Here is a 57,671-nt window from a genome sequence, read left to right on the forward strand (position 1 = left end):
CGAAGACAAACCTGCCATCGTGCTTTCGTTGCGGGTGATGACTTGAATGGGCGATGCCGAATTGTAGGTATCTTTACGGATGCGCGAACCGACAACGGTAACCTCAGTTACCTCTGCCTCTTGGGCTTCGGGCTCAGGTGCAGCCGCATCCTGAGCATAAGCAACGCTACCCATAGCCAAAAGGCTTAATATCGCACCGCTTATCGTTGTCGAGACCATCAGGCCCGATTTGATAGATTTGTTTTTCACTCTTAGTCTCCGGATTATTTTATAGGGTATTTTTATACCCACCGCAGTTTCCAACATTAACTGTTGTTAATCCCACTAAGACCTCACGTCACAAATCCGTCAATCGCCTGACACAGGTTTGCCAATTTCAAATGAAACCTGTTTCAATAAAGTCACATTAGAAACAGAGGAGCAACATATCCTAACCGGAGAAATGAGACGGATTCCGCTAAAAAACCCCCCTCGTGCAATTTGCATAATTTTTAAATATATTCAGATGGTTATATTTAAAAATTTCACCGCACACACATCAATTCATAAATATTTGAAATGATAGAAAATCCCAATTATCCAACGGATTGTCGTACAAATATAAAATTAAATGAGAAACTATATGCCTCACAAATGAGGCCGTTATTGTGTCTGTATGTAACAAGTATTCGAAAGCGCAGATGAATCGCGGCTCTCAAAAAAATGCACATAAGATTCACTAACGCTCTACCGTAATTCGCACGGCATACGGCATAACGGGTTCGGGCGTGCAACTGGCGACGATGGTTTGAGCCAGCAATATTACCAAAAAAGCCGCCGCAATACGCTGGGCTCGTTTTGATACAAATAATGCGAAATTTAGCGCCATAATAGCCCCCGGAATTGGTTTACCAGGAGTTAACAGCAATTGCCGCGCCAATAACTGGCTCACATAGACTTCAGGATCTCAACTACCCGCACAACACGGTGGCAATTCCCCCCTAGATCAGCCAGTTCATAGCGGCTGATGGAGCGCACATCTGCTTGATCGGGATCAATCCGCACCACTAAATCTGACGTGAACCCATAGACAGGGTCGCGATAAATCGCCTCAACCCGCCAGGGAGACCTCCCAAACACCACAAACCCCTCTTCCTTTAGTTGGGCCGCCACTTTATCGGCGGTTATGGCACTGTTTTTAACCGGCTGAGCTCCTGAACAGGTTACGGCATTGACATCAGCTATCGGCTTTAGATCCCACTCGAATGACGTCCCTTTCGCCACGCGCGGACTATCTTCGACCGCGTGCGCATCGGGCCCACGCTCCTTGATAAGCTTATCAGAAAAGGTAACCGGTCGATCCCAGTTTGTAGACACATCATATATGGGGGGGCTCGATTTGAGTTTTTGCTCATAGAGGTAGAATCCTCCCAGAACACCGCCAGAAATGAGTACCGCAGCCAATGCCAGTGGCCCGGTCCGGCGCGGCGACATAAAAAGAGCCACCAACAAAGAGACCAGACCGATCACAAGGCTAACGGTCGCAAGTTTAGGCGCCCAGGTTAAGGTCAGGAGCTTAAAGCTGGTATCATAATCGAAATAGTCGACCTTGCTGCCAAAGATAGCCACGGCAAGTGTAATGGGCGCCGATAAACTGATCAGAAGGGCCATCAGAGCCAGACTTGGCCCGGATTTGCGCTCTTTGATGTGTGAGTGATTCTGTTCTGACACGTCTACGCAGCCCTAACCTTTATGTCGTCTAACCGTTTTTGATAAAAACCCATAGTCGCTCCCCACCGTCACGGGGATACGTCATAATGGCGAATTCATCTCTCATTTTTGAGACAACTTCACCTCAAACGAAATTTAACACATTGAAGCTAAATGAAAATTGAATTTTTCGTGTCTGTCAGCCCAGATGCAGTCTTATCCATTCCGAAGTTAAATCCGTAACTTCAGTTTGAGATTTGGCAATGCCTGGCGTCGCATCCGAAGCATCATTACGGCGCGCCTCCACACGACGCATCCGCTCTTCTGCTGGCAGATCAAGCCAGACCCCCTCAAACCTGAACCCAAGATCATTAGCCAGGCTTTGCATCAAACGTCTCTGAGCTTGATCACGAAAAGTCGCATCAATTATAGCGGACTGCCCCGCCTCAAGGGTCATTCGTGCCAGTTTCAGGATATGCGCATAGACCCTATCGGTTTCAATTTCACTGTAGGCCTGTGACGGCAGGCGATCAAACGGGGGGCAACTCCATAGGCGCTTACGGATTTCGTCACTACGCAGAATGACGGCTCCCGGTGCCCGGCCTTTTGAGTCCGCTACTGATCGGGCATAAGTCGTTTTGCCCGAACCTGACAACCCGCCCACAGCCATAAAGCCGACATTCGTGACCTCAAGAAAGGCGATCGCCGCATCCAGGTAAGATGATGCCAGATCAAGATCACCATTATGAGCATTCACATGGCATCTTACGCCCGCCCTCACTGACATATAGAGCGGTAAAAGCTTGAGCCCCTCATATAACCGCTGCACGTCACTCTCAGAGCGTGCCGACCGATCCAGATAAGCATTCATCACACGATTGGCCGCGGCCTTATGCCCCCTCACCCACAGATCCATAAGCAGGAAGGCCAAATCATAAAGCACATCGATCTGACTTAAGCGTTCATTAAATTCGATGCAGTCGAATAATACCGGCTTTCCGTTTTCGACAAAAATATTTCCCAGATGCAGGTCACCGTGACACCTGCGCACAAACCCGCCATCAAATCGGGTACGCACAATGTCAGCCACATCTTCGTAAGCCTGCGATACGAGACGGTCATAATCGTCGAGACGGGCGTTTCCAAGCCGGTCACGAAATACCCCTATGTTATGCCGGTTGGAATCAATGACGTACTTAATATTCGCAGCATGAGTTTCATCGCTACACACATCTGAGCCCGCGTGGAAATCAGCGATCACCTCACCTAAGTCCTGCATCAAATCCAGATCGGGGGCCCAGTCTTTGTGAACGCGGCTTTGCTCAGCCAAAACGGTCGTCTGATCAAAACGTCGCATGACCAGAACGCCTTCGCCGTCGATGGCCGTAACCTCCCGATAAACGTCAGGTGCCGTGCGCTGATTAAACTGCAATTCGCGCAGCAGGGCTTCACGACGCTTCTCAGTCGTGGTGAAGTCCAGAAATCCGTAATCAACTGATTTTTTGATTTTGAAGGCTTGATCGCCTTTGAGAATAACAACGGCGCAAGAGGTAGTAATGACCTTGTCCGCATCTTGCGATAGATATGCGATCACGGCATCGGGCGTCGATTTATCGTCTGTCATATCTTTTTACCCGATCCGAAATTGACCTTGATGCCACAGGTTCTAATATAAGCGCATGAAAATACCGCCACAGTTTACCCCGCCCCCCACCACCAAAGCGCTTATCTTTGACTGTGACGGGACTTTGGCAGACACGTTTCCGGCGCATTACCGGGCTTTTAAAGAGGCTCTATCGTTTTACAACATAAATTTTGAAACTGGTTTTTACGCTGCGCGCGTCGGTCTGTCGCGTTATCAGTTACTGACTGAACTCGCCAGTGAAACGGGCATCACCTTCGATCCTGAAGATATAGCCGCGCGCAATGCAGACTTGTTTTTAAAACATATCGATGCTGTTAGGCCGATATCGTTTGTTACGGATATCGTACGCCAGTTTCAAGGGATACTCCCTTTAGGCGTGGCCTCCGGCGGGCAGGCCCCGATAGTGACCGCCACATTGCACGCCATCGGGCTTTATGACCAGTTTGACGTTGTAGTCACGATCGAAGACACCCACAGGGGTAAACCTCACCCTGACCTTTATCTGACCGCTGCCGACCGGCTAAATATCAATCCTGAACATATTCAGGCCTTCGAGGACTCAGACGAAGGCATCGAAGCGGCGACCTCTGCCGGCATGAAGGTAATGGATATACGCCCCTACTACCTGTCCGATCCGTCCACCTGGTGATCAGGGGAAAAGCCGCACCTTATCCCAGCTATCTGTGACAGACCGCCGCTGAAACAGCACCCTGTCGTGCAGACGAAACGGCTTGTCACGCCAAAATTCAATACTGAGAGGTACAATCCGATAGCCCGTCCAGTGCGGCGGGCGCGGTATAGGGCCAATACCAAATTTCAAAGCCATCTCGGCTACTTTTTTTTCCAATGCGAACCGGTCAGGCAAAGGCCGTGACTGATCCGATGCCCAGGCTCCGATCTGGGAATTACGGGTGCGACTATGGAAATAGGCGTCGGCTTCAGCGTCCGACACACGTGTGACCTCGCCCCTGATGCGCACCTGTCGGCGCAAGGTTTTCCAATGAAACAGAAGGGCAGCCTTACCGGCCTGATCAAGCTGCTGCCCCTTATTGCTGTGGGTATTAGTGTAGAAAACAAAACCTTGGGCGTCAAAATCTTTGAGCAGCACCATACGCACGTCCGGCAGGCCGTCTTCATCAACCGTTGCGACCGCCACGGCATTGGGATCATTCAGCTCTTTTTTACCCGCCTCTTTGAGCCACCCCGCAAACAGATCAAAGGGTTCTGCCACGTTGAGATCAATCTCAGCCGCATTTGCCTCATGTGCAGCCTTGTATTCATCCTCAGTCGGACTGTGCGGGATGAGGTCAGACGCCATGATAGTTTCTCCGTATAGATAACCGTAAATTAACCGCTTTTTGACGCTTTCAGCGCTTATGTAGCCGTGTTGCCTAAAACTGGCTAATCTAAATTTAGTGGCTCTTTTCAGAATGAACAGAACCGACGCGCTCAAAATTCTGGGACTTTGCGATCCCGTCAGTGAAACCGACATAAAATCGGCATTTCGCGGACGTATAAAAGATGTTCATCCTGATCTTAACCCAACCTCCGACGCCTTGTTGCGCTTGATGATTGTGGCCCGTGATGTCCTCATGGGTACTCAGGTTCCAGAGACTACGCAGCCCCAATACGCCGACATCATTCCCCTTAACATTACGCCGCATCATGCCATTCATGGTGGTAATATTGTCTGCGACGTTCCGGTTAGTCTTGATATTATAGAACAAGACCATACGGTTCAGTCGCTCAATCATTTACGACGGCTACGCATCAGCCTGCCTAAAGGATTGCGGGCAGGCGAAATTTTAAGATTTAAAAACGGCCATTTAAGTCCCTGCGACACGACATCCCAAGGCGCGTTATTATTTTGTGTCGAGATCGCACTGGATGAAAACATAACAATATCTGGAAACGATATCTTGATTGATACTGAAATTGAACCATGCGTGCTGAATTCAGGGGGCCAAATATCTATAGATACCCCTGCGGGTGTGCAAAAAATCACGCTCAAAGGACCGGCCAGCAGCGGCTCAAGTCTGCTTCTTAAAGGACTGGGCTTACCCGCCAGAGGTGGTTTTACGGCGGGTGATCTTTATGTTCGCCTCTCAGCGCGTGACGTGCCTCATCAACCCGCGGCCGAACTTTTAAACCGCTTTACTGCGCGGTGGGGGTAACTCACCAACCTCAATCTCCGATTAGAATTTGCACGTTAAATCAATCTGGTTTAAGCGAAACCCAACTTAATCGTGAGCCCCTGACGCCATGTCGCACAACAGCTTTGGTCATCTTTACCGTGTCACCACCTGGGGCGAAAGCCACGGCCCGGCTCTGGGCTGCGTCATCGACGGCTGCCCTCCCGGCATCCCGCTCACTGAGGCCGACTTGCAATGGGCGCTGGATCGCCGCAAACCTGGCGGTTCGCGCTTTGTGACCCAGCGACGTGAAGCCGATGAGGCCAGAATCTTATCCGGCGTTTTCGAGGGTAAGACTACGGGGACCCCGATATCGGTGATGATTGAAAATACCGATCAGCGCTCAAAAGACTATGGTGAAATCGCCAGACAGTTCCGGCCTGGTCACGCTGACTATACCTATTTCGCCAAATACGGCATCCGCGACTATCGCGGCGGCGGCCGGTCGTCAGCCCGTGAAACCGCCGCCCGCGTTGCCGCCGGTGCGGTTGCCCTTAAGGTTTTGCAGTCTCATTTTAGCGACATAAAGATTCGCGCGGCTCTGGTGCAGTTGGGTGCCCATAAGATCAACCGCGACCAATGGGACTGGGCGCAGGTTGATCAGAACCCGTTCTTTTCGCCCGATGCCTCAACCGTAAAAGCGTTTGAGGATTACCTCGATGACATCCGCAAGGCCGGCTCCAGCATCGGCGCGGTGGTCGAAGTTCAGGCCGATGGCGTACCCGCCGGTTGGGGCGCACCTATCTATGGCAAACTCGATTCCGATCTGGCGGCCAATCTGATGTCAATCAACGCCGTCAAGGGCGTTGAGATTGGCGAAGGCTTTAACGCCGCCACGCTGTCGGGCGAAGACAATGCCGATGAGATGCGCATACATAACGGACAGCCGGAGTTTCTGTCCAACCATGCCGGCGGCATACTGGGCGGCATATCTACGGGCCAGACGATCATTGCCCGCTTAGCCCTTAAGCCGACCTCATCAATCCTGACCGAGCGCAAATCGATCGACATCGAAGGCCACGAGGTCGATATCCGCACCAAAGGCCGCCACGACCCCTGCGTAGGCATCCGCGCCGTGCCGGTAGCCGAAGCCATGATGGCCTGCACGCTTCTGGACGCCTGGCTACGCCATCGTGGCCAAACCGGTAATGTTGTTTTCAGCCTGGGATAGGGTTGCATATTTTGCAACACAGCATGCAAAGTTGCATGACTTTTAGGGACGAACGATATCGCTATATTGGTAACAACTTCAATCGATGAGGGCCTCAAAGCCCTTAAGGAGATTACCATGATACAGCATCGCCCCTTTGAAAAACTCTTTCATGAAAACCACGGCTGGCTCGACACACGCCATCACTTTTCATTCGCAAGTTACTACGACCCCGGCAATATGGGCTGGGGTTCTATCCGCGTGTGGAATGATGATGTTATTGATTCCAAATCAGGTTTTCCGCCTCACCCCCATAGTGATATGGAAATTATCACCTATGTCCGCAAGGGCGCCATTACCCATCAGGACAATCTCGGCAACACCGGCCGCACCGAAGCTGGCGATGTGCAAGTAATGTCGGCAGGCACCGGTATCCGCCATGCAGAATACAATCTTGAGCCGGAAACCACTGAGATTTTCCAGATCTGGGTCATGCCGGATAAACGCGGCATCGCGCCGCGCTGGGGGGCCAAGCCGTTTCCGAAAAGCGACCGGTCGGGTAAGTTTGTAACCCTGGCGTCAGGCTTTGACACTGATGAAGACGCGTTGAAAATTCAAACCCCGGCCCGCTTGCTGGGGGCCACCTTGCTCAAAGGTCAAACCGAAACCTATGCAACTGAGCCCGGTCGACATATCTATCTGGTATTGGCGCACGGACGTGTTAAGTTAAATGGACTCGAACTTGGCCCGCGTGATGGCGCTGCAATCAAGGATGAAGCCGTCCTGACGATTGAAGCTCTGGAGGATGCGGAAATCCTTTTGATGGACGCTCAATGATAGAATCTGGGATTAAACCAGTCCTGAGACCTGCAGGTCTCATTCTCTTAGTTGGCACAGCCCTGTTCCTACAGGGCTGTGTCGCCGTTGCGGTAACGGGCGCTGTGGTCGGCACGGCGGTAGGGGTTACGGGTGCTGCCGTCAAAACCACCGGCGCGGTGGTTGGAGCCGCCATACCCGACGGTGATGACGAGAAAAAAGACAAAAAGAAAAAAGACAAAGACGAGGATTAGGCCATGCGACATATGGGTTACTTAGCCATCGTTCTCATATGTTTGACCGCCTGCTCGCCCGCCAATACCGACACCTCGCCTCCGGAAGACAATCCTGAGCCCGCTTCAGCGCCCGCTCAGGTCAGCGCGCTACCGGCCCATAATCTGAATGGCGTCGACCTTGATCAGCCCCTGACCCTTCTGGGCACCGAACCGTTTTGGAGCGTCACAACCTCCTCTTCGGGTATTGTTTTCAAACGTCCGGACGAAGCTGACATAACCTTGTCTGCCGCCCCCTTCACGGTCACAGCAGACACGGCCGAATTGCGCCATGATGAGTTAACTATTGCTTTGACCGCGGCAACCTGCTCGGACGGCATGAGCGACCGCGCCTACCCCTTAACCGCTCAGGTCACCTATAAGGGCAAGGTCATGCAGGGCTGCGCCGCCCCAACGACAGATTTGCAACTCAATCGCCCTTAAAGGCTATCTTATACCCGTCATTTTATGGGTTTGAAGGCTAAGGCGCCACTGGGGATGCTTTAGGCAATAGGCGATCACAGCTTGCGTATTTGCCATTTGCTCAGCCTTATCCGGCCCAAGATTATCCTTGGGTTGCAGATAAAAGCGCTCAAAATCCAGCCCCGAAAAATCCTCTGGATCGACGCCAGTCTGCGGGTAAACCAGTTTCAGTTCCTGCCCGGAGGTTTGTTTCAGGGCATTGTCTGCCTTAGGACTTATGCACAGCCAGTCAATGCCGTTTGGCGCTACGATCGTACCGTTGGATTCCACCGCAATAAAATAGCCTGCGGCTTTAACCGCCTGAATCAAAGCGGCATCCAGTTGCAATAGCGGCTCCCCGCCTGTGAAAACTACGGACTTTTCCGACCTCGGCAAATCCCCCCAAAATCGATCTAGCGCCTCGACCACATCAGCCTCGGTCGCAAATTTACCGCCGCCCTCGCCGTCAGTACCTATGAAATCCGTATCGCAAAAATTGCATAGCGCTTTGTGGCGATCCTCTTCACGGCCGCTCCACAGGTTGCAACCGGCAAAGCGCGCAAACACCGCCACCCGTCCGGCTTGGCCGCCCTCGCCCTGTAGCGTCAGGAATATTTCCTTGAAACTATACATCGGCACCCGATCGCCATTTTTCAAAACCGGATGCCCGCAATTCACAGGCCGGGCACGTCCCGCAACCATAGCCCCAGGCGTGACGCTCACCGCGCTGTCCCAGATAGCAGGTGTGGGTTTCCTCCAGAACCAGATCGACAAGCGCATCACCGCCCAGATCGTGCGTCATGGCCCAGGTCTCAGCCTTAGTCAGATACATCAATGGCGTATCGATACGGTAAGGCCGCTCGATACCCAAATTTAAAACGCGCTCCATCGCCTCAAGCGTATCTTTACGGCAATCCGGATAGCCTGAAAAATCGGTCTCACACATCCCGCCAACCAGATGATCAATACCCCGTCGATCCGCCACAGCAGCGGCATAGACAAAGAATACCAGATTACGCCCCGGCACGAAGGAATTGGGCAGTCCGCGCGCGGACATTTTGATTTCCTGTACCCGCGTCAGCGACGATTCGGCCACGGCTCCGAAGCCTTTAAGATCAACCACATGGTCTTCACCCAAACGACTGGCTGCCAGGAAAACATCGCGGATTTTATTAAGGACATTCAAGCGCGTCGTCATTTCAATATCGTGACGCTGGCCGTAATCGAAGCCAATGGTCTCAACGCGTTCAAAATTCGTCAGCGCCCACGCCAGACAGGCCGTTGAGTCCTGACCACCGGAAAATAAAACCAGAGCCGACCTCTCCGCCGCAATACTATCCAGTTCGTGTGCCATGAACCTTTGGGCTCCTTAACAATGCGCTTGTATTAAAAGTGGCCTTTTAAGAGCCTGTGAGCACCATTTGGCAAGGCTTTTATAAACATCAGCACGCTAATTATTTGACCCAAACGTCAACTTAGGCCAAAATCAACATATGAGCACCCCGCCTCCTCCATTTTCGGATATGTTCGCGGCCATCATAGACGGCACGCCCTATATGCAGGCTATTGGCGCCTATTATATAGGCAAATCTCAGGACGGTATCAGCATGGGTTTAGCTTACCGCGATGATCTTGTGGGCGATCCGCAATCCGGTGTTCTGGCTGGCGGTGTCCTGACGGCCATGCTTGATCATGGTTGCGGGCTGGCGGTCTGGGATCGCCTTGATGAATTCAAACCCATTGCCACACTTGATCTGCGTATAGACTATATGCGCGCAGCCAAACCGGGTGAGGATCTGATCATAACCGCCAAATGTTATAAACTAACCAGATCGATAGGTTTTGTACGCGCCTTTGCCTACGAAGACACCGCCACCGATCCGATAGCGGCCGCCCAGGCTGCCTTTATCATAACCTCCGCCCCCACCAAGGTGCCGCCGCTATGACACTGTCAGAGGCCTCCCGCCAAATATTGCAGTCCATACCCTTTGCGCGATTCCTGAACGTGAGCATGGAACTGGCCGGGAATGAGTTGACGCTCAAGCTGCCATTCAATGACAAACTTATCGGCAATCCGGTTTTACCCGCCCTGCACGGCGGTGTTATTGGCGCCTTCATGGAAATGGCTGCCATGACGCAATTATCGGTCAGTGAAAATTACAGTCATCTGCCCAAACCTATCAATGTCAGTGTTCAGTACCTGAGAAGCGGGAAGGCGTTAGACACCTTTGCCCGCGCGCATTTAAACCGCGTTGGGCGCTCGATTGCCAATGTCGAAGTCATTGCATGGCAGGATAATAAGACCCTGCCTATCGCCACCTTACAAAGCCATTTTCTTTTAAACTTATAGCCAAGATTGCATTTTTCTCAATTGCTCTTTTTACGATTATAATAAACCATAATCCCGCCAAAGTTGAATTTTGGTGATTCGTATTGAGCTTTTCGGTCCAACTTTCGGGCCCTTAAATTTTGAGGAGTTATGCATGTCCCGTGAACATAAAATCACTGTCGCTAAGGGCGTAACCAGCCAACTGCACATCACTGAGGAAGCCATAGACACCGCACTATCAGAAGCAGCACAACTTATTGAAAGTTATGTAACTTCCCGCCGCTCAATTCATATGTCAACCTTAATGGGAAATGATGTTCATGAACATACCCTCAAGGCTATGATCGCGCTTAACACAGCTCAAACTCACATGGGACAAGCCCATGAGGCACTCAAGGATATAAAAAATCATATCGGTCTGCGTACCGTCGCTGTCGGTCCAATTCTCGATAAGCCTGAAAAAGACACCACCGCCACGCAAGGCGGCCTTCAACCTTTAAGCGAACAAGCTTAGTCTAAGCCCTCCCCTGGTCAGGCGCACCCATAAATACATCTGCGGTCTGGATTTAATCCGAGAATCGCCGGGATATATGGTTGTGCCTATCAGGGGGATGCGGTGCTCCAGTTGTTCGATGCCCGTTTAGGAACCATTATTGTTATAGCTATATGTTGTCTGGCGTTAGGTTTAGGAACTTGGCGAGAACGAATTGCCGGCTTTATTTATGCCTCATCATATAGTTTTGCGATTGCCCTTCAGCCCAAGCTTTCAGAAGCCATACATTTTGCTTTCGTTATTCGGGATGTTGTATGCTTAACCACGTTTATAATGCTTTGCTGGAAATCAGTGAACGCATGGCCCGTATGGGCCTGTTTCTGCCAAGCCATCAGCGTGACCGTTCATATTGCATACAGCAGTCAACCCACACCGACCAATACAGCAACCAGTCAATGGGCGTATTACACCGTCATGGCCGTTTCGGGGTACGGTGTACTTTTGGCCTTATTAATAGGAACTTTGTCCGCCGTTCGCATAAAGCGCACAACAAAGAGACTAAATTCCTAAACTTAGGTTGACATTCCCAAACCCAAATCTACTATTACGAATAGATTGAGGTTACGATGGCACTGTCACACACAAACATCTGGGCCGCCATTGATGCCCTTGCGAACAAGATGGCGACAACGCCGTCTGGTCTTGCGCGCCTCGCCAGACTTGACCCAACCAGCTTCAACAAATCAAAACGTTTATCAGGTGACCAGCCGCCCCGACCGCGGTGGCCGTCAACCGAGAGCCTGTCTAAGCTTTTAGAGGCAACAGGCATTAAATTTTCTGATTTCGCACTGCTGGCCGAAGGACGCGATCAGGGACGCGGCATTCCGCTTATTGGCATGGCGCAGGCCGGCAGTGACGGCTTGTTCGATGATCTGGGCTACCCGTTAGGACAAGGATGGGATGAGATCAAATTACCCGAAGACCATGCGGGGCTCTATGCGCTGGAAATATCCGGCGATTCCATGATGCCGCTTTATCGTGACGGCGATCGTATCCTGGTTGATCCTCATGCGGGACCGAATTTACGGCGGGGTGACAGGGTTGTGGTTAAAACGACAGACGGAGAAGTCATGGCCAAGGAACTGGTTCGCGAAACGCATCTGTCAATAGAGTTGCGCTCACTCAATCCAAACTTTCCAAATCGGATGATTGAACGCACTCATATTATGTGGATTGCCCGTATTGTCTGGGCCAGCCAGTAGCCCACCTATTTCAGACCATATTCCCATTCATAGGGTACCCCCGTATCCCCCAGAATAAATCTGACCAGTTCCGGAAACATCGTCTCGCTGCGCACATCATTGGACAATATTACAACACAGCGCCTTGATGTTTCGACACAGACCCAGGTGTTAGCGGTGGTATCATTGTGACCGCCTTTGAAAAAGCCACGCCCCTGCGGCCCGCTGAATACCACTAACCCCAAACCGGCATATAAATCCGGCCGTTGCCTTTCGGCAGGTAGTTCCGGCTGAAGGGTTGGAAATTGCGACGCCGTCGTAATTTTAAGCTGAGGCTTGACGATTTCTGCCCGCGCTTCAGCACTCAGGCCATCCCCTCTTACGAAAGCCGCGGCAAATCTGGCAAAATCGGCAATAGTCGTATCCATAGACCCGGCCACCCGAACTTTTGATCGTTCGTCATGCGGTTCGGGCACACCCTTTATATCCCAGCCATCTGCCAGATTTTGGGCGAAATCCTCCCGCCAGATCAGGCTTGTGCTTGTCATTCCGTGTGTGCTGAAAATCCGGTCAGTCTCAGCGCCCAGACTCCCCCCTAAACCCGTTTCAATCGCGAACTGCAATGTCAGCAGCCCATCACCTGAATAGGCATAGCGCGCCCCAGGGTCGAAATGAAACCTCAGCTTTTCATCGGGTTCCAGAAAGCCGAAATTGGCAAAACCAGAACTATGAGCCAGTAAAATCCGCGGCGTCAGTTTTCGCCAGCGCTCATCAAGCGCCGACCAGTCCGTATATCGATTGACGATGTCTGGAGAATTATATGACGGCAACGGTGCAGCCAGATATTCTTCAATTGAAGTATCCAGATCGATCCGCTCCTGATCAACCAATTGCATGACTGTATAGGCAAACACCGTCTTGGTCAGTGATGCACCATACATGACCGTATCTTCGGTGAGAGGATCCCCCTTGGCATTACGCACACCATAGGCGTTAACATAAATGACCTGGCCTTGATCAATAACGGCAATCGCTATCCCCTTCGCACCGGTTTCCGTCATAACCCGCGCGACCTCAGCATTTATGGCTGATGGCTGAGGTATATCGCGCCCTGTCGCCATAGACGGTAGTAAAGCCAGTACGCCAAGGATAAACCCACGCATAAAAATCCCCCGGAAAACCAACCGGGGGATAATCTTAATCTAATACCGCTTTAAGTCTAGGCCCCGGCCAACTCGCCACTGATGCCCTGATCCAGTAGAGCGATAGTGCGTTCCAGCCCAAAAATCGCGACGAATGACCCAAAGCGCGGCCCTTGGGATTGCCCCAGTAAGACTTCATACAGTGCCTGAAACCACGCCCGTAACGGCTCAAATTCGTGTACTTTTCCGACCTCAAAGACGAGATTTTGAATGATCTCCGCGTCGCGGGTCTCAGGGTCAAGGGCCGCAAACCTAGCCCGTAAATCCTTCAAGGCCGCCAGTTCTTTTTCATCCGGTAACCGGAAAGTTTTGGCCGGCTTTACGAAGTCTTCGAAATAGTTGAGCGCATAGCCCGCCAGACGATCCAGCAACGGCTCGGACTCCGGCGTAGCGCCGGGGATATAGGCGCGCAGGAAGCCCCACAGCGTCTCTTTGTCCGACGCATTGGCTGCCGACACCAGATTAAGCATCAAGCCAAAGGTCACCGGCATGGCCTTTGGCGGCACATCACGGCGATGAACGTACCAGACCGGATTTTCGATCTGCTTTTCAGCTTCCTGCCTTGGGTAGGCTTCCAACTGCTGCAAATACTCATCCGTGGCCCGCGGGATCACGTCGAAATAAAGCTTTTTCGCTGATTTGGGCGACTGGAACATGTAATAGGCCAAAGATTCCGGCGCGCCATAACGCAACCAATCCTCCATTGTCAGGCCATTGCCCTTTGACTTGGAGATCTTTTGACCGGCCTCGTCCAGAAACAACTCGTAATTGAACCCTTCGGGTGGAACACCATCCAGAACCTTGCATATCTGGGAGGATACCTTAACCGAGTCGATCAGGTCCTTGCCGGCCATTTCGTAGTCAACCCCAAGGGCTGCCCAGCGCATCGCCCAGTCAGGCTTCCACTGCATTTTGACATGGCCGCCGGTGACCGGAATTTCAAAGCGTTCGCCCTCTTCCTCAAACACAATCGTGCCCTTGGACACATTGCGCTCCAGCGTCGGCACCTGCAGCACATTGCCGGTCTTAGGCGATACCGGCAGGAAACAACTATAGGTCGCCCGACGATCAGGCCCCAGCGTCGGCAGCATGACCGCCTGAATCCGGTCAAACCGCTCCAGCGCCAGCAAAAGCTTTTCGTCGAACATGCCACCTTTGTAGCAGTCGGTTGAGGACATGAATTCATACTCAAAACCAAAGCCGTCAAGGAAAGCCCGCAAACGGGCATTATTATGCGCCCCGAAGCTTTCATGCGTCCCGAACGGATCGCGTACCACGGTCAGGGGCTTATTGAGGTCTTCGCGCAAAACCTCAGAATTCGGGATACCGTCCGGCACCTTGCGCAGGCCGTCCATATCATCCGAAAACGCAATCAACCGTGTGCGCCATGCACCGTCCGTCAGGGCTTCAAAAGCCTGACGCACCATAGTGGTGCGCGCCACTTCGCCAAAGGTACCGATATGCGGCAGCCCCGACGGGCCATAGCCGGTTTCAAATATGATCGCACGCCCCAAGCCCTCAAAGGTTTTGAGCGCTTCGTCGGTTTTACCCGCCTGAATAAGTTCCAGCGCCCGTTTCTGATCCCCGGCATCCTTCAGACGCATTTTAAGCACACGCGCCAAAGTGGCTCTGGCCTGCTCAAAAGGCCATGCGCGGCCCACGTGTGCGAGCGTTGAAAGCTGTTGGGACATGAACTAACCCTTAGTGAAACTCTTAATGCCACATGCCTTGGCGGAACACCCCACAGGTGTCAAGCCATACGAACAGCCCGCAATTGACGAACCCATATTTTTTCAACCTATGGCATTGCAAATATGTCATATCCCGGGTTTATGCTTTCCGTAATTATTTGCTTATGGGGGGGCATTCTATGAAATCTTTAAATCCTTCATCCGCGATCCGTCACAAGCGGCGGTTAGCGATCTGGCTAATTATGCCTGCAATCATCAGCCTTCATGCCTGTGGCGGCGGAGGCGGCGGATCATCGGGCGGAGGATCAGGGAGCGGAGGATCCTCCTCGTCATCGTCTTCGTCAGTTGCGGCCACAGCCTATGTTGGCGGCAACGAATTTTTAGTAAATACAGGTGTTGAGCTCGACCAGACCGCCCCACGGGCGACAACCCTTAATAATGGCAATGTCGTTATCAACTGGGTTACCAGCCTTGGCACTGTAGGCAGCATCCCACTTTCAGAGATCAGGGCACAGATTGTAACCGCAGATGGTATTAAATCCGGTGCCGAGATTATTGCCTCGTCAGGAACAGCTTTCAGCAATAATTCCCATCGTCACATACAGCCAAGTATCTCCCGTTTGCAAAGCGGAGGCTTTGGCATAGTTTATATTTCCAACGGACACATCACCACCACACCGGCAAATGCAGCTACCGATGGCCCTATTTTTGCCCGTGAGTTTTCGGCGACAGGCACCGCCCTCACCGATGCGAGCGTGCCTCCCCTTACATATAACTATAATGGCCAACTTATAGGTGCTGCCGGACGCCAGCGTCAGCCGCAGTTCACCACGTTGAGCGACGGTCGCTTACTGCTTAGCTGGACTGAACATAATCTTCAGGCTATGTTGGGCGGTGATGGAGATTCCTTGTCCGTAAAGGCTCAACTTTTTACAGCAGATGCTGATGAATTATCACCCGCGTTTATTGTAAATACATCGACGACCGGCCAACAAAGTACACCACGTGTCGCCGCGCTTACTAATGGCGGTTTTGTCATTGTATGGCAGGATTATAACGGCTCAGTCAGTGGCAATTTAATCATCAAGTTAAGGGCTCAAATATATAACAGCACCGGCGCAAAAGTCGGCAGCGAATTCCTAATCAAGGACTCGCCGGGCTTACTTCAATCGACACCAAGTATAGCTGCCCTTCCGAACGGTCAGTTCGTCATATCCTGGTCCGAGGCCACAGCCACCACAAGCACTGAAGATGAAGCCTATGCGCAGATTTTTGACGCGACTGGTGCGCGCATAGGCACGATCATTACACTGGCGACCAATACGGCTGGTCGCCAGGTTGCACCTGAGATTACAGGATTGCCTAATGGACATTTTGTGGCGATCTGGGGCGACACTAGCGGTGTTTTAGGAGATACCGATGGCTTCGGTCTGAAAGGACAGGTATTCACATCCGCAGGAACGCGCTTCGGCAGCGAATTTCTGGTAAATACCTACACCTCAGGCAATCAAACCTTCCCCGCAGTCACGCCGCTGAACACAAACGGATTTTTAGTGACCTGGGTAGACCTTAGCGGGACATTGGGAGATTCAAGCGGTACAAGCATAAAAGCCCGCATATTTAAATTAAATTAATCCTTGAGTTTCTAATTATGTTTAGCGCCGGTTGTTTCAACCGGCGCTTTTCGTTTTTATATGGCTTGTATAAGGCATGACTTGACGCGGCTTAACATTAGAGGTAAGTTTACGTTAACGTCAATGTAAACAAAAGACCGATGGAAACGCCGCATACCCTCGATACCGGTGAAAAACCCCGCACCTATTCCATTCGCCAGTTATCGAAGGAATTCGATGTCACCGCGCGCGCCCTTAGATTTTATGAGGATAAGGGCCTGATATCGCCTGAGCGCAAAGGACAGACCCGCATCTATTCCGCGCGTGATCGGGCCCGTCTTCAGCTCATCCTGCGTGGCAAGAGACTGGGCTTTTCCCTTGTTGAAATTCATGAAATTCTCGATCTATACACGCCCAAGGACCGCGGCGCTCAACAAATTCGGGCGACCTTGGCCAAATACCGCGTCCAGATCGAAAACCTCAAGCGCCAGCGCGAAGATCTGGAAGGCGCCATTCACGATATGCAAAATGGCTGCGCGTGGATGGAAGATGAGTTGAAAAAACTCGAAAATAAATAACTCCGCGGTCGACATAAGGACCGCGCTACTACAGGCAGGCAATCATGGCTTACACAGCTCCCGTACGCGACTATCAGTTTCTGTTTGACAAGGTTTTCAAAATCGAGGGCCTTACTAATCTGGCGGGGTTTGGTGACGCCAGCCTTGATACGGTCATGCAAATCCTCGATGAGGCGGCCAAGTTCGCGCAGGATGTGATTGCCCCGCTCAATGGCCCCGGCGATAAGCAGGGCTGCGTCCTCAATGCTGACCATAGTGTAACGGCTCCCGATGGCTATAAAGAGGCCTATCAGGCCCTAATCGAAGCGGGCTGGACGTCATTAAGCGGATCACCCGACTATGGCGGTCAAGGCTTGCCACATTTCGTCAACATGGCCTTTTCGGAGTTTTTGACGGGCGCCAGTTCAGCCTTTGCCATGTATCCCGGCCTGACCGAAGGCGCGATCGCCGCCCTAACCGCCGGCGGCACGGATGCGCAAAAAGCCCTTTACCTGCCCAAGCTGATTTCCGGCGAATGGTCAGGCACCATGAACCTGACCGAGCCCCATTGCGGTACGGATCTGGGCCTTCTGCGCACTAAGGCCAAGGACAAGGGCGATGGCACCTACGCCATCACCGGCCAGAAAATCTGGATCAGTGCCGGTGAACATGACTTTACCGGCAACATCTGCCATCTGGTGCTGGCCCGCGCCGAAGGTGCGCCCGAAGGCGTCAAGGGCATTTCCCTGTTCCTGGTGCCCAAGTTCATCCCCGATGCCGACGGAAACCCCGGTGAGCGCAACAGCCTGCACTGCGCCGGGCTGGAACATAAGATGGGTATTCACGGCAATTCGACCTGCGTGATGGTCTATGAAGAGGCAACCGGCTGGCTGCTCGGCAACCTGCATGAAGGCTTGAAAATCATGTTCTACATGATGAATAACGCCCGTCTTGGCGTGGGTCTGCAAGGGCTGGCGATCGGGCACGCCGCCTATGTTGCTGCCGCCGAATTCGCTAAGGATCGCCTGCAAGGCCGCGCTCTGACCGGGCCCAAATCTCCGGACAAACCGGCTGACAGCATATTAGTGCACCCAGATGTGCGCCGGATGCTGCTGGAGAGCCGCAGCATTCTTGAAGCTGGTCGCGCCTTCATCGCCTGGGTGGCGTTGCAAGCCGATCTCGCTCACGCCTCCGAGGATGAAAAAACCCGTGAAAAAGCCAGCGACTATATGGCGTTGCTCACACCGGTGGTTAAGGGCTATCTGACCGAAAAAGGCCTTAAGGTCACGCAAGATTCCATGCAGGTGCACGGCGGGTCCGGCTTTACGGAGCACTTCCCGGCCTCGCAATATATGCGCGATGTCCGCATCACGCTTATCTACGAAGGCACCAACGGCATTCAGGCGCTGGATCTGGTGGGCCGCAAACTGCCGTCCAAAGGCGGCCGCTCTATCATGAGCTTCTTTGCCGAAATCGACGCCTATGTTTCCGAACATGAAACAGGCAAAGCGCCCGAATTTGTCGCTGCCCTGAAAATCACCAAGGCCAAGCTTCAGGACGCCACCATGTGGCTGATGCAAAACGGCATGACCAATCCGGACAATGCCGCGGCGGCATCGATGGATTACCTGTGCCTGTTCGGCCTGACCAGCCTCAACTACATGTGGGCCATGATGGCTGAGGCCGCACAAGCAGAGGTCGATGCGGGCTCTGATGATCCCTATTATGACACCAAGCTCAAGGTCGGTCGCGTCTTCCTTGAGCGCGTCTTGCCCGAAGCCGATTCGCATCTGTTGAAGCTAAAGAGCGGTTCAGAGGCCCTAATGGCTCTGACCGACGATCAGTTTTAGCCAATTTAGGGACATTTACGCATCACAAACCCGTAAACCGGGTATCGCTCACTGAAAAAAGGGTTAACAAACCCGAACACCCTGCGTTAACTATTGCAACGCACGAAATAGTCCCGCCTTAAGCGGCTATAGGGTGTTTTTCAGGAGGGCAATATGAAGTTACCGGTAATAACCGGCATGGGTGTATGTGTGGCCTTATGTCTTGGGGCATCAACGCACGCGCTGGCTCAGACCGCGGCTGATGCCCGTCAATTTCTGGCATCGCCTGAATACCGGTTGCACAACAATCCTTCGATCACCTACGACGATGTCCTGGTCAAAAAAGCGCGCACCTTGATCGGTCAGCGTCAGTATAAGGCTGCACTGAAGGTGCTTGATGAACTTGATACTTTTGATGGCTTCGATACGGCCCGCATCAACTATGTGCCTGATATAGCCATCCTGGCCTTAGCGTCTGATAACATTGATCAGTATAATTTTTTCCGCATTCTGGCATTGGATGCAGCTCGTGTTTCCAGTACTAAAACGGTGTGTAAGCAGAACCCGTATTACCACCTGCAATCGGAAACCGACGTCGCGTTTGAACGTCCTGACGACATTACGACCCGCATCTGCTCCAGCAGCCTGACCGTCAATAAACAGGTCGCCCTGAACTCAGATTTTGAAGCTAAACTGGCCTTTCTGAGCGGAACGCCTATAGGCCCCCGGCCTTATATAGCAGAGGCCCCTGCCGCGCCCACAACCACAGAACCCCCGATCATGGTCATGTCGGTACGGCTTGATCCGGCATCGTCGTCAGGATCTGCTGATCAAGCGGCAGTCGAACCTGCCAGCCCGCAAGCGGTTGTTGCGCTGCCTTCGGCCCCCTTGCCCTACACAATACTCTATGCGCCCGCGAGCGAAGACACAGCAACGACCGCAATCCCAACGCCTAAGCGCAAAACAGAATGGGTCATTCCCGCCAAGGACGGCGAGACCGAAAAACCCTATCGGCCCCACCGTAAAAAGTAACAACAGCTAATCAGATATTTTCCAGCACGTAATCGGCCGCAGACACCTTAAACTCACCGGGCGCTTCGACGAATAGTTTCTCAACCACGCCGTCACGGGCGATGAGCGCATAACGCTGAGACCGCAGCCCCATGCCGAACTGGCTGCCGTCCATAGTAAGCCCTACAGCCTTGGCGAAATCACCATTGCCGTCACCCAGCATGACGATTTCATCGCCAATGTTCTGATCCTTGGCCCAAGCTTTCATCACGAAGGCATCATTGACGCTGGTGCAGACGATGGCGTCGACACCCTTGGCTTTCAGGGCTGATGCCTGATCTTTGTACCCGGGTAAATGCCGCGCCGAGCAAGTTGGCGTAAAGGCACCAGGCACCGCAAACAGCACTACGGTTTTACCGGCAAACACATCCTGGCTGCTGATGGGCTTAGGGCCGTCTTCGGTCGGCGTTGAAAAGGTCACATCCGGTAAGCTGTCGCCGGTGTTAATAGTCATGATGAAGTCCTTATTGTCATCTTATGGGAGAACAGGCCATATAGGCTGTGTGCTACCGTGCGCCAAGTCAACATAGTGTGTATTATCATTTTAAAGGTTTCGGCTTGAAACCGACACGCAAATCCCCATCATAAATAGCATGAGCAACCCCATTACACCTCCGGCACCTCTCGATCCTAACTCATTGCAGGGCCAACTCCTGATTGCCATGCCGAGTCTGGATGATCCGAATTTCGACCATAGCGTCATCTATGTGTGCCAGCACGACGAAGACTCGGCGATGGGCCTTGTCCTCAATCATCCGATCAGGGGCCTTGATTTCGGCCGGATGCTTGATGAACTCGGAATTGAAATGACGGATGGTGAACGGGCTACTCAAAAAATTTTCAATGGTGGGCCGGTACAAAATGACCGTGGTTTTGTGCTGCACAGCCTTGACTACTGCCTGAAAGACATAACTCTGCGCCTCACGCGCGACGGTGAGCCGGCCCCCGTCTCCGGCCTTGGACTTACCGCTACCCGCGATATTCTGGTTGACCTTTCAAAAGGCGAAGGGCCGCAAGACGCGGTCATTGCTCTGGGTTATGCTGGATGGACCGCAGGTCAGTTAGAGGAAGAAATTCGCCAGAATGTCTGGCTGATCGCGCCGGCGGACAAAGCTATTATCTTCACCAATACGCCGGAACGTATGTGGGAAAAGGCATTGTCCTCTCTTGGTATTTCGCAAGAGCATCTAAGCACGCAATCAGGCACAGCATGATCCGTAGTCAGGTCGAAAAAATCTGATTGAGGGCCAATTCTGGTTCAATCTTTAGGCGCGGGCCCAGTATAGCCGATGCGCAACCACCCTGCGTCAGAACTAACTGGCCCACCCGGCTGAGGTCATCGCGCGTGACGGCATCCAGATCACGGGCCTGCTCATCGATGCCAAACAGCCGTCCATAAGTCAGCAGTTGTGCCGCGTAGGCCCCGGCCCGCATAGCCGGGCTTTCTTCATTCAGATACAGAGATGTCTTAAACTGTGCCCGCGCCCTCTCAAGTTCGCGCTCCAAAGGATCGTGGGTCAAATCGCGCAGGTTCTGGGCGATCAATTCACATAGAGGCTCGACATCCGCTGCCAGACATCCCGCATAGACACCGATCACACCGGTGTCGCGATACTGGGTTGACCAGGCATCAATAGTATAGGCCAGCCCCCGATCCTCACGCGCAGACTGAAACAGACGTGATGCCATGCCACCGCCCAAGATTTCGCAAAAAAGACGGGTCGCAAACAGGTCATCATCAAAACGGTCAACACCCTCAAAAGCCAAGGCCAGATTCACCTGCTCAATCCGGCGCGTAAGATGTTTATGTTCACGACTAAACTGGCCCGGCAATGGCTCAGGCAGGGCTGCAACAGGCTCTATGCCCTCAAGCATTGCCGACAGTGCGTGATAGGTGCTATCCGGCTCGATACCACCTGAGACACACATCGTCATATTTTGCGGCGCATATAGCCTATGGGCAAACTGACGTAAGGTCGGCGCATCAACCGGTTTCAGACTTTTTACCGTCCCCAGAATTGGCCGCCCCAGACTTTGCCCGGCAAAGCACGCCGATTGAAGCAGATCAAAAACATGATCATCAGGAGTGTCAAAGGCTTCGGATATCTCTTGGCCCACGACCAGTTTTTCGCGTTTAAGCTCATCCGGTGACATGGTGGGCCGGAACATAAGGTCGGTGACCACCTCAAGCGCCAAGGGCAACAGGTGGCTCATGCCCCTCACTTCAAAACGCGTATGCTCATAGCTGGTCGAGGCATTGATCGTACCGCCCTGATGCTCAATGACCTCGGCCAGTTCGCGCGCGCTGCGCCCGCCAGCACCTTTGAAGACCATGTGTTCCAGTAAGTGTGCCCACCCGGATTGGGTTTCTGTTTCAAAGCGCGTGCCGCCATGCACAATCGCGGTCAGGGCAAATGTCTTAAGACCCGGCATGGGGTCAACCAAAAGCCTCAGGCCATTTTCGAAGCGGTAAAGACGGATATCACTTCCGGCAAGTGCGGTCTCACTCATAGGGACTAAGCGTTCACTTTCTTATATTTTTGGAATACGACCGCCGCAAAGACCGCCAATAAGGTCCAGGCCAGCCCAAACCAGGTCAGAGCATATTCTAGATGACGATTGGTCAAGGGCGCTGTCATCGGGCTTTGGACCATGCCCGGAATATCGAGGCCTGACTTTTCCAGATCCATGATGACGAAATAGTCTTCGCGCAAAGGCATATCTAAGGCTTTTGACAACTCACGCGACGAGCGCCAGTACCATTCGTTGTCGGATGGGACATTGGGCGGGGTCATACCGGCCGGGATCGAATCAAGCTTACGCAGGCGACCAATCACAGACGTTATTATTGGCGCATTCTGAGGTAAGGGCACCTCGACAAAACCAAGTTCGGTTATGATTTTATGATTTGCGTCAAACGGACAAGACCCCAGAACATGATAGCCCTGAACGCCATTCAGCAGGCCGTGCATGTAGATCAATTTATCTGGTTGGATAAAGCAGTTGCCCATGCTGACTTGGCGCCATGCCACATCTTTGCCTGAGCCGATCACTTCACGAACAGGCTGCGCGCCTATTGACTGAGTGCGCGTCATCTCAGCCGTCATGTCCTGCTTCCACTTCAGGCGCTGCAACTGCCAAACCCCAAGCGCATTAAGGCAGATGAACAACATGATGACACATACGGTCATGATCGGTGGCGCGGACTTCAAAGCGGACTTGATGGTCATGAGTGCTATTTACGGGATCCTGTAAGCCAAGCCAAAACAATGAAGACGACGAGCCGTCACCGGTTCGCCGCCTTCAGTTTGATAACACGCAGTTTGAAGTATTATCCGATTAATGGGCAACCCCAAAAACCACATAGATAAAGGCGAACAGGAACAGCCACACCACGTCAACGAAGTGCCAGTACCAGGCTGCGGCCTCAAAGCCGAAGTGCTTCTTGGGCGAGAAATCACCGCCCATGAGGCGCAGCAGACAGACCGCCAGAAAGATAGTGCCGATCAGAACGTGGAAACCGTGGAAACCGGTCGCCATAAAGAAGGACGAACCATAGAGACCGGAATTGGCAGCTTCTTCGTTAAAGAACAGGTGATGCTCAATAATGTGATGGTATTCATAAGCCTGAACGCCGGTGAAAATCGCGCCCAGAATAACCGTCAGCAACAGACCCAGCTTGGCGTCCTTACGGTTGCCCACCTGAAGCGCATGGTGCGCCCAGGTAACCGTCGTACCCGACAGCAACAGGATAAGCGTGTTCAGCAGCGGCAAGTGCCAGGCGCTGACCAGTTCAACACCTTGCGGCGGCCAGTTCGACCAGGCTGTGCGGACTTCTTCGATCGCCGAAGCCTCGGACGCGCGGTGGCTGCCAAACAGGGCCATTTCAAAGAAGATCCAGAACCACGCCACGAAGAACATCACTTCGGAAGCGATAAACATGATCATGCCGTAACGAAGGCCAAGTTGCACAACCGGCGTATGGTCGCCGCCCTTGGATTCCTTAATGACGTCCTTCCACCAGCCGAACATTGAGTAAAGGATACCGACAAAGCCGATGGCAAAAACATACCACGTGCCTTTTTCAAGACCAAACAGGCCCTTGAGCCAGATGACCAGGCCCACAAACATGACCGTGACAAACGCCGAGGACACAAGCGGCCACGGACTGGGGTTGATAATGTGATAGTCGTGCTTAGCGCCGTGAGCCATGTCTGTTCAACTCTTCGTTTGCACCTGCCCCTTAAAAGCGGGCGCGGCTATGGGTCGTAGAATCTGTGGCCACATCTAAAGACGCAGCCTATTTAAGTCCGTTTATGCCAAATCGTTTGTAAACACAATGCAAAGACCCGGCGGAAAGCGTGGTTTTTGCGTTACTTTTGGCCCTCTTTCACCGGAAAAAACGTATAGGACAAGGTGACATCAGCCGTACCCTTGGCGTCAATGTCATTTACCATCTCCGGGTCGAGGTAATAGACCATAGGAAACTCTTTTTCCTCACCGGCCTGAAAGGTTTGCTCAGTGAAGCAAAAACATTCCAGCTTCATAAAATATCCGCCCATGGCTTCGGGCAATACATTGTAACTGGCCTGCGCGCGGATGGGATGATCGGACAGATTCTTGACCTTGAAATAGGCCATAGCGGTCTTACCGACCTGAACATCCTGATAGGCCAGTTCTGGCTTAAACTGGAAGTCAACATTATTGACATTGGTATCGAAGCGAACGCGGATAACCTTGTCCAGCACGACATTCGAGGCCTTGGCGGCTTTTTGTGTTGTGCCGTTAAAACCGGTGACCTGACAGAACAGACGGTACAGCGGTACTGATGCGTAAGCCAGGCCGACCATAAACACAAATATGCCCGCACAGATCAGGCCCATCTTCTGATTTTTTGTCAGTTTGGAACCGGCCATAATCAGTGACCTGCCGCCACGCCTTCGGCCATGCGCACGACAGAGACAATGAACACCAAAAGCACAAAAGCCCCCAGTGACAGGCCAATCGCCAGATTGCGGCGCTTTTGCGCCGCAAGGTAGGCCTTCTTGTTTTCGGCAAGCGTATTTTTATCGGGTTCAGCCATAACTAAAATCCTGTGAAAATATGCTCACCTAAGAGCGTAGCAAAGAGCGCTGTCAGATATAGTATTGAAAACGCAAACAAATCACGGGCCGGTTTGGCTTCCCGCTTAACATCATAAAGCGAAGCCTCTCCGCCTTCGGGGTGATCGCCGGCACGGGACAAAAAGACTTTTACCGCCAGAAAGATAAAGAACGCGCCGCCCAGTACCGACACCGCCATATAGGTTGCCCCCCCCATATGAAACGCGATCGGCAGACACGCGACCGGCGCCATGATCAAGCTATAGAGCAGAATTTGCAGACGGGTCGATTTAGCCCCTTTTGCCACCGGCATCATCGGAATACCGGCATTTTTATAGTCTTCGGTCGTGTAAAGCGCCAGAGCCCAGCTATGGGGCGGCGTCCACAGAAAGATGATCGCAAACAGAATCCAAGCCTCTACCGGCGCGGTTCCAGTCGCTGCGGCCCAACCAATTACCGGCGGGAATGCACCCGCAGCACCGCCAATCACGATATTCTGCGGCGTGCGGCGCTTCAAGATCATGGTGTACAAAACCACATAATAGACAATGGTGAGCGCCAGCAGCCCTGCGGCCATGAAATTGATGCTAACCGCCATCATAAATACCGACAAGACGGACAGTACACCGGCGAAAGCCATAGCATCCGGCCTTGAGACCCGTCCAGCCGCCACAGGTCGTCCACGGGTGCGACGCATCAGCGCATCTGTTTCATGCTCCAGCGCCATATTGAAGGCCCCGGCAGCACCCGCCCCTAATGCAATACATAACACCGCCACAAAGGCGATCAGGGGATTGACGCTGTCCGGGGCAACAATAAGTCCCGTAAACCCCGTGAATACCACCAATGACATGACCCGTGGCTTCAGGAGCTGGAAATAATCGTTCGGAGACCCATGCAAAGCTTTCGAGCCATAGATCTTGTCCAGGGCCTCTTTATCCGATGATTTAAGCTCAGGTTCAGGCAGGGTCATGTTCGCAGTTTCAACCGACACAGGGCTTCCAATAGACTTGAATGAAGTTAGGGGGCGAAGACCATCGGCCCTCACCCCCTTTGTTAGTCACAAGGCTAAAAGCCCTGAATTAGTGGTGCCAGAGTTAGTGGTGATCGTCTTCCTTGATCACCGGCAGCTCTTCAAACTGGTGGTAAGGCGGCGGCGAGGACAGTGTCCACTCCAGCGTAGTCGCACCCTCACCCCAGGGATTTGCATCGGCCTTACGGCGACGGATAACCGCTTCGACCAGCATGATCAGGAAGATCAGGACGCCGATAACCGTGATGGCATAACCCCAGGACGAGATTTTGTTCCAGAATTCATACGCCACAGGATAGTCGACGTAACGACGTGGCATACCCTGAAGACCCAGGAAGTGCTGCGGGAAGAAAATGATGTTCACACCAATGAACATGACCCAGAAGTGCAGACCACCCAGAAAGCCGTTGTACTTAATGCCGAACATCTTCTCGAACCAGTAATAGAACCCGGCGAAGATCGCAAACACGGCCCCCAGCGACAGAACATAGTGGAAGTGTGCAACAACGTAGTAGGTGTCATGCAGGCTGTAATCGATACCGGCATTCGACAGCACCACACCGGTCACACCGCCAAGGGTGAACAGGAAGATAAAGCCGATCGCCCACAGCATAGGCACCTTAAAGTCGATGGAGCCGCCCCACATCGTGGCAATCCACGAGAAGATTTTCACCCCCGTCGGGACAGCGATGACCATAGTGGCCATAACGAAGTACGAACGAAGCTGGATGCCCATGCCGACTGTGTACATGTGGTGCGCCCACACGATGAAGCCGACGAAACCGATGGCGACCATAGCATAGGCCATCGCCAGATAACCGAACACCGGCTTACGCGAGAAGGTCGAGACGATGTGCGAGATGATCCCAAAGCCCGGCAGGATGAGGATGTACACTTCCGGGTGACCGAAGAACCAGAACAGATGCTGGTACATGACCGGATCACCGCCGCCCGCCGGATCAAAGAATGACGTGCCGAAGTTACGGTCGGTCAGCAGCATGGTGATGGCGCCCGCCAGAACTGGCAGAGACAGCAGAAGCAGGAACGCCGTAACCAAAATCGACCAGGCAAACAGTGGCATACGATGCAGGGTCATACCCGGCGCGCGCATGTTGAAAATGGTGGTGATGAAGTTGATCGCGCCAAGGATAGACGAGGCACCCGCAACGTGCAGCGCAAAGATCGCCAGATCCATCGCCTGACCTGGAGAGCCCGTCTTACCCGATAATGGCGGATACATGGTCCAGCCGCCGCCGAAGCCATTCTGACCAGCCCCAGGGCCGCCCGGAACGAACATCGACATACACAGCAGAACCCAAGCTGAAACCAGCAGCCAGAACGAAATATTATTCAGACGAGGAAAGGCCATGTCCGGCGCACCGATCATGATCGGTACAAACCAGTTACCGAAACCACCAACCATCGCGGGCATAACCATGAAGAAGATCATGATAATGGCGTGAGCAGTCACAACCGCATTATAACCGTGCTTGCCTTCAAAAATGCCCAGCTTATCCAGCATCGAGCCTTCGACAAAAACCTGAAGACCCGGTTGCGCCAACTCCCAGCGAATCAAGCCTGACAGAGCACCGCCAACAATGCCTGCCATAATAGCGAACAGCAGGTAAAGTGTGCCGATGTCTTTGTGGTTGGTCGACAGGAACCAGCGGGCAAAAAAGCCCGGTTTGTGATCGTGATCACCGTGATGATCATGAGCGACAGCGTCATGAGAAGCCATGGTCGTTCGTCTCTCTTCTCTAAATACTATTGAGCCGGCGCGGCCGCCGGGGTGGCGGCAGGCGCAGCAGCAGCGGAAGTTGCAGTAGCGGCAGCATCAGTGGGGGCCGGGGTTACAGCCGCGGACGCCGCTGCGGCTTCGGCATCAGCCGCAGCTTTAGCCGCATCGGCCGCCGCCTGAGCTTCGGCAGCACGTGCTTCAGCCGCCAGCATCACCTTGGTCTTGCCGCCCGCCTTGATGATGTAGTCATCAAATTCAGCGTCGGTAACAACCTTGATTTCGATAGGCATATAGGCGTGATCAACACCACAAAGTTCCGAACACTGACCGTAATAGGTGCCCACTTTCTCAGCCTTGAACCAGGTGTCATTCAGACGCCCCGGAATGGCATCGGTCTTGAGACCAAAAGCCGGCAGAGCAAAAGCGTGGATAACGTCAAAGGCTGTGACCTTGACATGGACGACCTTACCGACCGGCACTACCAGCGCATTATCGGCACCCAACAGATAGGGCTTCCCAGCCTTCTTGGCGTCTTCTTCGGTCAGCACGCGCGACTCAACGCCTTCGACACCCAGCTCAGGATAGTCGTAAGCCCAGTACCACTGAAAGCCGGTCGCCTTAACCACAACGTCAGGCTTAGGCATGTCATGATATTTGCGCAAAAGTGAGAACGAGAAGAAGGCAATGAACACAAGGATCAGAACCGGCACGACCGTCCAGATAATTTCAATCGCGGTGTTGTGCGAAAACTTGGCCGGAACCGGATTGGCTTTACGATTGTAGCGAACCGCAATCCAGACCAAAAGCGCCAAAACCAGCAGCGTGATCGCTGTGATAATCGGCATCAGAATGATGTCATGGAAGAAAATAGCGTCATGCTTCAGCGGCGCGGCCGCTGGCTGCAAATCAATTGCGCCGTCAGTCGGCTGCCCCAGCGTATCGGCCGCAAAGGCCGTAGCCGCCAGCAAGCCGGACAGAATGGCCGTACCTGCCATGATGGACGAAGTCTTGATCAGCCTTCGGATGCCCATTCGCTAAATCCTCATCAATTGTGACCGCGATAAACCGCTTAAGGTTTTTCGCCGCCGAATCTTAATAAATCCTCTTAAGGCCATTATGAGCGGCGCCCGACCCAGCGAATCCGGCGCACCCACAGCCCCCGGCGCAGACATATACGTCCATTCGGACAAATTGTCCCACCATCAGTTAGGGTTCCCATAATGAATTATATGAAAGTTGCAAAGGCCAAAAAAACTTATTCCCTATATTGACTAAGGACATTTTGAAAAAAACGGGTCTTTGGTCGATTAAAGCCCCTCTGGAACGGTTATGGATGCGCGCATTTGTCACAGGCAAACCCAAAACACCTTACCAAGCCTGTTATAAAAGTATCATCCCCCCTCGCCTTCACCACCAATCGTGCTTAAGTTGGGCGGTAGCCAATACTCAGTCTTCAGGAATATCCCGTGATCGCACCTCTATCTCCCAATTCCGTTTCATCCGATTCTCTGGTGAGTGCCGGTCTGGGTGAGATTGATCTCAATGCGGCCCGGATAATTCTCGATAAAGCCCTGACGGGGGCCGACGACGGGGAAATCTTCTTTGAAACCCGTGAAAGCGAATCTCTGGTTTTTGATGACGGACGCCTCAAAGCCTCTGCATACAATGCGGATCAGGGCTTTGGTTTTCGCGTCGTCGCAGGCCAAACCATAGGTTTTGCCAACAGTGCCGAGCTATCCTTAAGTGCTCTCGAACGCGCCTCCGAAGCGGCTGTACTAGCCAAAACAGGCATATCGGTTGATACGGCCATAGTTGCCGCCAATCCACGCCGCTCAAACCAGTCACGCTACAAGGCGGTCGATCCATTATCGGAAATGGCCTTTGCTGAGAAGATCGCTTTACTGCAAGCCATCGATGCCTATGCCCGCGACAAAAATCCGAATGTCGTCCAGGTATCCGCAAGCCTTGCTGCCGAAAAACGCGCCATCACTATTTTGCGTGGCCAGGGTGAAGTTTATCATGATTATCGTCCACTCATACGCATCAGCATCAGCGTATCGGTCGAAGCCGGCGGAAAGCGTGAAAGCGCATCCTCCGGCGGCGGTGGCCGCTATAGCCTGTTTGAGATTACCTCGCCCGAACACTGGCAGGCGCAGGTCGATGAGGCTTTGCGTCAGGCTCTTGTCAATCTTGATGCCACACCAGCCCCCACCGGCGAAATGGATGTCGTGCTGGGCAATGGCTGGCCCGGTGTTCTGCTGCATGAAGCGGTTGGTCACGGCCTTGAGGGTGATTTCAACCGTAAAGGCACCTCCGCCTTTTCCGGTAAGATGGGGCAGCAGGTCGCGGCCAAAGGTGTCACAGTCGTCGATGACGGCACCATCACCGACGCGCGTGGCTCACTCAATATTGACGACGAAGGCACGCCAACCTCATGCACTACCTTAATTGAAGACGGGATTTTGGTTGGCTACATGCACGACCGCTTATCGGCCCGACAGATGGGTGTTGAGGCAACCGGCAATGGGCGGCGTCAATCCTATGCGCACCAACCCTTACCGCGCATGACCAATACCTTCATGCGCGCCGGTAATGACACTCGCGCCGATATGATTGCTTCCACCAAACGCGGGATTTATGCGGCTAATTTCAGCGGCGGGCAGGTCGATATCACCAACGGTAAATTCGTATTCCAATGCACCGAAGCCTACCTTATCGAAGACGGCAAGGTCACCCGGCCGGTCAAGGGTGCCAGCCTTATCGGTGATGGCCCCGCTGCCATGCGCCAGATTGAGATGATAGGCAATGACTTTGCCTTTGATCCGGGAGTCGGTACCTGCGGTAAGGCTGGTCAAAGCGTACCCGTCGGCATTGGCCAGCCCTCGCTCAAGATCAAAGGCCTTACGGTTGGCGGCACGGGATGATTTGCACCGAATCGGCTATAACCGTGTCCATGCCTGATTTAAGCTTTGAATCTCAATTGACCGGTTATGTCTGCGGCGTCGATGAAGCTGGCCGCGGCCCGTGCGCGGGCCCACTGTGCGTGGCGGCTGTAATACTGGATCAGGATAATATCCCTGAAATGATCCGCGATTCCAAGAAACTTACCGAAAAACAACGTTTCAACATCGAACCTTTGATAAAGCAAAGCGCTTTAGCCTGGAGCGTTGTCGAAGTTTCCTGCGAGCTGATCGATTGCCTGAACATCCTTCAGGCGACTCTATGGGGCATGGCTGAAGCCGTCGCCCGCCTGCCGCTTAAAGCCGATCACGCCCTTATCGATGGCAATCGCGCCCCTATCCTCGGCATCCCAGCCCAGACAATCATTAAGGGCGATGATAGGTCGCTATCAATTGCCGCCGCCTCAATACTCGCCAAAACGGCCCGCGACCGCATAATGATTGAGATGGATTCCATCTATCCGGCCTATGGTTTCAAAAAGCATAAGGGTTATCAGGCCAAAGCCCATTTAGAGGCGATCAGCTTACACGGCCCCTCGCCCATCCATCGCCGGTCATGGGCCACCGTGCGAAATCTGGCGACCACAGCCCAATAAAAGAACAAAACGAATCCAAAAGTGAGTCTTTCAGGACTCACTCACATAAAAATGATTCGCCTGATTCTCAACGAGTCAAGTTTTCACCTTTTGTTAACCACAAGAGATTCTATTCCTTTGGATTCAGAGCATTACATTCGTGCTCTCATTTGACCCATAAGGATTTCTGATGTCCCGGCTTATTTCGCAAAAAGCACTGACCGCCAAGACAAACATCGCCCTGGAACTGGACACGGTTCATGTCGGTGAGTGTGTGGACATTCTGAAATCCCTGCCCGACAAATCCGTGGATCTGGTCTTTGCTGATCCTCCCTATAATCTGCAATTGGGCGGAGACTTGCTGCGCCCCGATAATTCCAAGGTCGACGCGGTCGATGATGAGTGGGATCAGTTCGCCTCCTTCGAAGCCTACGACAAGTTTACCCGTGAGTGGATGCGCGAATGCCAGCGCGTCCTGAAAGACGATGGCGCCATCTGGGTTATCGGCTCGTACCACAATGTCTTTCGCTTAGGCGTTGCCCTGCAGGACTTGGGGTTCTGGGTCATGAATGATGTCATCTGGCGCAAATCCAACCCGATGCCAAATTTCAAAGGCACACGCTTTACCAATGCCCATGAAACCCTGATCTGGGCGACAAAATCCAAAGGCCAGAAACGCTACACTTTTAATTACGATGCCCTTAAAGCCTTCAACGAAGACACCCAGATGCGTTCGGACTGGACGATCCCGCTGTGCACGGGGGATGAGCGCCTGAAAGATGAAAATGGCAATAAGGCCCACCCAACCCAAAAGCCGGAATCCCTGCTCTACCGCGTCCTTCTATCGTGCTCGAAACCCGGCCATGTTGTGCTTGACCCGTTCTTTGGCACGGGCACGACGGGTGCGGCCGCCAAGCGTCTGGGGCGCCATTTTATCGGCATTGAGCGCGATCAGACCTACGCCAAACATGCCCTCAACCGCATTGCCAAGGTTGCCCGCGCCAGTGAAACTGATCTGGCAGTCATGGGCTCCAAAAAAGCTGAACCGCGTGTTCCGTTTGGCGCATTGGTTGAGGCAGGTCTGCTCAATGCCGGCGATACGCTTTATTGCCCGAAGGGTCAAAAGACCGCCCGCGTCCGCGCCGATGGGTCGTTGGTACACGGCGACCTGTCAGGGTCGATCCATAAACTCGGCGCAATGCTGGAACAATCTCCGGCCTGTAATGGCTGGACATATTGGCGCTTCAAATCTGATGCCGGGTTAAAACCGATCGATGATCTGCGCTCTCGTATCCGCGCGGATATGAACTAAGGTTAAAAAGGCTCTGAAATTAAGATTTCAGAGCCTTTTTAACAACAGTTAGTAGTCATTATCGCCCCGTAAAAATCAAATTCAATTATTTTTGCTTGCTTTCGATCTTTTTTCACCCCCACTATTTATCCCATAAATAAATCGCCTAACGCGATGATCATAAGTCTGCATGGGAGACTAAAGGGATGAAATTCACCAAAGCCCTGACGGGTATGGTTTTGGCCATATTTGGACTGCAGCTTGGTTCTGTGGCATTTGCGCAGACACGGCAGCAATCGGCTGAACGCGCGCGCGCCGCCGAGCAGGCTCAAGCCCTCAAAGAGGCGACGAAACTGGTTCCTCAGTTTGGCATGCCGTGTGAAATTGTTGAGGCTCAATCTCTGGGTCAGGTTGAGGCGACTAAGGACGGCAAAACCGTCGCGGCCACCACTTATGAAGTTGCCTGCAAAAATCAGCAAGGCTTTCTGATCATGGAAAACAAAGGCAATGCTTTTGGGGACCCAATAGATTGCCTGCAGGCACAAACACTCAATAAACAAAATCCCGGCGCTATGGTTTGTAAACTGAAAGCCAACCGCACGAGCCATTACTGGCTGGGCCCGATTGCTCAGACCAAAATTCCCAATTGCGCGATTGCCAGTGCCCGCTGGATAGGGCCGAATGTCAGCAAAGACAAAGAACTGTATGAAATTGCGTGTAAAAATGCCCCTGGGGGTATATTCACAGTCCCTACTCACAAATCCAAGGATCAGTCAGTCGAATTCCTGAATTGTCTTAAGGTTGAGGGCACGTCTCTGAAATGCGAAAGCACCGCCCATGAAACCGCAGTGCAATATCTGTCGCCTCAGGTTAAAAAATCCGGCACCGGATGCGCAATGTCAAATGCCCGCTTTGTGGGTGCTACAAAAGAGGCAGAATATTACGAAATCGGTTGCGGCGAAAAGCCCGGCTTTATCATGGTCACTGATTTAGACGCCCAATACAAAGCCACCGTTGGTTGCGACAAAGCGGCAAGCATCGGCGGCTGTCAATTTACGGATGTGAGCGCCCTGAAAGCCAAGCAACAGGCTGATATGGATGCCGGAAAGGCCAAATTTGAAGCCGCTCTAACCAAGGGCGGTGTAAGCTGCACCATCGAAAACTACGCCAAGCTCGGCTATCAATCCGACACCAAACGCGAACTCGTTGAATTTAAATGCACGCAAATGCCTCTGGGGTTAATTGCCCTAATCCCGGCAGAAGGCGCCACCAGCACCTTTGAAAGCTACGATTGTTTTGCCGCAAAAACCCTGGAAGTGCCGTGCAAATTCGTTAGCGAAAACGACATGATCGCCCACCTGAAAGGGCTTGCGGCCGGCCACAAATCTATCCCGCAGGCGTGCGTAATCGATAAGGCGCGCTATGCGTTTACAGGCGGCAAAGGTGAGATTGTTATGGAAATCGGCTGCGACAACAAAATGGGTTATATCACCGTACTTAATAAGGCCCGCACAGCCCTTAATCCGGTCGTGCCCTGCCATATTGCCGCCACCAACCCCAACGTGCCTGAGAAATGCACTATTGCCGGAAACGGTAGCAACAAAGGCGTTTAAATTCACATTGGAAGAAACTTTAAAGCCTTGCCGAAAACCGTCGGCAAGGCTTTTTCATTGCCAAATCCAAGTCGCTGAAAACGATTATTCTGCCGCAAAAATTCAGACATTTCGTCCTCTGTCAGCCTTTGCAGCCATACGTTTTGAGTGAGCGCGAAATGCGTAAAGACATGCTCATATTGACCAATCAATTCCGCCGCCACATCCGCTATCAATAGTTGATCCAAGACATCATTATCCACCCACACATCACCGCGCCATTCAAGATGCGGCAGCCCCAGCATTCCCCCAAGTAAACCTTTATCCGGGCGCCTCTCAACAATAAATCCTTCATTTGAGACCAGTAAAAATACCGCACCATATCGCCTAGGCTTTGCCGCCTTGGCCAGTCTGACCGGATAGCGTTCCGCCTGATCCAACTCATAAGCCAAGCATCCCTCGCTAAGCGGACATTCACCACATTTTGGTGACTTCGGGCGGCAGACACCTGACGCCAGATCCATCAGCGCTTGCGGCCAGTCAGCCGCTCTGTCTTCACTGACCCACTGAGCAGCCAGAGCTTTAAGTTTAGGCTTGGCCGCGGGCATAGACTCATCAACCGCATAGATCCGGCTCATGATGCGCTCAATATTGCCGTCGACAACATTCGCCGGTTTATCAAACGCAAAAGCTGCGACCGCCGCCGCCGTATAGGGGCCAAAGCTGGGGATTTTCAGCAAGCTTATCTCGTCATCGGGAAAGCCCCCCTGATACTGGCTGACGACCATGCGCGCGCCTTTGAGCAGGTTGCGCGCTCTTGAGTAATAACCAAGTCCGGCCCACGCCGCCATCACCTCACCATCATCTGCCTGTGCCAAATCCTGCACGGTTGGCCAGCGCTTCAAAAATGTCTCAAAATAAGGCTGGGCGTGAGGCACAGTTGTCTGCTGCAACATCACCTCAGACAACCATACAGCATACGGATCAACTGTTGATTTTTTGCCCGGCGCACGCCGCCAAGGCAATGTGCGTGCATGAAGATCGTACCAGCTCAGTAAATCTGTCCGTAAACGCGAGACATCATTCTCAGTTAGGTTTATAGTCGCAGCCATGAAGCGGAACCTACCATCCCTTGAAGACGCGGTCGCCATTTTGCGCGCCACACGCACTAAGCGGATGCCTAAACCGCCGCCCCCTGTCAACCGCCAGATCGCGCCGATGCTCAAAACCCTCAGCGCTCGTTTTGAAGCGTATGATACCGGTGCCGGGAGGCTCAAAAATCGATGGCCTGAGATTGTCGGCGAATCCTTAAGCAAGCTGTCAGAGCCGGTGAAAATCATTGCCGCCCGAGCGCCCGCCCAAACCTCTGCCCGTGGCAGCCTGTCAAAGTCCGCCGCGCCCCCCACCATCAGTCGTGTCACTACCAGTGGCGGTATTCTCGAAATCCGCTGCGAAGGTGCTTATGCCCCCATCCTTCAGCATCAGCAGGATTTGATCCTGTCGCGCGTCAATCTGTTTTTAGGGGCGGGCTCAGTTGGTCGTCTACGCATTGTTCAGGGGCAGGTCGCAAAGTCAGCCCTGAGAGGCAATACCGCCCCCCGCTCAAAACCGCTTAGTGCCGAACAGGAATTGATCCTTCAAAACAGTCTGCGTGACGTGACGGATGAGCGCTTGAAACGAACCCTGTTGAAACTTGGCCGCGCCGTCATTGCCAAAGATAACGCCACGACCTCCGAAAACACAAAGCCCCCCTTGCCGAGGTCATAATCTCGCCTTACACAGGCTTAAGAAGTAAGGCTGCATGCGGAATCAGCTATTGATCCCAAGCGGCTATAATACCCATCCCCGATTTCCGTTGCTACACGTGGTGTCATATATGTCTATGAACTTTGGAAAATTCCTGACCGTGGCCACCCTTGGTCTGGGCCTGATGGTGTCTGCCTGCTCAAAAGGCGGGGATGCAGTTAAGTCAGATGACATGGTGCTGGGGTCCGAAACGGCACCGATCACCCTGGTCGAATATGCGTCCGTGACCTGCAGCCACTGTGCGCAGTTTAATGAAACCGTATTTCCGGACATCAAGAAAAACTATATTGATACGGGCAAGGTTAAATATATCTTCCGTGAGTTCCTGACGCCGCCCAATGATGTCTCGGCCGCAGGGGTTTTGCTGGCCCGATGCGCTGGTAAGGACAAATATTTTCAGGTGATCGACTCCGTTATGCGGTCACAGCGGGAAATTTTTGAGACCGGAGATGCCAAAGGTGTGCTTTTGCGCGTGGCCAAAACGGCTGGCCTGTCGGATGACGATTTCAACAAGTGCGTCACCGACCCCGAAGGCCTGAAGCGTATTAACGCGAACATGGAAGCCGCTATCAAAGAACACAATATCACCGGCACCCCCACCTTCCTGATCAACGGCAAGAAGTACGATTATAAAGGCGGCGACATCAAAGAATTCGACGCAGCCTTTGCCGCAGCATCGCCTGCTAAATAGATCGTTCAATAGCTTCGATGATGAAACTGCCGCACATAGACATACTCAAGGCGCGTAATCTCAGAGGGCTGGTGCTTCGCTGCGCCCTTGGGCTTACGGCAGGGTTTGCGGTAGTGGCGCCCATATCATTGTACGCGCAAAACAAGGCCGCCTCTCAGGCCGAACTCCCTGAGATGTTCAAAGGCAACCCCAAGGCCCCTGTCGAAGTCATTCAATACGCGTCCGCCACCTGCTCGCACTGCGCGCATTGGCATACATCGGTCTGGCCAGAGTTTGAAAAAAAGTACGTCAAAACCGGCAAGGTCAAGTTCACGTTCCGGGAAGTGGCGACGCAACCGGCTAATGTAGCCTTTGGGGTCTACATGGTCGGGCGGTGCGCCGCCGCCAAACCACCCGCCAAAATGACGGCGTCTACAGCTTATTTCACGGTTGTCGACGGCTTCCTGAAAGATCAGGCTAAGGTCGCCCAGAGCGGCGACGCCCTGACTGAGATTAAAACTCTGGCCGCGCGTGTCGGTATGGATGATGCGGCGCTGGACACCTGCCTTAAGGACGAGGCGCTGTTTCAAAAGGTTCGTGATCGCATGGAGAAAACCATGCAGGCCAATAAGGTCGAAGGCACACCAACCTTCTTCGTAAATGGTGTGCGCCTTGACGGTGAAACAGACCTGAAAGATTTTGACGCCGCCATTGCCGCCGCGCAAAAACCGAAAAAGAAATCATCTTAAGACGTGCAGTTTCAGCGGCTTAAACTTTCCGGATTCAAGTCTTTCGTCGATGCGTCTGAATTTCGCATCGACCCAGGCCTTACGGGCATAGTGGGCCCCAATGGTTGCGGAAAATCCAATCTGCTGGAGGCCTTGCGTTGGGTCATGGGCGCCACCTCTGCCAAGGCCATGCGTGGCGCCGGCATGGATGATGTCATTTTTGCCGGATCCGACAAACGTCCGTCGCGTAACTGGGCCGAAGTTACCCTTACCATTGATAATACCGATCGTCTGGCACCGCAGCCCTTTACCGATCAACCTGTTTTGGACGTGGCACGCCGTATCGACCGTGGCGCAGGATCGACTTACAAGGTCAACGGCAAGGAAGTCCGCGCCCGCGACGTGCAGTTGCTGTTTGCAGACGCCTCAACCGGCGCCAACTCTCCGGCCCTTGTCCGTCAGGGGCAGATATCAGAACTGATCGCCGCCAAGCCTCAAAACCGTCGGCGCGTTCTGGAAGAGGCCGGGGGCGTGTCCGGCCTGCATACACGCCGACATGAAGCTGAACTACGTTTGCGGGCCGCCGAAACCAACCTGTCGCGCCTGGATGATATTTCGCGCGAACTGGATCAGGCTTTGTCACGCCTGAAGCGCGAGGCGCGTCAGGCTGATAAATACAAGAAAATTTCGGCTGAAATCCGCGCTCTGCAAAAAGCGATCCTGCATGCCAAATGGCTTGAGGCCCTCTCCGCTTTTCAGTCGGCCACAGGCGAGATGCAGACCTTAAGCCGCCATGTAGAGGATACGACCCGTGCGGCGGCAGTGGCCCAGACGGAGGCTTTGAAGGCGGCAGGGATTATTCCGCCTCTGCGCGAAGAAGAGGCCGTGGCCGCAACGGTCATGCACCGCCTTAATATCGAAAAAGAACGCCTTGATCTGGAAGAGAAACAGGTCAACAACGAGATTGAGCGACTTAAAGCCGATTTGCAGAGGCAGCAATCCGACCACGCCCGTGAACTTGACCTGTCCGGTGATGGCCACAGCCAGATTGAACGTCTGACAGCGGCGCTTGAAAAGGTCAGGCAGGAGATTGCCGACGCGCCTTCGCGTGAGCCTGAACTGGAGGCCGCAGCCGCAGCCGCCGAAACGGCACGCCAAACCGCGGACCATACGATTGAACGTCTGGCGTCAGAACTCGCGGCCCTCACTGAGCGTCAGAGACTTGAGACGGCACGCCTGCGTGACGCTGAGACTCGTTTTGAACGCGCACAGACGCAGGTAAAGGCCGCGCAGTCTGAAAAAGCAGCCTTGGGCATATTTGACCACGGTGCGATCGACATAATTGAACAGGCTGTAACCGCATCACAACTCAGTCTTGATGAGGCCCGAAAAGCCAGCGAAACCCTTGACGCCGAGCGTATTCCCCTTGTCGAAGCCGAAGCCGAGGCGCGCAAGGCTGTTCGCGAAACCGAGGACAAGCTGGGGCGTCTGACCGCCGAGGCGCGCGGGTTATCGCAAATTCTTCTGGGCAGTAATTCCAAGGAAAAAGCGCCTGTTCTGGATGCCGTACGGGCTGACAAAGGATACGAACTGGCGCTGGCGGCCGCCCTGGGCGAAGACCTTAACCTACGGCTGTCAGCGCGTAACAGTACCGATGCGCTCGCCTTTTGGGTTGAAGACTTCGCCACTGACAACAGCCTTAATTGGCCTGCGGGCGTTTCGCCTCTCAGTCAGTTCGTTAAAGCCCCCGCCGCCCTGACCGCCCGTCTGAATGCGATTGGGGTTGTCGTTCAATCTGACGGCGATCGTTTGCAGGCTCAATTGCCAATGGGCGCGCGCCTTGTATCCATTGAGGGCGATCTGTGGCGCTGGGACGGCGTCATAGTTCGCGCCAAAGCACCAAAACCAGCGGCCGTCAGGCTTTCACAGCGAACGCGGTTAGACGATCTGGAAACCGAAATCGACAAGCTAAAACCGGAGCTTGTCAGCGCCCAAACCCTTCTGGCAGCCGCCACGCAAGCCCAGAAGAGTCACGAAGATAATGTACGCAGTGCACGGCTAAAAATTCCTGATCTTGAGCGCGCCTTACGCGGACAACAAATTAAACTGGATGAATTGCAAAAAGCTCAAGCCCGTTTTGAAGCGCGCAGTCTGGCTCTGGTTGAAACCCTGGCTCGCCTTGAAGAGAGCATGATAGAATCTGCGGAAGCGCTCGAGGCCGTGCGCGCTATGCAGTCGGCATCTGGCAATCATGAAAACCTCACTCAAACGCTCAACAATGCGCGTAAAGATGCTGAAATTAAACGCCAGTCTGTAACCGCAACACGGTCAGCTCTTGACGACGAAAAACGTAATCGCGCCGCCCGCGAGGGTCGGGAACGTAATATCAGCCGGGATCTGAGTGAATGGACGCGACGCAACCTCGACTCAAAAGCTCGCATTGAACGGCTGCAAAAAGAGCAGAAACTCACTGCCGAAGCGCTTGATAAAGCTAAAGAGGCACCACGCACGTTTGAGGACAAGCGCCTTACCCTGCTTGATTCTCTTGAAACGGCGGAAAAACGTCTGACCGAAGCCCGTGACAAGTTGCAGGCGGCGGAAAATAACCGTCGTGAAGCGGACTTAACTGAGCGGGCACGTGAACAGGAAGCTGCTGCCGCACGCGAACAACGCGCAGGTGCCGGTGCGCGCCTTGAAGCGGCACAAATGCGCAAAGACGAAATTGCGGCCCAAATCCTGAACGATACTGGCGCTGACCCGGAGGCACTGGGACGCCGCCTTAAAGAAGAAGCCATTGCCACCCCGGCCGATGCCGCAGGTGCCGAATCCCTTTTGTCGGGCTTAGAGCGTGAACGCGATCAATTGGGAGCGGTAAACCTGCGGGCCGAAGAAGAAGCCGGTGAATATCAGGATCGCCTGGAAACCTTAAGCCGGGAGCGCCTTGACCTCACAACGGCAATTGCCAAGCTTCGTGACGGCATAGATGAACTGAATGCCGAAGGTCGTGAACGGCTTCTGGCAGCGTTTGAAATTATCAATGAGCATTTCAAAGCCCTTTTTGTGGCCCTCTTCGGTGGCGGCTCGGCTGAGTTACGTCTGGTCGAATCGGAGGATCCACTTGAGGCCGGACTGGAGATTTTCGCCTGTCCGCCGGGCAAACGTTTATCGACCATGAGCCTGATGTCGGGCGGGGAGCAAGCCCTGACCGCAACCGCCTTGATTTTTGGAGTATTTCTGGCCAATCCGGCACCGGTGTGCGTTCTGGACGAAGTTGATGCACCACTCGATGACGCCAATGTCGACAGATACTGTAAATTGCTGGATGAAATGCGCAACCGCACCAATACACGCTTTATCGCCATCACCCACAATCCTGTGACAATGGCCCGTATGGACCGCCTGTTCGGGGTCACTATGGCCGAGCGCGGCGTATCGCAACTGGTGAGCGTCGATCTTCATCAGGCCGAAGCTCTGGTGGCCGATTAAACCGGAAACCGCCCTCTTCCGATGCGAAAAGGCCTTCGGAACAGCGCTGTCATTTCATTTGAATGCACAATATAGTCAAAAAATTTCAACGCTTAGAGATAAATATACATATAACTACACTTTAGCGTCCGCCATTGCTTGACCTTTGATCGCCTTGCGATTAGGTTCCGCGCCGTTCGAAGCAGGGTTATCTCTTTGGAGGTAATCCGTCTGCCTAAGTTTTAAACATGACAGATGAACCCGAAAAAGAGTCTTCGCCTGATCGCAAGCTCGATGAACTTGAACAACGCCTTAACGCTATTGAAGCGAAAAAGCGTAAGTCGTCGAAAAAAGATCACGCCGAAGCGGGCGCCAGCGCGGGCTATCAGGCCCTGGGCGAACTGATTGGGGGTATTTTCGTCGGTTTAGGACTGGGGTGGCTGTCTGATACATATCTTGGCACCAAGCCGTGGGGTATGATTGTGGGTGTTCTAATCGGTCTGGCGGGCAGTGTTTACCTGATCGCCAAATCAGCGAATAAATCCACCTTAGACAGTGATGCGTCGAAAAAAGATTAGGATGATTAAGGCGGAGCCATCCGCTTTTGATATTGATGATTTAAAGAGGTAGGGCGTATGGCCGATCCGTTACACCAGTTTCAGATCCAAAAGATCGTTGAGCTTCCCACGGTAGAAGTAGCTGGTATCCCCATCGACCTGTCGATCACCAATTCGGTTCTGGCTATGATGATCGGTACCGGGGCTGTGCTGTTGTTTTTCCTGTTCGCCACGGCCCGCACCGCGATTATTCCTGGCCGCATGCAGGTTATGGCTGAGGGCCTGTTTGGTCTGATCGATGATCTGGCCGAATCCATTATTGGTGATGAAGGTCGTCACTTCTTCCCCTTTATCTTCACCCTGTTCCTGTTTATCCTGAGCCTTAATCTAGTGGGGATGACGACCTATTTCACCGCCACATCACAGTTGGCCGTTACCGCCGCCTTGGCCGTCCTGACGATCGGTACCGTGATTGTCGTCGGTTTTGCGCGCAATGGGCTGGGCTTTTTTAAGCTGTTCGTGCCGTCGGGCGTGCCGTGGTGGATTCTGCCGCTGATCGTCGTCATCGAAATCGTATCTTTCCTGATGCGCCCTATCACATTGTCCTTGCGTTTGTTCGGCAACATGGTCGGTGGTCACATCGTGATGAAAGTGTTTGCCGGTTTTGTGGTCGCTCTGGCAGGCCTTGGCATCGGCGGCGTCATTGGCGCTGTTCTTCCGCTTCTCTCTGTTGTGGCTCTGACCGCACTGGAGTTCCTGGTGGCCTATCTGCAAGCGTTCGTGTTTGCGGTTCTCACCTGTGTTTATCTGAATGACGTGGTGAATTTAGGCCACCACTAATCGGTTTCTTCTTCCTCTAAATAATCTCTATCAGGAGTCTTAAGTCTATGGACGCTTCAGCTTACAAATACCTCGGCGCTGGTCTGGCTATGCTTGGTATGATCGGTGCCGGTATCGGCCTCGGCGTACTGTTCGGCAACTTCTTCCAGGCCGCTCTGCGCAACCCTTCGGCTGCTAAGTCGCAACAGACCAACCTGTTCATCGGCATGGCGCTGACCGAAGCTCTGGGCATTCTGGCCTTCGTTATCGCCATCATGATCCTGAACGGCTAATTCGCCTAAACAAGCATATATTTCCGCGGATCAGGAGCCTAACCGTTTCTGATCCGCGGGTTTGTTTACAGATAGTCCCGTTTACGGCCTGAAATTTTCGGGCTTTTAAAGGAATTCATGATGAGCGCCGCAAACGACACCCTGGCTATGTCGCCGGCTGCGGAGCCTTCCGATACGGCGCCCGTTACGACGGTAGCCACCCTGGACCCCGTAGCCACTGCCCCGGCAGATGCTCATGCAGATACGCATGAAAGCACTGAACATGCCGGTGGTGAAGCCCATGCCAAGGGCCTGCCTCAGTTTCAAACCGAACACTGGGCGGGACAAATCGTGTGGCTGGTGATCATATTCACCATCCTCTACATCGCAATCGCCAAGATGTTCGCGCCCAAACTGCGCGGCGTTATCTCAACGCGCGGTTCGACCATTTCTGAAGATCTGGCCAACGCCCGCGCCATTCGTGACGAGGCTGAGGCTCAGGCTAAAATGTCGGCCGAAGAAACCGCAGCCGCCCATGCCGCAGCCCGTAAGCTGGCCTCTGACGCTAAGACCAAGGCTGCCGCTGAAAGCGCCAAGGTTCAGGCTGAAGAAGACGCCAAGCTTAACGCTCTGATCGAAGACGCTGAAACCAGCATCCGTGCCTCACGCGACAAGGCTATGGCCTACGTCGAAGATATTGCCACGGAAACGGCCAGTGTTCTGGTGGAAAAACTAACCGGCAAAGCCGCCACCAAAACGGCCCTTAAAGCCGCTTTGAGCAAGGCATAGGAGCACAGATATGGATTTTTCTAATCCCGAAGTTTGGGTACAGATCGGCCTTCTGTTGTTCTTTGCCCTGCTGGTGGTCATGAAAGTGCCCGCTAATCTGTGGAAGTCGTTAGGCGACACAGGTGATGCCGTTCGCGCCGAATTGGATGAAGCTGTGCGCATTCGTCAGGAAGCGCAGGTTTTGCTCAATCAAATCAAGGCCGAGCGTCTTGAGGCTGAGCAAAAGGCCAAAGAACTGGTCGCATTTGCCGAATCCGAAGCCGTGCGTCTGGCCGAAGAAGCCAAAGAAAAGCTGGCGGAAACGATTGCCCGCCGCCAGGCCTTAGCCGAGCGCAAAATTGCTCAGGCCGAAGCTAAAGCGGAGGCCGACGTTAAGGCTGCCGCCGCTGATCTGGCGACGAAGCTGACAGAGACGATTTTGATCGAGCGCGCTGCCGGTCTCAAAAGCGATCCCTTGGTTGATAAAGCCATTGGTCAAATCGGTCAGCGTTTATCCTGATTTGTTTAGACTAAACTCAAATAAAAAAACCCGCCGGATTAACCGGCGGGTTTTTTTAATGATGTCTGTGTTTTCTAAGAAATCTGCGCCGGAAGGCCGACAGCATCTTACCTTCTTTTTTAAGAAGCAGCCGTTCTGTGCGCAGGATTTGCTGCCAAAAAATCGAAAATATGGGCGGGTTTTTCCGCAATAATTTTCGCAGCGGCATAATCCAGTTGGGGTGTGAGCGCTTGAGTTCCATAAACTTGCGCTTCGTCCAGTAGGAGTTGCGCATCATGATGATCAAGCCCGCAATCGATAGCGGCATGCCCATAGGCCCTGGTAGCGGCGCAATCAAAATCCCCAGCAACACCAAAGAAGCGCCCGCAGCAATCAGGACAGGTTTCAATATCCGACTTAAGAGACTGCGGGGTTTAATATTGAGACGGGCTTTAGCCGCCTTTTCAATTTCGCGTAAAACCCGCTTGGAAAATTTAGGCTTGCGCGTTTTGAAAGTATCCTGAAAAAACGACCGCTTCGCTTTAGGCTGTTGGCGCGCACGTTCCCTCATCCGCCCTTTCGGTACGGCAACGGGCAGGATACCCGTAGGAGAGCTGTCGTTCGGCGCGGTCATCAACATATCCGACAAATCAGGTTATGGGGTCATACGCCCCATATGGGCGCATAGGCCATTAGAGTAAAGGCAGTGAAGCGGCGTTTTCATGTCTTTCATGATCAACTTAGGTAAGAAATTGATACTGTGATAAAAAAGACCCCGGCACATCATACCGAGGTCTAAGTTTATAGCATAACGCTCTAAAAATTAATTGTTACAAACAGTTAAGGCTACTTAACCATAGGTCAACTTTGGCTGGCGCGCCGCCTTGGTTTCATCCAGGCGTCGTGTGGGTGCCAGATGAGGCGCGTTTTTAAAGCGAGCGACTTCATCCGCATTGTTCTTGGTGGCTAAGGCTGTCGCCGCCAGTGCCCGAAGCGTGTCTATGAAACGATCAAGCTCGGCTTTTGATTCGGTTTCGGTCGGCTCAATAAGCATGGCACCATGCACAACCAGCGGGAAATACATGGTCATGGGGTGGAAACCCTCATCGATCATCGCCTTGGCGAAGTCGAGCGTGGTCACCTGCGTGCCCTCCAGCCATTTATCGTCAAACAGGGCTTCGTGCATACAGGGCCCGTCCGGGAACGGCACGCTCATGATGTCCTGCAACGACGCCTTGATGTAATTGGCGTTAAGCACCGCATCTTCCGCCACTTGACGCAGACCATCTGATCCGTGGCTCAGCATATAGGTCAGAGCGCGGACATACATGCCCATCTGACCGTGGAAAGCACACATGCGGCCAAAATTAGCAGCCGAAGCCTCTTCGCCAAATTCCTCCAGCGCATAGCCATTGCCGGTGCTCACCACCCACGGCGTCGGCGCATAGGCCGCCAGAGCCTCAGACAACACCACAGGGCCCGCCCCTGGCCCGCCACCGCCATGTGGCGTCGAGAAGGTCTTATGCAGGTTGATGTGCATGGCATCGACGCCCAGATCACCTGGACGCACCCGGCCAACAATGGCGTTAAAATTGGCGCCGTCGCAGTAGAAATAGGCCCCTGCGTCATGGATCAGTTTGGCGATGTCCACAATATCACGCTCAAACAACCCGCAGGTATTGGGGTTGGTCAGCATGATGGCGGCGACATCATCCGTGATTTTGGACTTCAGATCCGCCAGATCAACGCGCCCATCGGCGGTTTGGGCGATTTCGCGCACACTGTAGCCCACAAAGGCGGCTGTGGCCGGATTAGTGCCGTGCGCCGACGATGGCACCAGCACCGTACGACGATGCCCCTGCCCCTTGGCTTCGTGCGCAGCCTTGATGGCCAGCAAACCGCACAACTCACCATGCGCGCCTGCCTTGGGCGACAAAGCGACCGCCGGCATACCCGTCAGGGTCTTAAGCCAGTGCGCCAGCGTGTCCATTAGCTCCAGCGCGCCCTGAACGGTCGAGGCCGGTTGCAGCGGATGGATGTCGCCAATACCTTCCAGACGCGCCATCTTTTCGTTCAGGCGCGGGTTATGCTTCATGGTGCACGACCCAAGCGGATAGAGCGCCAGATCGATGGCGTGGTTCTTCTGGCTCAGGCGGACATAGTGACGCATGGCCTCCGGCTCAGCCAGGCCCGGTAAGCCCAGATCATCACCGCGCACAAGGTCACCGAGATCCGAGGGCATAATGTCTATATCCGCGAAATCAACGCCCGTGCGGGTGTAATCCTTCTTCTCGAATATCAGGCGTTCATATTGCAAAAGGCCTTTGCCGCCGGTCAGCGACTTAAACTCAACCGAGGTTTCAGCGACATCTTCAGGGCGTGTCGGACGGCCAACAGCATTCATGGACATCTTAGAGCACCTCTTTCAGAGCGGCAACAAACGCGCTCATGTCAGTATCGGAAACGGTTTCAGTCACGGCGATAATCAGGTGATTATCAAACGCCTCATCCTTGTGCAGACGTGTAAATGGCACCCCGCCCAAAATACCCTTTGATGCCAAGGCTTCGACGACCTCTGCGGCTGACTTCGGGAGCTTTACCGTGAACTCGTTGAAGAAACGCGGCGTCAGAACGTCCACACCGGCTATCACCGCCAGTTGATCTTTTAGAGCATGAGCTTTGGCATAGTTGATCTTGGCAACCCGCTTAAGCCCTTCCTGGCCCAACAGGCTCATGTGAATACTAAAGGCCAGCGCACAAAGACCTGAATTGGTGCAGATATTGGAAGTCGCCTTATCGCGCCGGATGTGCTGCTCACGCGTCGACAGCGTCAACACAAAGCCACGCTCACCATCGGCATCGACGGTTTCACCGCAGAGGCGGCCCGGCATCTGGCGTAGATATTTTTCCTTGGCCGCAAACAGGCCGACATAGGGCCCGCCAAACGATAAAGGCACGCCGATGGACTGGCCTTCGACGGCGACAATATCCGCGCCCATCTCACCGGGCGATTTCAGAAGCCCCAATGACATAACCTCGGTGACCACCACGATCAGCAGCGCCCCCGCGGCTTGCGCGGCTGCGGCAATCTTCGTCAGGTCAGTCGCCGTACCAAACACGTTCGGCGTCTGCACGACCACGCAGGCCGTGTCTTTGTCGATGTGCTTGAGCACCTCTGCTTCGGCATCAACCGCCGGGGTCAAGGCCTCAGTCTCCATGCCCACGGCATGGGCCAGAGTCTCAACCGTATGGGTATAATGCGGGTGCAGACCACCGGACATGACCGCCTTATTGCGCTTGGTGATGCGCTGCGCCATCAGCACGCCTTCGGCGGCCGCGGTTGAACCATCATAGAGCGAGGCGTTGGCCACAGGCATACCGGTAAGGCGCGCGACCTGCGTCTGGAACTCAAACAGAACCTGCAAGGTACCCTGCGCGATTTCAGGCTGGTACGGTGTATAGCTGGTCAGGAACTCAGACCGTTGAATGATATGATCAACCGTTGATGGGACGTGGTGGCGGTAAGCCCCAGCCCCGACAAAAAACGGTACGCGCGATGGGCTAAGATTCTTAGCGGCCATTGCCCTGATCTGCGCCTCAACTTCCATCTCACCGGCATAGCGCGGCAGATTAACCGGCGCTGTCAGACGCGCCGAGGCCGGCACATCGACAAACAGATCATCAACGGATTTGACGCCGATCGTGGCCAGCATTTGGGCCCGATCGGCCCCATTCAACGGTAAATATCTCATAATACCCTTACAGCGTAGACAGGAAGGCTTCGTAAGCGTCGCGATCCATCAGAGCCTCGACCTGAGCCGCGTCCAACAGCTTGATCTTCGCCAGCCAGCCCGTACCTTCGGGAGCCGCATTAATGATTTCGGGACTGCCGGACAGTTCATCATTGGCAGCGATGACTTCGCCCGATATGGGCGCATAGACGTCGGATGCCGCCTTGACGCTTTCGACGACCGCGAAGCTGTCGCCCTGATTTACGGTTTTGCCAACTTCCGGCAGTTCAACGAAGACAACGTCGCCCAAGGCATCGGCGGCGTATGCCGAAATACCCACCAGAGCTGTATCGCCTTCGACCAGTACCCATTCGTGATCTTTGGTAAAGCGCATTAGGAAACCCCTATAAGAATTTGAAATTAAGCTGATTTTTTACGGTGATAGCCATTTTTGACAAACGGCAAGGTAACTATGGTGCATGGATAGGCCTTACCGCGCACATCCCACGTCAATTTTGTCCCTACCTCTGAAAAAGCTGGTGGCACATAGCCCAGGGCGATCAGCCCCCCCGCTGAAGGTGACGGCCCTCCAGAGGTAATATAGCCAATCTCTTCGCCAGCCTCATTGAGGATTTTGGCACCTTCACGGGCGGGCGGGCCCGCCTCCCCTTTCAGGGCGACACGCACGCGCGTCAAACCACCGTCAAGCTCAGGTTTCAGGCGGTCAAAGCCCAAAATATCTCCGGCCTCCAAGCGTGATTTTGACATGGCAAAACCGAGATTGGCCTCGGCCAGACTATAGCCAGTATCCATCTCGTGGCCATAGAGCGGCATTCCGGCCTCTAAGCGCAGGCTGTCGCGCGCCCCAAGCCCAATGGGCTTCACAACCGGATCAGACAGCAAAGCATCCCACAATTCCGCGACCTGATTTTCATGGACTGAAATTTCAAAACCATCTTCGCCGGTGTAGCCGGAGCGGGAAATATAGACCGTATGCCCCTGCCAGATGAACGTACCGCAATCCATGAAGTACATGTCGCAAGCTGCCGGAATGATGTTGGCCATCACATCCTTGGCCTTTGGGCCTTGCAGGGCCAGCAGGGCACGGTCGCTTAAGATCTCCAGCGAGGTGTCGCCCTTAAGGTTCCGACCGATATAGGCGAAATCCTGATCTTTGCAGCCGGCATTGACCACCAGAAACAAGCCGTCAGCTTCCGGACGTGACACCATCAGGTCGTCAAGTATGCCGGAATTATCATTGAGTAGCAGCGAATATTTTTGGCGGCCCGCTTTTAAAACCTTGAAATCCGTCGGTGTCAGCGCCTCAAGCGTGGCAATCGCGTCCTTGCCCTTCAAACGCGCCTGCCCCATGTGCGACACATCGAACAGGCCACATTCGGCGCGTGTCCATTTGTGCTCCCCCAGCACGCCGTCATACTGCACCGGCATGGCATAACCGGCAAACGGCACCATGCGCGCACCCAGATCAACGTGGCGCTGATAAAGACGGGTATATTTCAGTGTCTCAGTATTTGGGGCGTCAGCCATGAGCAAACCTCGGTCAACAGGCGCGAATGCGGGATCACAGAACAATGCGTAGTTCTGCCCCCGCTGTCCATTGAACCTGAGAGATTTCAACCCCTGTTAGCGGCAGGGGTCTTGCTCCTTCGGCGGATCATCAAAGCGTATTTTTGAGCGAAAAACCGGTATCCACTTTTTCGCAAAATGCTCAGACGATCACTTTCCAGCGTTTAGCATATCGTGCGGTCCGTGGTGCCTGAGCGTTTCCGGGGCGGTTGCGCCTTCGGCGTTGCGAGTCATGCCCGCAATCTCTCCCGCATGATATATCTCGCTTGTGCGATATACACCGTAAAGAGTCAAGCGCTAGAGCCAATTTCATCTTATTGAAACGAAATCTGGCTCTAAGTTTTTTTGGCGCAACGTTTTTTGCAGAAAACCCCAAAGACCGAATTTGGCACTTTTCTGCACGTTGCTCTAGCCATTGTTAACGATCATTTTAAGGTGACCCTTTTCGCGCAGTTCAGGCGGGTCATAAGCTTCTGGTCGTTCAATCACCTTGGGCGGCGCTAAAAGCTTCTTTTTATGACGTACAGCCTGCGGCAGTAATGAGGCTTCCAGATGCTCCCGCTCAATTTCGATGTGAGCATCAGCATATAATAATATGTGTTTATTCGGAAAACGTCCCGGAGGCGACACAAGCACCAGCTTCTTTTTAGGAAAGCGCTCCTTGAGGTAACGCGCTGTCGCCGCATGATCACCATCGGCGGTCACCAGATAACAGACATCAAACAGATTATCCTCGGCATCAGCGGCAATCGACAGTGCCAGATTAACATCCCCTTGCTTCTCAATCGACAGGTGCCAGGTGTGCCCGCACGAATTACAACCGTCCAGCGCCGACACAAAATGCCCCATACGGGCCACGACGCCACGCGCTTTCAGGGCCTGCATGTAATCATCATGCCGCTTCATTTTGGCTTTGGATTGCGGCCGAAAGGCTGAACACCATACGACGCGTTTAACAACTTCATCCGCAGGCGCCAATGCCCGCGCCAAAGCTTTAAGATCCAGCCATTTCAGATAGGGGCGTTTGTAGGCATCAACCGCGTGATACAGATTGAAACCATCATAATAGATGGCCGCGCGTTTACGGAAAAATGGTAGTGACCAACCTTTTTCAGTCTCAAGGCTTTTGTCCAGCCGTCTGTTTTTATTGTGATTGGACATACTCGGACTTAACCACCCCATTAACCCGTGATTAAGTATTGCCCGATGTTTACGCCCTTGTCAGCAGCTTTCGTGTAACACCGTGCATATTTAGCTAAGCGTGCAGGCCCTGACCCAGCTTTGCGGATATTTTACGCTCAGCCGCTGGGCTAAGTTTTGCGCATCTTTAAGCGTGTCACACAGGGCAAAACAAGTCGCTCCGGAACCGGACAGTCTGGCCAGACGGGCTTCAGGCTCGTCACCTAAACTCGTCAAAAGATCGCCTATCTGCGGATGCAGGTGAATGGCGGCCATTTCCAGATCATTGCGGGTTTCGGATAGCGCGTGAATCAGATTATCAATATTGATACCGGATCGAAACGGCGCGCTGGCCTCAATAGGTGCAAATTGACCAAGCCTGTCATACTGACCATAAACTTCCGGGGTTGAACAGGTTATACCCGGATTGATCAATACGGCGGGAACGGCGGGTAAAGACAGGTTCGTCAGGCGCTCTCCGTACCCCTCGGCCAAGGCGGGTTGAGCCCACAGGCACATGGCACCGTCAGCGCCCGTCGTGGCCGCTATGGCTTCGAGTGTTTCACCTGCCATGTCTGGCGCATAATGGATGCGCAAAAGTTGCAGAACCGCACCGGCATCCGCTGAGCCGCCGCCAAGCCCTGAGGCTATCGGCAAATTCTTGGTCAGATGAACATCATGCCGGTCAATATTGACACCTGATACCATCTCAAATCGGCGCAATGCCTTTAGGATGAGATTTCCGCCATCGGTCGGCACCCCGTCTGCGAAGGGGCCATAACAGGTCAGCCTTGGCCCTTCGCCCACGTTTTTAGGACGCAAAACAACTTCATCCCCGACATCAGCAAACATGACAAGGCTTTGTAGCGGATGATAGTTTCTAGCATCAGGTGCCGCCACATGCAGGTACAGATTGACCTTGGCGCGCGCCAACATCGTCAGAGAAGGTGATATATCAATCATTAGGGCTTCGGGGTGACGGCCTTGGCGGGTGACGGCGCATCGACCGAAGCCACCGTATTTTTTGCCTTAACTTCGGTATCACCGAGTTTTTGTTTGACCGAGGCCAGTTGCTTTTCACTGGCGCCCTCAAGCGTCAATACACGCAGCCACTGATACCGCGCCTCATCGCCACGCCCCAGAGCACGGTAAACATCACCCAGATGCTCATTCACTTCAGGGTCAGACGGTTCCAGCAGAATGGCCTGCTCGATCCAGTCCAGCGCCTGATCATATTCACCAAGGCGATAATACCCCCACCCCAATGAGTCCATCATCGCCCCTGATTTCGGATCGGCCTCCAGGGCTTTTCGCACCAATTCCATGCCGTCCTTGACGTGCATGTTGCGTTCAATCCAGCCATAGCCCAGAAAATTTAGGACTTCAGGTCGGTCTGGCGCGAGCGTCTTGGCCTTTTTGACGGCACTTTCGGCCATGTCCCACTGCCCTAGCTGGTCGTAGAGTACGGCCTGCATGAACCAGGCCTGCCAGGTAAAATCACTGTCACCGTAGAGCTTCACACGGTCACGGATCAGATCGAGACCCGATTGATATTTGCTCTGGGCGCGCAAAATATCTGCCATCTGAACCGTCAGATCAAGATTTTGCGGATCCGCCTTGGAAAGATTAGCTAAAATCTCAAACGCACGATCCTTTTGATCATGATCATTCAGGCTCCACGCCAGACGCATCTGCGCTTCACGATAGAATGGAGAATTAGGTTCTATCTCAGCCCACACCTTTTGCGCGGAATTAAAATCACGCATCTTACCGTGGACCTGCCCCAGCAGAATTTTGGCGCGATCCTGATCCGGATTGAGGTAAAGCGATAATCGAAGCGACGTCAGGGCCATCTCAACCTGCTGTTCAGTCAGGTAAAGCGTGGCCGACATCAGCAGCGTATCAGCAATGCCTTGCCTTACACTCGGCAACGGTGGCTTAACATAGTTTTCAGCCCCGATACGCGCAATGGATTGGTCAGTAAGCACATCCGGCGAAATGGCAGCTATATCATGATAGATTTTCAGCGCCTCATCTTTACGCCCACGCCGTTCAAGAAACGCGGCGTAGTTGGGTCCAAAAAACACACCAACGGCACCCGGCTGATAAAGCTCTTTGTAAAGCGCTTCGGCTTCGGTATTTTTGCCCCGCATTTCAGACAAAATCGCCTGATCAAGCGCCCCGAACAACGACAACAAACGATCGCGACTCTGAGGCGCCCCCGACAGAGCCTGATCCCACTTGCCATCAAGCGCATAAACCCACGGCCGTAACAGAGCGCCCGTGCGATTTTGCGATTGCAGCGCCAGCATCTTATCCAAAGCCTCGCCGGCTTTTTGCGGTTTATTGGCCTTGATGTAATCAACGGCTACCACCAGATCGCCAAGGGCCTGAATATAGCGCGGGCTCTCAGAATGGGTTGGGCGAGCGGAAACCGCATAGTCAATATCACCACTCAGAAGAGCGGCGATAAAGGCTTTCTCTCTAAGGCTTTCGTTTAAAGGATCGGCTTTGGCGGCCGAAATCAGCGACTCCGCAGCCACCATGGTATCACCGCGCGACACGGCATATTTTCCGACCAGATATTCGCCGTAAGCGCTGTTGGGTGTAGCCTTCGCGAACTTCACCCGTCCTTCACCCGCAGGTGCCGCCAATACCGGATTTGCGCTCAGGATACCCGCCATTAATAACAGGCCTGCCACCAACGAATTGCGTGAATAGCGCGGCAGTATCTGATCCATCAGGTAAAACTTTCAACGACGGGTGTGCAACTGCGCTCACCATTACATATTTGGATAGTTCGGGCCACCCCCGCCTTCAGGCGTCACCCAAACAATATTTTGTGTCGGATCTTTGATGTCGCACGTCTTACAATGAACGCAATTCTGGGCGTTGATCTGCAAGCGTGGTTTATTATCTTCCAATCCAACAATTTCATAAACCCCTGCCGGACAATAGCGTTGCGCAGGCTCCGCATACTTTGCCAGGTTGATGTCGATCGGCACGCGCTCATCTTTTAAGGTCAGATGAACCGGCTGATCTTCTTCGTGGTTTGTATTGGAAATGAAAACAGACGACAGTTTATCAAAGCTTAAAACGCCGTCGGGCTTAGGATAAACTATCGGCTTGAACTCAGCCGCAGGCTTGAGCGACTGAGCGTCGGATTTTCCGTGTTTCAGGGTTCCCAGAACCGACATCCCGCCCAAAAATTTGGTGACGTGCATTTCCATACCGCCCAGCACCGTCCCCAAACCGGTGCCAAAGCGCGTCAAAATCGGCTTTACATTACGCACCAGCTTGAGTTCTTTGGCGACGTCCGATTTGTCATAGGCAATTTGATAGGCCTCAAGGCTGCGATTGGCAGGCGCATTTGCCTCATCGGTCAGGGCCTTGAATGCAGCATCCGCGGCCAGAATGCCGGTTTTGATAGCGTTATGGCTGCCTTTGATGCGCGGCACATTAACAAAGCCCGCCCCATCTCCGATAAGCAAGCCGCCCGGAAAATTCAGCTTTGGAACCGACTGAAAACCGCCTTCGGAGATGGCACGCGCGCCGTAAGAAATGCGCGTCCCACCTTCTAGGTGTTCACGTATAACCGGATGCTGTTTGAAGCGCTGAAACTCATCAAACGGCGACAGGTAAGGGTTCTGATAGTTCAAATGGACCACAAAGCCGATTGAGACATATTCCTCACCAAAGTGATACATGAACGATCCGCCGCCGGTCTTATCATCCAGCGGCCAACCCAAAGTATGCTGAACGTATCCGGGCTTATGCTTTGATTTCGGAATCTTCCATAATTCCTTGAGCCCAATACCATATTTCTGAAAATCAGCACCTTTATCAAGTTCGTACTTTTTGATTAGCTGCTGCGACAGCGATCCCCGCACACCTTCGGCAAAGAAAGTATATTTCGCCCGTAATTCAAGGCCGGGCTGGAAATCCGGCTTGGGCTCGCCTTTGCGATCCAGACCAAAGACACCGGCGACCACACCGGCGACCGCGCCATCATCGTCGTAAAGCACTTCCGAGCACGCCATGCCGGGGTATATCTCAACGCCCAGCCCTTCGGCCTGTTCTGCCATCCAGCGCGTCAGATTACCGAGAGACCCGATGAAACATCCGTGATTTTTCATGTAGCCTGGCATCGGCAGCCACGAAATATCCAGCGCCCCCTGCGGCCCCAGATAGATGAACCTATCCTCAGTCACCGCCGTTTCAAGCGGCGCGCCCATTGCCTTCCAGTCAGGGAAAAGCCTTTCCAGTCCCGCCGGATCCATAACGGCGCCAGACAGAATATGCGCCCCGATTTCAGACCCCTTCTCCAGCAGAGCTACGCTGATCTCCGCCCCCGCTTTTTCTGCCTGCTGTTTAAGCCGGATTGCAGCCGAAAGGCCGGCCGGACCGCCACCTACGATCACGACATCATATTCCATGCTTTCGCGCTCTATCGTCTCAGCCATACCTTATTCGCCTCTTGCCACACGCACTTAAGTTTTGATTCCCACATCAATTGCCACTAATGATGGGCACCGTCGAAACGCCTCATTCCCTATAGGGTTATTCTTTGTCCCTGTCTGCACCCCCTCCTCATGCTTTTCATGACGCCATAAAGGCGCTGGAAAGCTATCTTGGCTTTTGGTCAGAACACGACATTGAAGAAACCTATGAAATCCAGCCTGTTAACAGAACACTCAACGAAAATAAATCAGGTTCGGCGTCCAGAGGCGCACCTAAAAAAGTTGCCGCGAACGTCAACAATCAGGTAACGCAAACTTCGCATAACGTCAATCTGAATGCGCTGGTGCCGGAGAATCTGCGCCACTATGATCCTGACATTGCCCTCAATCAGGCACGACATCTGGCCAGTACAGCAACCTCCACAGATGAACTCTACACCCATCTAGAAAAGTTTGAGGCGTTGCCACTACGTTATGAGGGTGGCAAAAGTCTGGTTAAAGGTCGCGGCAATCCAAATGCCCGCTTACTGATTATTGGCGATACACCTGATGCCGACGAAGATGATAGTGGCACGGCCTTTAGCGGCAAATCAGGAAAAATGCTCGATCAGATGGTGTCGCTGGCCGGATTAAGCGATCATTTTTATGCCCTGCCGGCTGTGTTCTGGCGACCAGCGGGTAATCGCCCCCTGACGGATTCGGACGCAGCCCTGATGTCGCCGTTTTTACATGGCTTCATCTCAATCATGAAACCGGATGTTGTTTGGCTCATGGGCCCGGCCGCCGTTAAGGTCGTGCTTGATCTGAACGACGGCATTCAGAAATTGCGCGGAAAAGATCTTAGTTTCACGCCGCTTATCGGTGATCACAGCCCGATTTTACGTGCCAGTTTTCATCCATCCCTGTTGCTGAAACAGCCGATGGCCAAGGCATTGGTATGGCGTGATCTGCTGGAATTGTCCCAAAGACTTGCTTAACGCTTATTAATTCGGTACTTTAACGGCTTAGTTCTTTATGTAGCGCTGTGGCGCGAATTTCGGATACACCCTGACGGAGGGACATCTTGAGACTTGATCACAGCCCTGTTTATGTAAACACATTTGGGCGCAACCTTCGCAAATCCTTGTGGGCATCTGCATTTAGCCTGCTCACAACCTTATCGATTTGCACCATAGCGACAGCCGCCGAAACCCGCGATAAATCAGAACCCGTCGTTGCCACCCCTACGCAGCCTGTACCTTATCAGGCCATCTCAACCGCCCCGGCAAACGTTCCTAAATTGATTACCAAAGGCCAACCCGCTACCAGCAATATGACGCCGTGGGATGCTGATCTTTATGATCAGGCTTTCACCATGATTTCCCAAGGGGATTTTGAGGGGGCGCAGGGCAAAAGTTCGCAGATTGCCGACAAAACGCTTCAGGGGTATCTGGAATTTTACAAGCTTTTCAATGGTAATTACACATCATCCTATGGCGAACTGACAGCCTGGCTTGAGCGCTATTCCGACCTGCCCATGTCGATGCGGGTCTGGTCTCTGGCCAAGCGCAAAAAGCCGGAAGGTGAAGTTGATCCGCCCTTACCCCTTCTGGCGAAAGCTTCAGGTAAAGCCGAGCCAGACTCGCTTCGCCTGGCCAGCCTAAATCCGGTAGCCGGCCTGAACGCCATGACGGCGATGTTTGATCGCCCCGCCCAAGAGGCAACTAAAACCAGCGGCAGTGTAAATCCAGACTCAAGCCTGACCCCCAAATCCGCCCGCTCGGCCTATAATAATAACCAACTCGAGCAGGCCGTAAAACTGGGTGTGCAGGTCGGGGATCGCTGGGTGGCCGGTTTGGCGTCCTATCGCCTGAAACGCTATGCCGAGGCTGAAAAACACTTCGATTTTGTCATCAACGACCCCAGCCAAAACGCCTGGAGCCAGTCGGGCGCCGCTTATTGGGCAGCACGTTCCGCCCTCATGCTTAATAAAAAAGACAATGCTGACGGTTATTTCCGTATAGCGGCGTCGTTCCCGTTCACATTCTACGGTCTCGTAGCGGAGCAACGTCTGGGCATTGAACCGGCGGTGGTTCTAGCTAAAAAGGGGCTCCCCCCGGCGCTTAGTAACGATTCTCGCACTCTGGCGCTGACCCTGTCCGACGATTTTGAATGGACCAAAACGAACCCGCAAGCCAAACGCGTAACGACGCTCATGCAGATCGGCCGCACCAGCGATGCCCGTACGGAATTACAGGACGCCATTCAACGCGCTTCTGATGATACTATGCGTAATCACTGGCTGGCATTGGCCGCCTATCACAAGCTGTCGGTTTCAAAGCTTAAAAGCTCGGACCGCTTGTTTGATTCTTCGTCTTACCTTCAACCCGATTTCAAACCCAAAGGCGGCTTTGAGATTGATAAGGCGCTGGTCTTTGCCATCGCCCGCAAGGAGAGCAAGTTCAACCCTAAGGCTCAGAGCTATGCAGGGGCTTACGGCTTAATGCAATTGATGCCTGCAACAGCCGCTTTGGTTACCGGGGATAAAAAGCTACTCACCAAACCTGCTGACCTACTTGATCCGGAAACTAATCTGACCATAGGTCAG

Annotated in this window: 57 protein-coding genes and 1 riboswitch (2 of these 58 cut by a window edge); of the genes, 30 read left to right on the forward strand and 27 right to left on the reverse strand. The window is 53.4% G+C overall.

Features of this window, described 5'->3' with window-relative positions; all coding sequences use genetic code 11:
• From PQU98_RS02220 to PQU98_RS02235, 3 genes are all read right to left on the reverse strand, one after another.
• Positions 1-249, reverse strand: the 5' portion of a protein-coding gene (locus PQU98_RS02220; protein WP_272743239.1) for a TonB-dependent receptor domain-containing protein. 2,787 nt of this gene lie to the left of the window's left edge; 249 of the gene's 3,036 nt are visible here — the first part of the coding sequence; its start codon is at positions 247-249; the stop codon falls past the left edge of the window.
• A 678-nt stretch (positions 250-927) separates the two neighbouring features.
• Entirely contained in the window at positions 928-1,650 is a 723-nt protein-coding gene (locus tag PQU98_RS02230) for a DUF1499 domain-containing protein (protein ID WP_272743240.1), read from the reverse strand.
• A gap of 238 nt (positions 1,651-1,888) precedes the next feature.
• Positions 1,889-3,313, reverse strand: a complete 1,425-nt coding sequence (locus PQU98_RS02235; protein WP_272743241.1) for a bifunctional aminoglycoside phosphotransferase/ATP-binding protein — start codon at positions 3,311-3,313, stop codon at positions 1,889-1,891.
• Between the two features lie 55 nt (positions 3,314-3,368).
• On the opposite strand from PQU98_RS02235, the gene PQU98_RS02240 reads away from it, so the two are divergent.
• Positions 3,369-3,983, forward strand: a complete 615-nt coding sequence (locus tag PQU98_RS02240) for an HAD family hydrolase (protein ID WP_272743242.1) — start codon at positions 3,369-3,371, stop codon at positions 3,981-3,983.
• On the opposite strand, the gene pdxH is transcribed toward PQU98_RS02240, so the two are convergent.
• Entirely contained in the window at positions 3,984-4,652 is a 669-nt protein-coding gene (gene pdxH, locus PQU98_RS02245; RefSeq protein WP_272743243.1) for a pyridoxamine 5'-phosphate oxidase, read from the reverse strand. It abuts the gene before it with no gap.
• 112 nt (positions 4,653-4,764) lie between these two features.
• Between pdxH and PQU98_RS02250 the strand changes: the two genes are divergently transcribed.
• The 5 genes from PQU98_RS02250 (at position 4,765) to PQU98_RS02270 (ending at position 8,208) form a co-directional block, all read left to right on the forward strand.
• Positions 4,765-5,508: a DnaJ C-terminal domain-containing protein gene (locus PQU98_RS02250; RefSeq protein WP_272743244.1), complete on the forward strand. Its 744-nt coding sequence runs from the start codon at positions 4,765-4,767 to the stop codon at positions 5,506-5,508.
• A gap of 88 nt (positions 5,509-5,596) precedes the next feature.
• Positions 5,597-6,697, forward strand: a complete 1,101-nt coding sequence (aroC, locus tag PQU98_RS02255) for a chorismate synthase (RefSeq protein ID WP_272743245.1) — start codon at positions 5,597-5,599, stop codon at positions 6,695-6,697.
• A 117-nt stretch (positions 6,698-6,814) separates the two neighbouring features.
• Positions 6,815-7,513 (forward strand): pirin family protein, encoded by a 699-nt coding sequence (locus tag PQU98_RS02260; RefSeq protein ID WP_272743246.1) that lies wholly within the window; start codon positions 6,815-6,817, stop codon positions 7,511-7,513.
• Positions 7,510-7,746 carry an NF038104 family lipoprotein gene (locus tag PQU98_RS02265; RefSeq protein WP_272743247.1) on the forward strand — a complete coding sequence of 79 codons (237 nt, stop codon included), beginning with the start codon at positions 7,510-7,512 and terminating at the stop codon, positions 7,744-7,746. The genes PQU98_RS02260 and PQU98_RS02265 overlap by 4 nt, the downstream gene beginning before the upstream one ends.
• Before the next feature lie 3 nt (positions 7,747-7,749).
• The gene (locus PQU98_RS02270; RefSeq protein ID WP_272743248.1) at positions 7,750-8,208 is read left to right on the forward strand and encodes a COG3650 family protein; all 459 of its coding nucleotides are present in this window, start codon (positions 7,750-7,752) and stop codon (positions 8,206-8,208) included.
• Positions 8,209-8,211: 3 nt separating this feature from the next.
• Here the strand turns inward: PQU98_RS02270 and queE are convergent, their stop codons facing one another.
• Positions 8,212-8,859 carry a 7-carboxy-7-deazaguanine synthase gene (gene queE, locus PQU98_RS02275; protein ID WP_272743249.1) on the reverse strand — a complete coding sequence of 216 codons (648 nt, stop codon included), beginning with the start codon at positions 8,857-8,859 and terminating at the stop codon, positions 8,212-8,214.
• Positions 8,852-9,580, reverse strand: a complete 729-nt coding sequence (gene queC, locus PQU98_RS02280) for a 7-cyano-7-deazaguanine synthase QueC (RefSeq protein WP_272743250.1) — start codon at positions 9,578-9,580, stop codon at positions 8,852-8,854. Before queC ends, queE begins: the two co-directional genes overlap by 8 nt.
• Positions 9,581-9,719: 139 nt before the next feature.
• Between queC and PQU98_RS02285 the strand changes: the two genes are divergently transcribed.
• From PQU98_RS02285 to PQU98_RS02300, 4 genes are all read left to right on the forward strand, one after another.
• Entirely contained in the window at positions 9,720-10,172 is a 453-nt protein-coding gene (locus PQU98_RS02285; protein WP_272743251.1) for a PaaI family thioesterase, read from the forward strand.
• Positions 10,169-10,576, forward strand: a complete 408-nt coding sequence (locus tag PQU98_RS02290) for a PaaI family thioesterase (RefSeq protein WP_272743252.1) — start codon at positions 10,169-10,171, stop codon at positions 10,574-10,576. The genes PQU98_RS02285 and PQU98_RS02290 overlap by 4 nt, the downstream gene beginning before the upstream one ends.
• A gap of 133 nt (positions 10,577-10,709) precedes the next feature.
• Positions 10,710-11,069, forward strand: coding sequence for a hypothetical protein (locus PQU98_RS02295; RefSeq protein WP_272743253.1), 360 nt, complete (start codon positions 10,710-10,712; stop codon positions 11,067-11,069).
• Between the two features lie 605 nt (positions 11,070-11,674).
• Positions 11,675-12,310 (forward strand): S24 family peptidase, encoded by a 636-nt coding sequence (locus PQU98_RS02300; RefSeq protein WP_272743254.1) that lies wholly within the window; start codon positions 11,675-11,677, stop codon positions 12,308-12,310.
• 5 nt (positions 12,311-12,315) lie between these two features.
• Here PQU98_RS02300 and PQU98_RS02305 read toward each other — a convergent pair whose 3' ends face one another.
• Positions 12,316-13,452, reverse strand: a complete 1,137-nt coding sequence (locus PQU98_RS02305) for a serine hydrolase domain-containing protein (RefSeq protein ID WP_272743255.1) — start codon at positions 13,450-13,452, stop codon at positions 12,316-12,318.
• A gap of 56 nt (positions 13,453-13,508) precedes the next feature.
• A complete protein-coding gene (locus PQU98_RS02310) occupies positions 13,509-15,182 on the reverse strand; it encodes a lysine--tRNA ligase (RefSeq protein ID WP_272743256.1) in 1,674 nt (557 codons plus the stop codon).
• Between the two features lie 179 nt (positions 15,183-15,361).
• Here PQU98_RS02310 and PQU98_RS02315 point away from each other — a divergent pair, with 179 nt between their 5' ends.
• The 4 genes from PQU98_RS02315 (at position 15,362) to PQU98_RS02330 (ending at position 20,213) form a co-directional block, all read left to right on the forward strand.
• Positions 15,362-16,816 carry a hypothetical protein gene (locus PQU98_RS02315; protein WP_272743257.1) on the forward strand — a complete coding sequence of 485 codons (1,455 nt, stop codon included), beginning with the start codon at positions 15,362-15,364 and terminating at the stop codon, positions 16,814-16,816.
• A gap of 140 nt (positions 16,817-16,956) precedes the next feature.
• Positions 16,957-17,373 carry a MerR family transcriptional regulator gene (locus tag PQU98_RS02320; protein ID WP_272743258.1) on the forward strand — a complete coding sequence of 139 codons (417 nt, stop codon included), beginning with the start codon at positions 16,957-16,959 and terminating at the stop codon, positions 17,371-17,373.
• Positions 17,374-17,417: 44 nt separating this feature from the next.
• Complete coding sequence (locus PQU98_RS02325; RefSeq protein WP_272743259.1) at positions 17,418-19,202, forward strand: acyl-CoA dehydrogenase C-terminal domain-containing protein; 1,785 nt, start codon at positions 17,418-17,420, stop codon at positions 19,200-19,202.
• 153 nt (positions 19,203-19,355) lie between these two features.
• Positions 19,356-20,213 carry a hypothetical protein gene (locus tag PQU98_RS02330; RefSeq protein WP_272743260.1) on the forward strand — a complete coding sequence of 286 codons (858 nt, stop codon included), beginning with the start codon at positions 19,356-19,358 and terminating at the stop codon, positions 20,211-20,213.
• 10 nt (positions 20,214-20,223) lie between these two features.
• Here the strand turns inward: PQU98_RS02330 and PQU98_RS02335 are convergent, their stop codons facing one another.
• A complete protein-coding gene (locus PQU98_RS02335) occupies positions 20,224-20,706 on the reverse strand; it encodes a peroxiredoxin (protein WP_272743261.1) in 483 nt (160 codons plus the stop codon).
• A 139-nt stretch (positions 20,707-20,845) separates the two neighbouring features.
• Here PQU98_RS02335 and PQU98_RS02340 point away from each other — a divergent pair, with 139 nt between their 5' ends.
• Complete coding sequence (locus tag PQU98_RS02340; protein ID WP_272743262.1) at positions 20,846-21,466, forward strand: YqgE/AlgH family protein; 621 nt, start codon at positions 20,846-20,848, stop codon at positions 21,464-21,466.
• 7 nt (positions 21,467-21,473) lie between these two features.
• Here the strand turns inward: PQU98_RS02340 and PQU98_RS02345 are convergent, their stop codons facing one another.
• From PQU98_RS02345 to coxB, 8 genes are all read right to left on the reverse strand, one after another.
• Entirely contained in the window at positions 21,474-22,763 is a 1,290-nt protein-coding gene (locus tag PQU98_RS02345; RefSeq protein ID WP_272743263.1) for a M16 family metallopeptidase, read from the reverse strand.
• 5 nt (positions 22,764-22,768) lie between these two features.
• Positions 22,769-23,482, reverse strand: coding sequence for an SURF1 family protein (locus PQU98_RS02350; protein ID WP_272743264.1), 714 nt, complete (start codon positions 23,480-23,482; stop codon positions 22,769-22,771).
• 109 nt (positions 23,483-23,591) lie between these two features.
• Positions 23,592-24,464, reverse strand: a complete 873-nt coding sequence (locus PQU98_RS02355; RefSeq protein WP_272743265.1) for a cytochrome c oxidase subunit 3 — start codon at positions 24,462-24,464, stop codon at positions 23,592-23,594.
• Positions 24,465-24,625: 161 nt separating this feature from the next.
• Positions 24,626-25,168 (reverse strand): cytochrome c oxidase assembly protein, encoded by a 543-nt coding sequence (locus tag PQU98_RS02360; protein ID WP_272743266.1) that lies wholly within the window; start codon positions 25,166-25,168, stop codon positions 24,626-24,628.
• A gap of 2 nt (positions 25,169-25,170) precedes the next feature.
• Positions 25,171-25,335 carry a cytochrome c oxidase system small membrane protein gene (locus tag PQU98_RS02365; protein WP_272743267.1) on the reverse strand — a complete coding sequence of 55 codons (165 nt, stop codon included), beginning with the start codon at positions 25,333-25,335 and terminating at the stop codon, positions 25,171-25,173.
• Positions 25,336-25,337: 2 nt separating this feature from the next.
• Positions 25,338-26,327, reverse strand: a complete 990-nt coding sequence (cyoE, locus tag PQU98_RS02370) for a heme o synthase (protein WP_272744473.1) — start codon at positions 26,325-26,327, stop codon at positions 25,338-25,340.
• Positions 26,328-26,451: 124 nt separating this feature from the next.
• Positions 26,452-28,125 carry a cytochrome c oxidase subunit I gene (gene ctaD, locus PQU98_RS02375; protein ID WP_272743268.1) on the reverse strand — a complete coding sequence of 558 codons (1,674 nt, stop codon included), beginning with the start codon at positions 28,123-28,125 and terminating at the stop codon, positions 26,452-26,454.
• Positions 28,126-28,151: 26 nt separating this feature from the next.
• Complete coding sequence (coxB, locus tag PQU98_RS02380; RefSeq protein ID WP_438263853.1) at positions 28,152-29,156, reverse strand: cytochrome c oxidase subunit II; 1,005 nt, start codon at positions 29,154-29,156, stop codon at positions 28,152-28,154.
• 435 nt (positions 29,157-29,591) lie between these two features.
• Between coxB and tldD the strand changes: the two genes are divergently transcribed.
• From tldD to PQU98_RS02400, 4 genes are all read left to right on the forward strand, one after another.
• A complete protein-coding gene (gene tldD, locus PQU98_RS02385) occupies positions 29,592-31,049 on the forward strand; it encodes a metalloprotease TldD (protein ID WP_272743269.1) in 1,458 nt (485 codons plus the stop codon).
• The gene (gene rnhB, locus PQU98_RS02390) at positions 31,046-31,681 is read left to right on the forward strand and encodes a ribonuclease HII (RefSeq protein ID WP_368408128.1); all 636 of its coding nucleotides are present in this window, start codon (positions 31,046-31,048) and stop codon (positions 31,679-31,681) included. The genes tldD and rnhB overlap by 4 nt, the downstream gene beginning before the upstream one ends.
• A 169-nt stretch (positions 31,682-31,850) precedes the next feature.
• On the forward strand, positions 31,851-32,972 hold the full coding sequence (locus tag PQU98_RS02395; protein ID WP_272743270.1) for a site-specific DNA-methyltransferase: 1,122 nt from the start codon (positions 31,851-31,853) through the stop codon (positions 32,970-32,972).
• Positions 32,973-33,157: 185 nt separating this feature from the next.
• Positions 33,158-34,564 carry a hypothetical protein gene (locus PQU98_RS02400; protein WP_272743271.1) on the forward strand — a complete coding sequence of 469 codons (1,407 nt, stop codon included), beginning with the start codon at positions 33,158-33,160 and terminating at the stop codon, positions 34,562-34,564.
• Between the two features lie 2 nt (positions 34,565-34,566).
• On the opposite strand, the gene mutY is transcribed toward PQU98_RS02400, so the two are convergent.
• Complete coding sequence (gene mutY / locus PQU98_RS02405; protein WP_272743272.1) at positions 34,567-35,655, reverse strand: A/G-specific adenine glycosylase; 1,089 nt, start codon at positions 35,653-35,655, stop codon at positions 34,567-34,569.
• Here mutY and PQU98_RS02410 point away from each other — a divergent pair.
• From PQU98_RS02410 to PQU98_RS02450, 9 genes are all read left to right on the forward strand, one after another.
• Complete coding sequence (locus tag PQU98_RS02410; RefSeq protein WP_272743273.1) at positions 35,654-36,310, forward strand: DUF721 domain-containing protein; 657 nt, start codon at positions 35,654-35,656, stop codon at positions 36,308-36,310. The genes mutY and PQU98_RS02410 overlap by 2 nt on opposite strands.
• Positions 36,311-36,419: 109 nt before the next feature.
• Positions 36,420-37,040, forward strand: a complete 621-nt coding sequence (locus PQU98_RS02415; protein ID WP_272743274.1) for a DsbA family protein — start codon at positions 36,420-36,422, stop codon at positions 37,038-37,040.
• A gap of 20 nt (positions 37,041-37,060) precedes the next feature.
• The gene (locus PQU98_RS02420; RefSeq protein ID WP_272743275.1) at positions 37,061-37,768 is read left to right on the forward strand and encodes a thioredoxin domain-containing protein; all 708 of its coding nucleotides are present in this window, start codon (positions 37,061-37,063) and stop codon (positions 37,766-37,768) included.
• 3 nt (positions 37,769-37,771) lie between these two features.
• A complete protein-coding gene (gene smc / locus PQU98_RS02425) occupies positions 37,772-41,233 on the forward strand; it encodes a chromosome segregation protein SMC (RefSeq protein ID WP_272743276.1) in 3,462 nt (1,153 codons plus the stop codon).
• 227 nt (positions 41,234-41,460) lie between these two features.
• Positions 41,461-41,790: an AtpZ/AtpI family protein gene (locus PQU98_RS02430; protein ID WP_272743277.1), complete on the forward strand. Its 330-nt coding sequence runs from the start codon at positions 41,461-41,463 to the stop codon at positions 41,788-41,790.
• A gap of 57 nt (positions 41,791-41,847) precedes the next feature.
• The gene (locus PQU98_RS02435; RefSeq protein WP_272743278.1) at positions 41,848-42,609 is read left to right on the forward strand and encodes a F0F1 ATP synthase subunit A; all 762 of its coding nucleotides are present in this window, start codon (positions 41,848-41,850) and stop codon (positions 42,607-42,609) included.
• Between the two features lie 47 nt (positions 42,610-42,656).
• Positions 42,657-42,881, forward strand: a complete 225-nt coding sequence (locus PQU98_RS02440; protein WP_189486895.1) for a F0F1 ATP synthase subunit C — start codon at positions 42,657-42,659, stop codon at positions 42,879-42,881.
• Between the two features lie 117 nt (positions 42,882-42,998).
• Positions 42,999-43,649 (forward strand): F0F1 ATP synthase subunit B family protein, encoded by a 651-nt coding sequence (locus tag PQU98_RS02445; protein ID WP_267526830.1) that lies wholly within the window; start codon positions 42,999-43,001, stop codon positions 43,647-43,649.
• A 10-nt stretch (positions 43,650-43,659) separates the two neighbouring features.
• Positions 43,660-44,148, forward strand: a complete 489-nt coding sequence (locus PQU98_RS02450) for a F0F1 ATP synthase subunit B family protein (RefSeq protein ID WP_272743279.1) — start codon at positions 43,660-43,662, stop codon at positions 44,146-44,148.
• A 55-nt stretch (positions 44,149-44,203) separates the two neighbouring features.
• Here PQU98_RS02450 and PQU98_RS02455 read toward each other — a convergent pair whose 3' ends face one another.
• The 9 genes from PQU98_RS02455 to PQU98_RS02495 all read right to left on the reverse strand — a co-directional run bounded on the left by PQU98_RS02455 (position 44,204) and on the right by PQU98_RS02495 (position 55,087).
• Complete coding sequence (locus PQU98_RS02455) at positions 44,204-44,761, reverse strand: PGPGW domain-containing protein (protein WP_272743280.1); 558 nt, start codon at positions 44,759-44,761, stop codon at positions 44,204-44,206.
• A 216-nt stretch (positions 44,762-44,977) separates the two neighbouring features.
• Positions 44,978-46,537 carry an aminomethyl-transferring glycine dehydrogenase subunit GcvPB gene (gene gcvPB / locus PQU98_RS02460; RefSeq protein ID WP_272743281.1) on the reverse strand — a complete coding sequence of 520 codons (1,560 nt, stop codon included), beginning with the start codon at positions 46,535-46,537 and terminating at the stop codon, positions 44,978-44,980.
• A 1-nt stretch (position 46,538) separates the two neighbouring features.
• Positions 46,539-47,879 (reverse strand): aminomethyl-transferring glycine dehydrogenase subunit GcvPA, encoded by a 1,341-nt coding sequence (gene gcvPA, locus PQU98_RS02465; protein WP_272743282.1) that lies wholly within the window; start codon positions 47,877-47,879, stop codon positions 46,539-46,541.
• 7 nt (positions 47,880-47,886) lie between these two features.
• Positions 47,887-48,252, reverse strand: coding sequence for a glycine cleavage system protein GcvH (gene gcvH, locus PQU98_RS02470; RefSeq protein ID WP_272743283.1), 366 nt, complete (start codon positions 48,250-48,252; stop codon positions 47,887-47,889).
• Positions 48,253-48,278: 26 nt separating this feature from the next.
• Positions 48,279-49,406: a glycine cleavage system aminomethyltransferase GcvT gene (gcvT, locus tag PQU98_RS02475; RefSeq protein WP_272743284.1), complete on the reverse strand. Its 1,128-nt coding sequence runs from the start codon at positions 49,404-49,406 to the stop codon at positions 48,279-48,281.
• Between the two features lie 206 nt (positions 49,407-49,612).
• A riboswitch (glycine riboswitch) is annotated at positions 49,613-49,706 on the reverse strand.
• 147 nt (positions 49,707-49,853) lie between these two features.
• Entirely contained in the window at positions 49,854-50,606 is a 753-nt protein-coding gene (locus PQU98_RS02480) for an NYN domain-containing protein (RefSeq protein ID WP_272743285.1), read from the reverse strand.
• A gap of 90 nt (positions 50,607-50,696) precedes the next feature.
• Entirely contained in the window at positions 50,697-51,587 is an 891-nt protein-coding gene (locus PQU98_RS02485) for a 4-(cytidine 5'-diphospho)-2-C-methyl-D-erythritol kinase (protein WP_272743286.1), read from the reverse strand.
• The gene (locus PQU98_RS02490) at positions 51,587-53,365 is read right to left on the reverse strand and encodes a tetratricopeptide repeat protein (RefSeq protein WP_272743287.1); all 1,779 of its coding nucleotides are present in this window, start codon (positions 53,363-53,365) and stop codon (positions 51,587-51,589) included. Before PQU98_RS02490 ends, PQU98_RS02485 begins: the two co-directional genes overlap by 1 nt.
• Before the next feature lie 42 nt (positions 53,366-53,407).
• On the reverse strand, positions 53,408-55,087 hold the full coding sequence (locus tag PQU98_RS02495; protein WP_272743288.1) for an electron transfer flavoprotein-ubiquinone oxidoreductase: 1,680 nt from the start codon (positions 55,085-55,087) through the stop codon (positions 53,408-53,410).
• A gap of 104 nt (positions 55,088-55,191) precedes the next feature.
• Here PQU98_RS02495 and PQU98_RS02500 point away from each other — a divergent pair, with 104 nt between their 5' ends.
• Positions 55,192-56,061, forward strand: coding sequence for a uracil-DNA glycosylase (locus tag PQU98_RS02500; protein ID WP_272743289.1), 870 nt, complete (start codon positions 55,192-55,194; stop codon positions 56,059-56,061).
• 86 nt (positions 56,062-56,147) lie between these two features.
• On the forward strand, positions 56,148-57,671 hold the 5' portion of the coding sequence (locus tag PQU98_RS02505; protein ID WP_272743290.1) for a lytic transglycosylase domain-containing protein. 282 nt of this gene lie beyond the right edge of the window; only the first 1,524 of its 1,806 coding nucleotides appear in the window; it begins with the start codon at positions 56,148-56,150; its stop codon lies beyond the right edge, outside the window.

Source organism: Asticcacaulis machinosus, from assembly GCF_028550435.1.
GTDB classification, from domain to species: Bacteria; Pseudomonadota; Alphaproteobacteria; order Caulobacterales; family Caulobacteraceae; genus Asticcacaulis; species Asticcacaulis machinosus.

Coding starts and splice junctions, on each gene's coding strand:
- ctaD (WP_272743268.1), bottom strand. CDS start 28,125: ATGGCTTCTCATGACGCTGTCGCTCATGATCATCACGGTGATCACGAT.
- mutY (WP_272743272.1), bottom strand. CDS start 35,655: ATGGCTGCGACTATAAACCTAACTGAGAATGATGTCTCGCGTTTACGG.
- PQU98_RS02295 (WP_272743253.1), top strand. CDS start 10,710: ATGTCCCGTGAACATAAAATCACTGTCGCTAAGGGCGTAACCAGCCAA.
- PQU98_RS02410 (WP_272743273.1), top strand. CDS start 35,654: ATGAAGCGGAACCTACCATCCCTTGAAGACGCGGTCGCCATTTTGCGC.
- PQU98_RS02250 (WP_272743244.1), top strand. CDS start 4,765: ATGAACAGAACCGACGCGCTCAAAATTCTGGGACTTTGCGATCCCGTC.
- PQU98_RS02315 (WP_272743257.1), top strand. CDS start 15,362: ATGAAATCTTTAAATCCTTCATCCGCGATCCGTCACAAGCGGCGGTTA.
- PQU98_RS02335 (WP_272743261.1), bottom strand. CDS start 20,706: ATGACTATTAACACCGGCGACAGCTTACCGGATGTGACCTTTTCAACG.
- PQU98_RS02235 (WP_272743241.1), bottom strand. CDS start 3,313: ATGACAGACGATAAATCGACGCCCGATGCCGTGATCGCATATCTATCG.
- PQU98_RS02415 (WP_272743274.1), top strand. CDS start 36,420: ATGTCTATGAACTTTGGAAAATTCCTGACCGTGGCCACCCTTGGTCTG.
- PQU98_RS02490 (WP_272743287.1), bottom strand. CDS start 53,365: ATGGATCAGATACTGCCGCGCTATTCACGCAATTCGTTGGTGGCAGGC.
- PQU98_RS02420 (WP_272743275.1), top strand. CDS start 37,061: ATGAAACTGCCGCACATAGACATACTCAAGGCGCGTAATCTCAGAGGG.
- rnhB (WP_368408128.1), top strand. CDS start 31,046: ATGATTTGCACCGAATCGGCTATAACCGTGTCCATGCCTGATTTAAGC.
- PQU98_RS02430 (WP_272743277.1), top strand. CDS start 41,461: ATGACAGATGAACCCGAAAAAGAGTCTTCGCCTGATCGCAAGCTCGAT.
- PQU98_RS02395 (WP_272743270.1), top strand. CDS start 31,851: ATGTCCCGGCTTATTTCGCAAAAAGCACTGACCGCCAAGACAAACATC.
- gcvH (WP_272743283.1), bottom strand. CDS start 48,252: ATGCGCTTTACCAAAGATCACGAATGGGTACTGGTCGAAGGCGATACA.
- PQU98_RS02445 (WP_267526830.1), top strand. CDS start 42,999: ATGATGAGCGCCGCAAACGACACCCTGGCTATGTCGCCGGCTGCGGAG.
- PQU98_RS02305 (WP_272743255.1), bottom strand. CDS start 13,452: ATGCGTGGGTTTATCCTTGGCGTACTGGCTTTACTACCGTCTATGGCG.
- gcvPA (WP_272743282.1), bottom strand. CDS start 47,879: ATGAGATATTTACCGTTGAATGGGGCCGATCGGGCCCAAATGCTGGCC.
- PQU98_RS02455 (WP_272743280.1), bottom strand. CDS start 44,761: ATGACCGCGCCGAACGACAGCTCTCCTACGGGTATCCTGCCCGTTGCC.
- coxB (WP_438263853.1), bottom strand. CDS start 29,156: ATGGGCATCCGAAGGCTGATCAAGACTTCGTCCATCATGGCAGGTACG.
- queC (WP_272743250.1), bottom strand. CDS start 9,580: ATGGCACACGAACTGGATAGTATTGCGGCGGAGAGGTCGGCTCTGGTT.
- cyoE (WP_272744473.1), bottom strand. CDS start 26,327: ATGACCCTGCCTGAACCTGAGCTTAAATCATCGGATAAAGAGGCCCTG.
- PQU98_RS02300 (WP_272743254.1), top strand. CDS start 11,675: ATGGCACTGTCACACACAAACATCTGGGCCGCCATTGATGCCCTTGCG.
- PQU98_RS02285 (WP_272743251.1), top strand. CDS start 9,720: ATGAGCACCCCGCCTCCTCCATTTTCGGATATGTTCGCGGCCATCATA.
- gcvPB (WP_272743281.1), bottom strand. CDS start 46,537: ATGTCCATGAATGCTGTTGGCCGTCCGACACGCCCTGAAGATGTCGCT.
- PQU98_RS02480 (WP_272743285.1), bottom strand. CDS start 50,606: ATGTCCAATCACAATAAAAACAGACGGCTGGACAAAAGCCTTGAGACT.
- PQU98_RS02340 (WP_272743262.1), top strand. CDS start 20,846: ATGAGCAACCCCATTACACCTCCGGCACCTCTCGATCCTAACTCATTG.
- PQU98_RS02495 (WP_272743288.1), bottom strand. CDS start 55,087: ATGGCTGAGACGATAGAGCGCGAAAGCATGGAATATGATGTCGTGATC.
- PQU98_RS02485 (WP_272743286.1), bottom strand. CDS start 51,587: ATGATTGATATATCACCTTCTCTGACGATGTTGGCGCGCGCCAAGGTC.
- queE (WP_272743249.1), bottom strand. CDS start 8,859: ATGTATAGTTTCAAGGAAATATTCCTGACGCTACAGGGCGAGGGCGGC.
- PQU98_RS02450 (WP_272743279.1), top strand. CDS start 43,660: ATGGATTTTTCTAATCCCGAAGTTTGGGTACAGATCGGCCTTCTGTTG.
- PQU98_RS02230 (WP_272743240.1), bottom strand. CDS start 1,650: ATGGCCCTTCTGATCAGTTTATCGGCGCCCATTACACTTGCCGTGGCT.
- PQU98_RS02290 (WP_272743252.1), top strand. CDS start 10,169: ATGACACTGTCAGAGGCCTCCCGCCAAATATTGCAGTCCATACCCTTT.
- PQU98_RS02360 (WP_272743266.1), bottom strand. CDS start 25,168: ATGGCCGGTTCCAAACTGACAAAAAATCAGAAGATGGGCCTGATCTGT.
- PQU98_RS02325 (WP_272743259.1), top strand. CDS start 17,418: ATGGCTTACACAGCTCCCGTACGCGACTATCAGTTTCTGTTTGACAAG.
- pdxH (WP_272743243.1), bottom strand. CDS start 4,652: ATGGCGTCTGACCTCATCCCGCACAGTCCGACTGAGGATGAATACAAG.
- PQU98_RS02400 (WP_272743271.1), top strand. CDS start 33,158: ATGAAATTCACCAAAGCCCTGACGGGTATGGTTTTGGCCATATTTGGA.
- gcvT (WP_272743284.1), bottom strand. CDS start 49,406: ATGGCTGACGCCCCAAATACTGAGACACTGAAATATACCCGTCTTTAT.
- PQU98_RS02240 (WP_272743242.1), top strand. CDS start 3,369: ATGAAAATACCGCCACAGTTTACCCCGCCCCCCACCACCAAAGCGCTT.
- PQU98_RS02320 (WP_272743258.1), top strand. CDS start 16,957: ATGGAAACGCCGCATACCCTCGATACCGGTGAAAAACCCCGCACCTAT.
- PQU98_RS02345 (WP_272743263.1), bottom strand. CDS start 22,763: ATGAGTGAGACCGCACTTGCCGGAAGTGATATCCGTCTTTACCGCTTC.
- PQU98_RS02265 (WP_272743247.1), top strand. CDS start 7,510: ATGATAGAATCTGGGATTAAACCAGTCCTGAGACCTGCAGGTCTCATT.
- PQU98_RS02435 (WP_272743278.1), top strand. CDS start 41,848: ATGGCCGATCCGTTACACCAGTTTCAGATCCAAAAGATCGTTGAGCTT.
- PQU98_RS02350 (WP_272743264.1), bottom strand. CDS start 23,482: ATGACCATCAAGTCCGCTTTGAAGTCCGCGCCACCGATCATGACCGTA.
- aroC (WP_272743245.1), top strand. CDS start 5,597: ATGTCGCACAACAGCTTTGGTCATCTTTACCGTGTCACCACCTGGGGC.
- PQU98_RS02310 (WP_272743256.1), bottom strand. CDS start 15,182: ATGTCCCAACAGCTTTCAACGCTCGCACACGTGGGCCGCGCATGGCCT.
- PQU98_RS02330 (WP_272743260.1), top strand. CDS start 19,356: ATGAAGTTACCGGTAATAACCGGCATGGGTGTATGTGTGGCCTTATGT.
- PQU98_RS02440 (WP_189486895.1), top strand. CDS start 42,657: ATGGACGCTTCAGCTTACAAATACCTCGGCGCTGGTCTGGCTATGCTT.
- PQU98_RS02355 (WP_272743265.1), bottom strand. CDS start 24,464: ATGGCTCACGGCGCTAAGCACGACTATCACATTATCAACCCCAGTCCG.
- PQU98_RS02270 (WP_272743248.1), top strand. CDS start 7,750: ATGCGACATATGGGTTACTTAGCCATCGTTCTCATATGTTTGACCGCC.
- PQU98_RS02365 (WP_272743267.1), bottom strand. CDS start 25,335: ATGGCTGAACCCGATAAAAATACGCTTGCCGAAAACAAGAAGGCCTAC.
- PQU98_RS02260 (WP_272743246.1), top strand. CDS start 6,815: ATGATACAGCATCGCCCCTTTGAAAAACTCTTTCATGAAAACCACGGC.